The organism is Sphingobacterium sp. UBA7249 (assembly GCF_002472835.1).
Lineage (GTDB): Bacteria > Bacteroidota > Bacteroidia > Sphingobacteriales > Sphingobacteriaceae > Sphingobacterium > Sphingobacterium prati.
Genome location: NZ_DKST01000025.1, coordinates 1 through 57,671 on the forward strand (window position 1 = coordinate 1; position 57,671 = coordinate 57,671).

Here is a 57,671-nt window from a genome sequence, read left to right on the forward strand (position 1 = left end):
GTCAAGGGCTTCTTGCGTTTGCATACTTCTCAAAAAACAATGCATACCGGCAGGCAGGCGTGAATCCGGCTTGCACCGGGAATGCTAGTCCATACGATCCCATTCGGGCTCATTAGTTCAGTTTAAATAGGCCTTAAAAAAACAATATAAGATTAGGCAGTCCCACCATCTTATCGGTCATTAGGCTTGCCGTCTTAAGCACATCGATTTTTCATGAATAAATATAAACCCGGAATTCGTGTATGTATCTAATTGATACTCTTTTGAAGAAAAAGACAAGACATTAATAAATTAAACAATCGTTTGTGTAGATTAAGCAAACGATTGCTTTTAAATTTGATTTTTTATTATGAAAAAAGTGTTATATCATTGTTATAGCGATTAAGTTCTTTAGTTAGAACCAAGTATAAATCCAAATCCAAACGGATTTTTCTTATTGACTGTTTAGTTTGTTTTAAAATAGGTGATTTTTAGAGGGACCATTTTGGTCCCTTTAAATTTATATGACTTTAAATTATGGATTCTAGAAGAGATTTTTTAAAAAAGGCGGGGATTTTATCATCACTGGCTGTTTCGCTTCCTACTTTAGTTAATGCCAATGCAACAACAGATGCATTTAATATGTGTGGTTATGCTGCGCCCAAAATTGATAAAGTGCGAGTTGCCGTAATTGGTTTGGGAATGCGGGGTCCCGGAGCAGTCGAAAGACTATCTTTTATCGAAGGTTGTGAAATCGTTGCTCTTTGTGATAAACACCCGGAGCGTGTTGAGAAAGCACAAAAGATTCTTACTTCAAAAGGTTTGATAGCCGCAAAATCTTATTCCGGGGAAGACGGCTGGAAGTCATTATTAAAGGAAGAAAAGTTGGATTTGGTGTATATCTGTACTCCATGGGACTACCATGCACCCATGAGTATTGCAGCAATGAAAGCTGGTAATCATGTGGCTTGTGAGGTGCCAATTGCACTGACAATAAAGGATTGTTGGGAGGTCGTGAAAACATCTGAAGCAACAAAAAAACATTGTATGATGTTAGAGAATTGCTGCTACGATTTCTTTGAGATGTTGACGTTAAATATGGCACGTCAGGGCTTATTTGGTGAACTAATACACGGTGAGGGTGCTTATATCCATGATTTGTTGGATCTAAATTTCGCAAAGAATGGTTACGATCAGATGTGGCGCCTAAGGGAAAATATTAAATATAACGGTAACCTCTATCCAACTCACGGACTTGGACCTGTGGCGCAGTGTTTAAACATTAATCGAGGAGACAAGATGGATCATCTTGTAGCCATGTCATCCAATGATTTTATGATGGGTGAGAAAGCGAAAGAGCTTGCAGGCAAAGATTCTTTCTTTCAGGAATTCGCCGGAAAGAAATACCGGGGCAATATGAATACGACGCTTATTCGTACGGCTAAAGGGAAAACAATTATGTTACAGCATGATGTCACTTCACCGCGGCCATATTCGAGGTTACATACATTAAGCGGTACAAAGGGCTTCGCGCAGAAATATCCAACCGAGAATATTGCCTTTGGACACGAATTCATCAAAGAAGAGAAACTAAAAGAATTGTATGATAAATATACACCTGAATTGGTGAAATATATCGGCGATAAAGCGAAGGAAGTTGGTGGTCACGGGGGGATGGACTTTATGATGGACTGGCGCTTAATCGACTGTCTGCGGAACGGATTAGCATTGGATCAGGATGTTTACGATGCCGCTTCGTGGAGCAGTATCGTTCCATTGAGCTTTGAATCCGTTGAAAAGAACTGTAAAACTGTGACTGTACCGGATTTCACAAAAGGCGCCTGGAAAAGTAATAATCCTGTAGATATCACATTAAAGGGTGGTGGTAATACACCCATCCGCTCCAAAAATGCGAAAAAAGAAAATGTACAATTGGATGTTTAATCTGAGTATCTGAAGTAATAATAGGAGGGGAGCATTTTATTGTTCCCCTTTTATGTTTATCTTTAGGTATGTTAATCAATCTGACGCTACTCACCTGTCTATCTCTGTTTTCCACGAAGGATACGCTCTCATGTTGTGTTGGGGAAAATATACCCACACGAGCAAGCATGATTAAATCTCAGTTATCCAAACAAAGCAATTCTGAAGTTGGAAAGATGGTTTTAATCGAAGGTGGTAAATTCCTGATGGGAAGTTCGAATTTCGAAGATAGTAAACCTGTACATCCTGTCGAGCTTCATTCATTTTATATGGATGAACATGAAGTAACAAATGCACAATTTGCCCAATTTGTAAAAGAAACAGGATATGTGACCGTAGCTGAGCGGAAATTGGACCCGAAGGACTTTCCCGGCGTAGATCCGAATATGCTTGTTCCCGGATCTGCGGTATTTTCGAAACCCAAAGAACTCAATTCACTGAATAATTATTTGATGTGGTGGGAATATGTTCCCGGTGCAAATTGGCAGCATCCCGAAGGGCCCAATAGTTCGATAAAGGATAAAATGAATTATCCAGTTGTTCAGGTCGCCTATGAAGATGCAGCTGCTTATGCAAAATGGGCGGGGAAGCGATTGCCGACAGAAGCGGAATGGGAATATGCTGCCCGTTCAAGTAAGGATACGAATGAAAATCTGTACTATTGGGGAAAAGAGCTGAAACCCAACGGTAAATGGGCCGCAAATATCTATCAAGGAAAATTTCCTGTGGAAGACTCCAAGGAAGATGGGTATGAGGGGACCGCTCCAGTAAAATCCTTTCAGGCGAATGCCTTAGGGCTTTATGATATGGAGGGGAATGTTTGGGAATGGTGCTCAGATTACTACCGGCCGGATTATTACAAGAACAGCACAGTCTCAAATCCTAAAGGACCTGAAAGCTCGTATGATCCACAGGAACCTAATCTTGAAAAACGTGTTCAGCGTGGTGGATCGTTCCTCTGTAATGATCAATATTGCGAACGCTATAAAGCAGGAAGTAGAGGGAAAGGTGAGGTAAATAGTCCGACAAATAATGTCGGTTTCCGATGTGTAAAAGATATAAAATAGAAAAGGCTTGCATTTGCAAGCCTTTTCTATTTATAGAGACGCCTTATTGGGCATTCAAAAACATTGATTTTTGATTGTAAAGTTCTCTGAAATATGGATCTTGAAGATCTTTGATAAAGCGGATCGCTTCACCGGTTGATTTCATTTCAGGACCTAATTGTTTGTCCACTTCAGGGAATTTATTGAAGGAAAATACAGGCTCTTTAATCGCGTATCCCTTCAATTTACGTTCGATCGTGAAATCACTCAATTTATTCACACCTAACATGACTTTTGTAGCGATGTTGATGTAAGGAACATCATAGGCTTTGGCAATGAAAGGAACGGTACGAGACGCACGCGGGTTAGCTTCGATTACATACACATTTTCACCTTTGACAGCAAATTGAATATTTAATAGACCTCTAACGTTCAGCGCTTTTGCTAATTTAATGGAGTATTCTTCCATCTTATCCTGAACTGCTTGTGATAGCCCGAATGGAGGCAATACAGCCGAAGAATCTCCGGAGTGAATACCCGCAGGCTCAATGTGCTCCATCATACCGATGATATGTACATCTTCACCATCACAGATGGAATCTGACTCCGCTTCTTCAGCGCGATCCAAGAAATGGTCGATCAGGATATGGTTACCTGGAAGGTTTTTCAATAAGTTAACAACCGCTTTTTCAAGGTCCTCATCATTGATGACAATGCTCATCCCTTGTCCACCCAATACATACGAAGGGCGAACCAATACTGGATAACCAACTTCGTTGGCTACTTGTAAAGCCTCTTCTGCGGAAGTAGCTACGCCATATTTTGGATATGGAATATTTAATTCTTTCAATAGATCAGAGAAACGGCCACGGTCTTCCGCCAAGTCCATATTCTCGAATGATGTACCGATAATTTTCACGCCAAGTTGCTCTAAGCGCTCAGCCATTTTAAGTGCTGTTTGTCCACCCAATTGAACGATAACGCCTTCTGGTTTTTCCAATTCGATGATCTCACGTACATGTTCCCAGAATACAGGCTCGAAGTATAATTTATCGGCCATGTTGAAGTCCGTAGATACAGTCTCAGGGTTACAGTTCACCATGATTGCTTCATAACCACATTCTTTCGCAGCTAATAATCCGTGTACACAGGAGTAATCAAACTCGATACCTTGACCAATACGGTTTGGACCTGAACCTAAAACGATGATTTTCTTTTTGTCTGAAGAAATGGATTCGTTTTCTTCTTCGAATGTCGAATAGTAGTATGGGGTCTGCGCAGGGAATTCAGCAGCACAAGTATCTACCATCTTGTAAACACGGTTGATGCCAAGCTCCTTACGACGGTCATATACCTGATCTTCGGTTACGTTACCCAATAACCAAGCAATCTGAACATCTGAATACCCTTTTTGTTTTAAGGTCATGAAGAAATCACGTGGGATGTTATTTAATTGATAACGACGTAACTCTTGCTCCAGATGTACTAATTCTTGGATCTGTACTAAGAACCATTTGTCGATACGTGTTGCCTTACGAATTGATTCTAAAGGAACACCTAATTCGAATGCATCTTTGATATGGAATAGACGGTCACCGCTTGGATGCTCAAGGCTATCCATGATCTCGTCCAGGTTTCTCCATTGACGGCCATCAGCACCTAGGCCAGCGCGGCCTGTCTCCAATGATTGACATGCTTTCTGTAAAGCTTCGATAAATGTCCGGCCGATTGCCATGACTTCACCTACCGCTTTCATTTGCAGGCCTAATTCCTTGTTTGCTCCTTTAAATTTATCAAAGTTGAAACGCGGGATTTTCACGATAACGTAATCTAATGTTGGTTCGAAATACGCTGAAGTTGTTTTCGTGATCTGATTCTGCAACTCATCTAGGTTATATCCGATCGCTAATTTAGCGGCAATTTTTGCAATTGGGTACCCCGTTGCTTTTGATGCTAAAGCCGACGAGCGAGATACGCGTGGGTTGATTTCGATCGCTATGATTTCTTCATTTTCTGGATTTACGGAGAATTGAACGTTACATCCACCTGCAAATGTACCGATTGAACGCATCATTAAGATCGCTTGATTCCGCATATCTTGATAACATTTGTCCGATAACGTCATTCCTGGTGCAACTGTGATCGAATCTCCCGTATGGATACCCATTGGATCGAAATTTTCAATTGTACAGATGATAATGACATTATCGTTGGTATCGCGAAGCAATTCCAACTCAAATTCTTTCCAGCCCAATACCGCCTGTTCTACCAAAACTTCGTGTGTTGGCGAAGCATGCAACCCTCTGTTCAAAGCGGCATCGAAATCTTCTTTTCTGTGTACAAATCCACCTCCTGTACCAGCTAAGGTGTAGGAAGGACGTATAACAAGGGGGTAACCAATTTCTTGTGCTGCTTCTTTACCTTCCAGGAATGAGTTTGCAATCTTTGAAGTTGCAACACCCACACCAATATCAACCATTAATTGACGGAATTCTTCACGGTTTTCAGTTTTTTCAATGGCAGCAACATCAACACCGATAACTTTTACGTTGTATTTTTCCCAAAGGCCCAGGTTGGAAGCTTCGATACATAAGTTCAAAGCGGTCTGGCCACCCATGGTAGGAAGTACTGCGTCAATGTTATGTTTTTGCAATATCTCTTCGATACTTTCGCAAGTTAATGGAAGTAAATAGACATTGTCTGCAACAACTTTGTCCGTCATGATTGTTGCAGGGTTTGAGTTGATGATGGATACTTCAATACCTTCTTCTTTCAATGAAAGGGATGCTTGAGATCCAGAATAATCAAATTCACAAGCTTGACCGATAACGATGGGACCTGATCCGATGATTAAAACCGACTTAATGGAAGTGTTTCTTGGCATTATATCTAGTTCAAAAAATTAAATTTCCTATTGTAAATCTGAGCAAAGACAATCAAAAATAGCTCATGGGGAAGGGTCATTCCGACTGCTTTGTCGGAGTGCAAAGTTACATTTTAAATTTTGAAAATTAAGTATTTATTTTAAGAATATTTCAAAATAAATGACTGTTGTTGTAGAAGTAGGCTCGAAAATAGTAATAATAGTTGGAAAACGTGAGGAGTAAGTTATCCAACTATTATTAGGAATAGCTTATTTTTTGTTAATAAACAATGATTTCATCTGTAAATAAATACCCTTTTTTCGGATTGCTGGCCTTGACCTTTATATAACGTGCCTGTTGCACTTTATCAAGTTTCAATTCAAACCGTTTGAACGTCAATTTTGATTCGTTGTCGGATACATCGTTTTTCACAGTTCCTATTGAACGGAATGTACGCCCATTGTCAGAAACCAGAACTTCCATTTCCCCAGGCATATAAACCCCAGGCCCAATCATTTGCATAAAATTCATGGCAACGAGATGGATTTCTTCTCTTCGTTCCAAATCAACGACAACATCAATCGGACTCGTAAAACCCTGCCATTGGCCATCATGGTAGGAGAGCCCCCCCATAATTCCGTTTGTCAATGTTGAATCTTTTTGTGCTGGATATCCAGACCATTGCGTATTGTAAGTTACTTTTTTACCAATAGCGCGGTGAATATCAATATTAAATGATAATGTAGGACCGATTTTGATAGAATCCTGAAAATATGCGGCATTGATGTGTCCTGTTGCACTTAGCTCAAATGGGCCGGTATAGGGGGTGGACTGAATCGTAGGCTCACTTCCATCAATAGTATATCGGATCTGATCTGTTTTAAGCTGCTCCGTCGTAAGCGTAATCTTGTTGTTGTTTTTAATCGCATTATAAGAAGCTGTATAAGCGACATTGAAGGAAGGGCGATAATAATTTAGATTTAGCTCCTGCATTAACTTATAGTGAGATTGTAATCTTCTCTGGAAGTCCGGCCAGCTTTTTGCGTCTTTATTTGTCCAATTGACTTCAGATAAGGCCAAGGCACGTGGAAATACCATATATTCAACGTGCTCTGTCGTCGGCACATATTCTGTCCAAATATTAGCTTGTGCACCCAGGATGTGTTTCGCCTTGTCCCCTTGTATCGCGTTTGGAATAGGGTCATAGGCATATACCTTATCAAGGGTTAGGTATCCGCCAATTGCTTCGGGTTGTGTCCTTGGATCGGTCTGATAAGAATCAAAATACAGATGTGAACCGGGAGTCATAATGACATCATGGCCGGCATTTGCCGCATTTATTCCACCGTCTTCGCCGCGCCAGCTCATGACCGTGGCACCTTCAGTCAGACCGCCTTGCAAGATTTCATCCCAGCCGATAAGCTTTCGGCCCTTTGATTGCAGGTATAAATCCATTTGCTTGATGGCATAACTTTGTAATTCATCTACTGATTTTAAACCTTCCTTCTGCATCAGGGCTTGGTCTTTTGGACATTTTTCCCAATGTTTCTTTTCGGCTTCGTCTCCGCCAATATGGATGTATTGGGAAGGGAATATGGTGAGTACTTCATCCAGTACGTTTTTTAGGAACTCAAAAGTCTTTTCATTTCCGATGCAAAACTCGCCCTGGCTGTAGGGTTTACCCGAACAGGAGAGTTCGGGATACACGGCCAGTACTTCTTCCGAGTGTCCGGGCATTTCTATTTCAGGAATGACATTGATGCCTTTTCGGGCAGCGTAGTCCACCAGTTCGCGGGCTTCTTCCTGTGTATAGAAGCCACCACTTGCATTTGGATTCCCCTTTTCTACATATTGACGTCCATTGTTCCACCAATCTTTCCAATGGGCATGTGTACGCCAGCCTGCCTTTTGTGTTAACTCCGGATATTTTTTAATCTCTAGTCGCCAACCAGCGCCATCGGTCAAATGCCAATGAAAGTTGTTGAACTTATAGATAGCCATGATGTCGATATATTTCTTTACGAAAGAAAGTGGCATAAAATGACGGGAAACATCCAAATGAAGCCCACGGTAGGAAAAACGAGGCTCATCAACGATTGTCGCAAATGCTATTTGGCTGGGGTCAGTTTGTAGGTAACCCAACTGAATCAAGGTATAGATTCCATTGATGGCCTGCGGCGTATCCCAAGCTTTAAGCAAAAGACCTTTTTCATCAATTTGAATCGAATAGGCATTTTTGCTCAGGTTGTCTGTATCAACAGCTTTGATAATACGAAAACCTTCTTTTGGTGCTTTTTTATTTTTCTTTAGCACCTCAAGGGTTAAGCCTTTGATTGCGGGGTGCTCGGTAAGCAATTGCGCCGCAGCCTGGAAATCATCGGAAACAATAACGGAGAGCTGTGCTGGGATGTTATATATTCCGGTAGCTACGGTTACCCTGGATGGCTTGGGAATGATATCAAAATTCGTTTGGGCCTGTGCACTAAAAAAGCAAGCTCCCCCAAGCAACAAAAGGGATAAGGATTGACTCAATCGCATAGTAAAGTATTTAGATCAATAGATAATCAACACAAATATCCTAATTTTTGTTTCATTATACTATTATTGCTGTCATTCGATAAGTTTTTATGATATAAATCCAACAAATTGCCGGATAGAAATTACATTTTTAATCGTTAACTTTGTTGTATGATTGAACTTCCAGTTATTCCGGCAACTCCTGCACAACGCAAGCCAGATTGGTTGCGTGTCAAATTGCCTGTTGGTAAAGAGTATAGACATGTCAGAAGTCTTGTAGATGAGCACAAATTACATACGATTTGTGAGAGTGGAAATTGCCCAAATATGGGTGAATGTTGGGGGGCTGGAACAGCAACCTTTATGATATTAGGGAATATCTGTACACGTTCATGTTCGTTTTGCGCGGTGGCAACAGGTCGTCCTTTGGCGGTCGATTTGGATGAACCCAACAGGGTTGCGAATTCAGTGAAGCTGATGCAGGTAAAACACTGTGTCATCACTTCTGTTGACCGTGATGATCTGAAAGATGGTGGTTCGACAATTTGGGCGGAAACAATTAATGCCATCCGTAGAGAGAGCCCAGAGACAACTTTGGAGACGTTATTACCAGATTTTAAAGGCCAGTGGGACAATCTCGATCGCGTCATTGCTGTTCGTCCGGAAGTTGTATCACACAACTTGGAGACTGTACGTCGTCTGACTAGAGAAGTACGTATCCAGGCGAAATATGATCGTTCTTTAGAATGTTTGCGTCGGATTTCGGAAGCAGGTCTTCGGACAAAGTCAGGTATTATGCTTGGCCTTGGCGAAACGGAAGAAGATGTAATCGAGGCCATGCAGGATTTATATAATGTAGGGGTTCATATTTTGACGCTTGGTCAATATTTGCAGCCTACAAAAGCACATCATCCTGTTATTGAATTTGTTACACCTGCTCAATTTGAAAAATATCAAAAAATAGGCTTGGAAATGGGCTTCAAATATGTTGAATCTGGGCCGTTGGTACGTTCGTCTTATCATGCTGAAAAGCATTTGTTTGATATGCAATAATAGTTGTTGAATAATTTGACTTTGTAGAAAACAGGATCTGTTTTCATATTAACATAATAAAAGCCTGCGTAATTATTTCACGCAGGCTTTTTTATCGTAATTTTTACTGAACTTTTTTGTTGAATCTGAATAAGCAAGCAGGAGATAATCTGTGTACTGTTGCTGGGTAAAAATAACCGGTCCTTAGCGTTTAAAAACCGTTTCCCCGGCAATGACGGTGCGTAAAGTTTTTACGTTGCGCAGTTGTTCATTTGGTATTTTGAGAATGTCTTTCGCTAGGATGACAAAATCGGCGTCTTTGCCAGTTTCTATGCTTCCCCGTTTTTTCTCCTGGAAGCAAGAGTATGCTGCCCAGATCGTCATTCCACGCAATGCATCTTCTCGACTGATGGCATCCTGCATTTGGAAACCCTGATCTGGATAGCCTTTTTTATCGACGCGTGCTACAGCTGCGTGAAAACCATATAGCGGATTGAAATGTTCAACAGGGAAATCACTCCCTAAAGCGAGTTTGCCATATTCTTTTAAGAGGTGCTTGTATGCATAGGCTCCTTTCATACGTTCTGCTCCCAGACGGTCTTTTGCCCAATACATATCGGATGTGGCGTGGGTAGGCTGTACCGAGGGAATAATCTGGAATTTTTTGAATTTATCGAAATCCTCCGGCGAGATAATCTGTGCATGCTCAATGCGCCATCTGCGGTCCGTATGCGGCTGTAGGTATTTACCATAGATATCCAGGATAATCCGATTGGCTGAATCGCCGATCGCGTGGGTATTCGCCTGGAAATTACTTGCGGCAATCTGTTTGATCATCTCTTCATATTCCGCGGGGCTATGCAAGAGAAATCCATGGGTAGGTGCATCATGATAATGAGCGAGGAGGCAGGCGCCCCTTGAGCCTAATGCACCATCTGCCAGTAATTTGAAAGACTTTATTTCAAGACGGTCCGTTTCGTAAAAACCCGCTGCAATAGATGAAGTGATGTTTTTGGGGTTGCCAAGGATCATCGCATAATCCCTAAATTTCAATTCCCCATCCTGATAATATTTTTTTAAGAGGTCGAGTCTTTCTTTTGATAAGCCTGCATCTACAATGGAAGTAAGTCCGACAGAAAGTAGCGAATCTTGTGCTCGTTTGAGCATTCTCAAATATTCTTCTTCATCAGGGACTGGTATTGCTTTGTTGACCAGATCCATCGCATTGTCGATCAGCAGGCCATTCGGTCTATTGTTGCTACCGCCGACAACACCACCATGAATACTGGGAATGCTTGTCAATTTAGCCCATTCCAGGGCTTTGGAGTTCGCCACGGCGGCATGATAGTCAACACGGATTAAATACACCGGTATGTCTGGAAAAGCGCTATCCAGCAACTCTTTCGTAGGAAAGGATTTGTCTTTCCAGCGATTTTGGTCCCAGCCGCCCCCGATAAGCCAAGTTTTATTGGGATTCTTCTGCTGATAATTTTTAACTCGTTGAATCACTTCTTCAAAAGAATCAGCTCCATTGAGATCGACCTGATCCATCAGTTCGGCTTCGTCAAATAAATGTGCGTGTGCGTCATAGAACCCCGGATAAATGGCTTTTCCATCAGCGTCTATTTTTTCCTTGGCCTCGTACTTCCGCTGGATTTCGGCGTTCGAACCGATTGCGATAAATTTCCCATCCTTGACTGCAAATGCTTGCGCTGTACTGAATGTGGAATCTACGGTGTAGACTTGCGCATTGTACACAATGAGATCTATTTTCTCCTGCGGAGAACAAGCGAAGAAGATGAAGCAAAAGAAGAAAGGAATAATTGGAAAATTTTTCATAATGCTAAAAATAGAAAAAAGCGCTTACATGGATGAATCTTTCTTTAAAATATTAATCACCTAAAATCTAAAGTGAGCGAATAATAAGGAGAAGCTTATAAGGATGGAAGGCGAAGGCGGCTAGATGAAGCCATGGCTGTTTAATCGCAAAAAAGGCTATCCAAATAACTCGGACAGCCTTTTTAATTCAAAAATCAAAATACGGATTAACAGTACTCGTCAAATGCAGCAGCCAAATTGTCAGCAATCATTTGTGCCGGGCGACCTTCAATCATATGTCTTTCAATCATGTGTACCAACTTACCATCTTTGAACAATGCCATTGCAGGTGAAGATGGGGGGTAAGGCAGCATGTAATTACGTGCTTTATTAACAGCATCAGTTTCCATACCTGCGAAAACGGTAACCAATTTTGCAGGATGTTTTTCATTTTTTACAGCAGCTTTTGCTGCTGGACGCGCATTTGCTGCTGCACAACCACAAACGGAGTTTACAACAACAAAAACTGTTCCCTCTGAAGCGATAGCATTGTCAACTGCTTCTGGAGTTTTTAATTCTTCGAATCCCGCATCAACTAACTCTTGACGCATTGGAGCTACTAAATATTCTGGATACATTATTTCTTAAGTAAAAATGTTAATATTCTAATTCATTTCTGGTATTGCAAGACTTTCAATTTTGATCAGTGGCCTAACGCAATACTTTACATTACAAATATAGTTGTAAAAGGCAGTCTCGTCAAGGTGCTTGTCTCAAATCAATGTCAGAAAATCGTTAACAGCTGCTAAGCCATTTTCCAGTCGTTGCTGTCCCTCGCCTGAGATAATGTGATATTGACCATTGACAGCATTTAATTCCGTTTTCCATACCTCCATAAAGTGTTCTCGTTGCTCCGGAAAATCTCTTAAGGGGTCGTCTTGCCAGGGAAGGTCGATATCCATCAGTAAATAGAGATCATAGGGATGTTGTTGTATTTTATCCGTGACTTCTTTTGGGGTATGTTTGAATAGATGGTCAGACCAAATTTTTACTGTCATAAAAGTGGTGTCACAGATCAGGATACTCCCCTTTGCTAAGGGAACGAGTGCTTCTTCCAAGGCGACCTGTCCATAAAACATATTTACCTCATCCTGCAATGTGTATTTATTATTGAGGCTTTGACAATAATAGCGTGAATACTCCGGTACACATACGGTTTGAAATTTTTTAGCAAGATACTGTGCCATGGTTGACTTTCCTGTAGACTCGGGTCCAACGACAGCAATTTTTATTAACTCTTTTCCCACATCTATCTTTTTGATAGGCAATATTACGCAAAATTTTTATAGGTTTTTTGCCAATCCCGATAACCTTTCCAAGCGATAATGGCGAATACGAAATACAATACTGCAGTTAACATAAGTTGCTTGTGTACATAAAGGGGGATGTAGCAGATGTCAACAAAAACCCAAAGAAGCCAGTTTTGGAGGATTTTTCTCGTCATTAGAAATTGAGCGATAAAACTGATAGCGGTGCAAAATGCGTCGATATAAGGTACATCAGAGTTTGTCTTACTGTCCAGAAGATAGCCAATTGCGGCCGTCAAGCAGATGATAGCGAGGATGCTTAGCACCAATTGAACTTTATTGGCTTTAACAATAGGTTTTTTATTCTCCTCCTTTCGCTTAAACCAGTAATACCAACCATAAACTGCCGTGGATAGAAAATAAAACTGCAATAAGGTGTCGCCGTAGAGCCTTGCATCATAAAAAAGAATGGCATAGGAGATCACGCTGATGATGCTAATGGGCCAGTTCCATATATTTTGCTTTGCGGCCAAATATACACAAAGGAAGCCGGTTAGCGTACCTAACCATTCGAGCCAAGTGGTCTGGGCAAATTGACTGACAATCTGCTGAAAAAAATCCTGCATTTGGTGTGTTAAAAATTACACCTAAATATACGAAGTCTGCCCAACAGTCAACTACTGCACCTGCTTATTGGCACAATTGGTGCTTGCAAAAGACTCTGGTTTGGCCTTAAAGACGAATCCCATACCCATAATATACCCCATGGCTTCCTTGAGAGCTACATTTGACTGAAAATTTGGATTGGTGTTAATGTCGGCGTGGACTTCGAGGTCTACTTTGTGTTTTTCGAGGAGGGGGCAGAGTTGGTAGGCGATGTCGATGGATTTTTGGACTTCGAGTAGCATCCGTTCCTTGATACTCATTCGATGATGCCTTTTGTCTCGTTGGATAAACATAAACCCACCTTTATGTTCTCTGAGAAAGACGATGACGGTGGCGAAGTCGATGATTCCTCTTTTGACTTGGGAATCGGTGCCGATATAAACCTTGAGCTTGTTCCCTAAGGCGTCTTCTCGTTTAATGACTTCCTCAACAGCATCGAAAATCGTGGAGCGAATGGATTCGCCATTGTATTTTTGCCATCTCATAGCGATATAAATTAGATATAAAAAAATTAAACTTCATCATTGATATAAATTTACTGAATTTCAATGAGCTAAGTGTTAATTTAATTTTAAATAATTATCCACATTAATGAAGTTTTTCACCATAGGCCAGATCTCCTGCATCGCCAAGACCGGGAACGATATAAGCTTTAGTGGTCAATTCGTTGTCGACGTCTCCGACCCAGATATTTGCGGTAGGGACAAAAGCTTTAACATGGTTTAATCCTTCTTCCGACGCAATGGCAGCAACAATATGCAACTCCTTGATCTCATATTCTGCTAAAAGGTCTTTACAGCATAAGACCAGACTCCTTCCTGTCGCTAGCATAGGATCGACGATGATCACTGTTCTATTATCTAAATTCGGTGTGTTCACATACTCTTTATGAACTTCAAACTCACCGCTTTTTTTCGTGTGTCGATACGCCGCGATAAATGTATTATCGGCTTGGTCGAAGATATTCAATAAACCTTGATGGAATGGAAGTCCAGCCCTTAGAATGGTAGCCAATACCGGCTGTTCCATTAGCAGATGTGTCTTGGCCACCCCCAATGGTGTTTCAACTTCCACCGGTTTAAAAGCCATGGTTTTACTGATCTCATAAGCAAATACTTCTCCGAGTCGCTCTAAGTTTCGACGGAATCGCATGCGGTCCCGTTGGATAGTGACGTCTCGCAATTCTGCAATAAAATGATTTGCAATGCTATTTTGAGTAGATAGAATAGTGACCATGACGTGAGTGCTAGTTCAGTTTAAGCTAAAGATAGTAAATAATCAACTGAAAGTAATAACATCTGCCGCATAATATAGTTTGCTATAAAATGGTAAAAAAATTAGTAAATTTGTGTGTAGACCATCTGAAATATGGCCCTAGACCACATGTTGCAAAATCGCAATATGAATAGATTACATCATGGTGTTAGCGTGACGAATTTTTAAGCAGAAATTTAGGGATACACCTGCTGAGATGTTTACCGAAAGACCGAAATAGTTTTCTTTAAGAAATAGGATTTGTATGAAATTTGAATTGACATCAGAATACAGGCCGACGGGTGATCAGCCAGAGGCAATCAAAGAATTGGTAGCAGGTGTTGAACAGGGTGAGCAATATCAGACGCTCCTGGGGGTTACGGGATCTGGTAAAACATTTACTATAGCCAATGTAATTCAAGAAACGCAGAAACCGACCCTAATATTAAGTCATAATAAAACATTAGCGGCGCAGCTATATGGTGAATTTAAACAGTTCTTCCCAAATAATTCGGTCAATTATTTTGTTTCTTACTATGATTATTATCAGCCGGAAGCATTTATAGCTTCTACAAATACCTATATCGAAAAAGACTTGGCGATCAATGAGGAAATAGAAAAGCTGCGATTAGCAACGACTTCATCATTGATGTCAGGACGGCGGGATATAGTTGTGGTCTCTTCGGTGTCCTGTATCTATGGTATGGGAAATCCAGAAGATTTTTCCCGCTCAATTTTTCGTTTTGGTGTTGGGATGACAATAGCCCGGAATGCTTTTTTACATAAATTGGTTGAGATACTCTATTCCAGAACAACAACCGAATTTAAGCGTGGTACATTTCGCGTGAAGGGTGATACCGTCGATGTATATCCGGCTTACCTGGATTTTGCAATCCGTATTTCGTTTTTTGGCGATGAAATTGATGAATTGAGTGAGATCGATCCCATATCCGGCAAGACCTTAAATAAAATGGAAGATTTAGCGCTTTTCCCTGCGAACCTTTTCGTTACGCCGAAGGAAAAATTCAAAGAATCGGTTTGGGCTATCCAGGATGAATTAATGCAGCGTAAGACGCAACTGGAAGAAGAGGGACTGATGTTGGAAGCCAAACGTTTGGAAGAACGGGTGAATTACGATCTGGAAATGATGCGCGAACTGGGCTATTGTTCAGGCATAGAAAATTATTCTAGATTCTTTGATGGTAGAAAGCCAGGGATGCGTCCATTCTGTCTGCTGGATTATTTTCCTGAGGACTACCTACTTGTTATTGATGAAAGCCATGTTACTTTGCCTCAGTTAAGGGCTATGTATGGTGGTGACCGTTCACGCAAAGTATCTTTGGTAGAGCATGGTTTTAGATTGCCAGCAGCGTTGGATAATAGGCCACTCAATTTCCCGGAATTTGAATCGTTGACCAATCAAACTATTTATGTGTCTGCTACCCCTGGAGATTATGAACTGCAACAGACAGAAGGTGTTGTTGTTGAGCAGGTCATCCGTCCAACCGGATTATTGGATCCTGTTATTGAGGTCCGTCCAGCTATCAATCAGGTAGATGATTTCTTAGAGGAGGTCGACAAGACAATCAAAGAGGGTGGCCGTATCTTAGCGACGACGCTGACCAAACGGATGGCAGAGGAGTTATCCAAATATATGACCAAGCTAAACTTGAAAGTGCGTTATATACACTCCGAAATTAAAACCCTGGAACGAGTGGAGATTTTACGGGGATTGCGTTTGGGTGAGTTTGATATTTTGGTAGGTGTGAATTTGCTTCGGGAAGGATTGGATTTGCCTGAAGTGACACTTGTGGCTATTCTTGACGCTGATAAGGAAGGTTTTCTACGCTCGGAACGCTCGCTAATCCAAACGATCGGGCGTGCTGCCCGGAATGATAAAGGACGGGTTATTATGTACGCGGATAGAATGACGGATAGTATGCGTGTAACAATAGACGAAACAAATCGTCGACGGGATAAGCAAATGAACTATAATATTGAACATGGCATCACTCCTCGAACGGTAGGTAAGACGAGGGAAGAGATCCTGGAGCAAACCTCTGTTGCCGATTTCTCGGGAATTGAGCCAAAGATTTATGTTGAGCCAGATCCTACACAAGTTATTGCTGCTGATCCTGTCATGCAGTACCTGAGTGAAAAAGATCTGAAGAAGGCCGTCGATAATGTTCGCAAGAAAATGGACAAAGCAGCGAAAGAAATGGATTTCTTGGAAGCAGCAAAATACCGCGACGAAATGTTCTCTTTGGAGAAGCTTTATGATGAACGCTTTCCGTCGTAAAATTAGCAACTGAATTATTTAGGGCTATCCAACCTTCTTGGGCAGCCCTACTTTTATTTAATCTTGCAGGTGTTCCTAATATCATCTCATAGATTTGATTCTCAAGGAGAACGAATTTACATTCTGGCCCCCTCTTTTTGCTTTCAAATCTTCGTTCGATATGTTTAATCATCATAAAAACAGGTTACATTTATTTGCTTAAAATTGTTCAAATATTAACATATTTTGCAAAAATCAAATTCTTCTCAGTAAATTAGAGCTTTAATCTAAACTAAAGCATACTTACAATGAAAAAGCCTATTCTCGTTGTCAAATTTGGATCGGCTTCTATTACCACGAAAGAGGGAGAAGTTGATGAACGTATTGTTTTGGAGATTGCCCGACAGATTGCTTCTTTACAGAAGAAATACAATATTGTCCTGGTATCTTCGGGTGCTGTTGCTGCCGGCAAGCGTTTCCTCCCCAGATACACAGGCACGCTGTCGGAGCGGAAAGCCGCAGCTGCTATTGGGAATCCGATATTGATTAATACGTATTCAACTTATTTCAGGCCTTTCAAGATTTCATTGGCGCAAAGCTTATGTGAAAGGCATCATTTTTCCAATCGAGACCAGTTTCTCCAGTTAAAGAGCACTTATGAGGAACTATGGCGCAACAATGTTATCCCGGTAGCAAATGAAAATGATGTAGTGAGTAATAAAGAGTTGAAGTTTTCGGATAACGATGAACTGGCAACGTTGATTGCCGTTGGATTTGGGGCTGAAAAATTATTGTTTAGTACCTCTGTTCCGGGCGTGCTGGATGCAAATAATAAAATTATAGAAACGATCGATACCATTGATCGGGGGATCTTGGGATTAGCAAGAAAGGATAAGTCCGCTGTAGGATTAGGCGGGATGACCTCCAAATTGAATTTTGCCCGTCTTGCCAATCAGATGGGCATCGAGGTTGTTATTTTTAGCATGCAGACTGAAGATGCGATCACAAAAGCCATCAAACATGAGACGGGCACGCTGTGCTTGCCTGAGAGCAAAAAGATCTCCTCGCGAAAAAAATGGTTGGCGAGTGGGAGCCTAATTAAAGGTGAGTTGATGGTCGATCGTGGTGCCGAGGAGGCTTTATTAAAACATAAAAGCTTATTGGCTGTTGGCGTCACCCGCATTGTCGAACATTTTGAGAAAGGAGAGGTGTTGAACATAGTGAATCTCGAAGGTCTGACGGTGGCCGTGGCCCGTGCAAAAATGGATTCGTCCTTATTATCCCAATCCAGTAAAAAGAATTTAGAAATTGCGCATGCAAATGATATCGTATTGTTATGAGTGAATCAATAATCGAACAACTGAAGTCGGCAGCGAAGGCGAAGCAGTTCTTGCAACAATTTGCCCCTGAGGCCAAGAAGACAACTTTAGATGCCATCGCAGCGGCACTTATTGAAAAAGAAGCACTTATCCTGCATGCCAATAAAATGGATTTGGATCGTATGGATGATGAAGATCCCAAAAAGGATCGTCTGCTATTAAATACGGGGCGCTTGCAGGCTCTGTCTGATAGTGTAAAACAAATCGCCAATCTGACGGATCCCACTGATCAGCTGTTGCTTAAAAAAGTACTGCCCAATGGACTGGAAATCGAGAAAATTACTGTTCCGCTCGGTGTTGTTGGGGTGATCTATGAGTCCCGTCCAAATGTAACGATAGATGTTGCAGCCCTTTGCCTCCAATCGGGCAATGTTTGTTTGTTGAGAGGTGGCTCCGATGCATTATATACAAATGAGGCTTTGTTGAACGTCATTCATGGCGTCTTGGAACGACAGGGGATCACAAAAGATATCGTCCAATTGTTGCCCGTCGACCGTAAGCACGTATCGGAATTGCTGGAGGCAACCAAATATGTTGATATTATTATTCCGCGCGGTTCACAGTCTTTGATAGATTTTGTCCGGGCAAATGCAAAGGTTCCTGTTATTGAAACCGGAGCTGGTGTATGCCACACCTATGTGGATAACACTGCCGATCTCGAAATGGCAGCAAAGATTGTGGCCAATGCCAAGATCTCAAGACCATCGGTGTGTAATTCTTTGGACACAGTTTTAGTAGATCAGGATGTGGCAGCAGATTTTTTAATTAAGTTGGCGCCTTATCTTGAAAATGCTGCAGTGGAGGTATTTGCGGATTCCTTTGCATTTAAGCTATTGGAGCAACAAAGATTTTCAAATTTAGTGGCGGCGGAAGAAGTGGATTTTGGAAGAGAATTTCTAGATTTGAAGTGTTCGATAAAAACAGTCAATGGACTGGATGAAGCACTTGAGCATATTGACAAATATTCGTCAAAACATTCGGAGTGTATCGTATCTTCGAATGAATTGGCAATCGAGCGATTTTTAAATGCTGTGGACGCGGCAGCGGTCTATGCGAATGCATCCACACGTTTTACAGATGGCGGGGAATTTGGATTGGGAGCCGAAATAGGTATTTCAACACAAAAACTGCATGCGCGTGGCCCCTTTGCATTGGAAAAATTGGTTACTGAAAAGTGGATTGTCCGTGGAAATGGACAGATCCGATAATAGATTTCAAAATGGGAGTAAGTTTTAAAAAAGATTTAATGGTGCGTTGGATTGAAGATATCGGAAAATTTCTTCGCATTTGGATCGAAGGTTATGATGCTTTTGCCGAGCCTAGTTATCCGGCTTTATTTGCAGATGCTTATCAAAAGTTTTTTGAAAAAGACCGGGATTTTTACCTGAAGCTTTCTGACGATGAACTTACGTCCTACTCAAAAGAAGATTTGCAGGCACAGCAGCTACATCCATTGGCATTGACCTTCCTCTTTGATGGGTTGAATGCACAAGGTGAAGAACAGCAGAATTTATTGCGGAAAGCAAAGCTCATCTTAAATTTGGCGATGACTGAGACGGCGAGTTTTTCTTTTCAGGATTATCAGTACCTGTCGATGATAGATGGTAAATTGAATAATCAATAAAAAAGCAAGTCCATTTTTTATGAGTGGACATGCTTTCTTAATCATCTTATCACCTTTATCGCAAAATTTCCCGTGCGATGACCAAACGTTGTATTTCGGACGTTCCCTCGTAGATCTGCGTGATCTTGGCGTCGCGCATTAATCGTTCGACATGGTATTCTTTCACATAGCCATAGCCACCATGCACCTGAACAGCCTCGATGGTATGTTTCATCGCAACTTCGGAGGCATGTAGTTTGGCCATGGCAGCCTCCTTTCCGTACGGCAGACCCTGATCTTTCGTCCATGCCGCTTTATAGGTCAACAGCCTAGCTGTTTCAATATCCACTTCCATGTCGGCAAGTTTAAACTGAATGGCCTGATGTTCTGAAATCGGCTTTCCAAATGTCTTGCGCTCTTTGGAGTAGGTCAAAGCAAGGCTGTATGCTCCAGCAGCAATGCCTAATGCTTGTGCAGCAATGCCTATACGACCACCATCGAGCGTTTTCATGGCAAATTTAAATCCAAAGCCATCCTCACCAATTCGATTTTCTTTTGGTACTTTAACGTCCGAAAATAATAGCGAATGTGTATCCGAACTTCGAATTCCCAATTTATTTTCCTTTGGTCCAATGCTGAATCCCGGTAATCCTTTTTCAACAATTAATACATTGATTCCTTTATGACCTTTTTCTGGATGAGTTTGTGCAATGACCAGGTAGATGTCGGCGTGACCACCATTTGTAATCCAGTTTTTCGTACCGTTCAGCAGGTAGTGATCACCTTTGTCTTCGGCTGTTGTATGTTGTGAAGATGCGTCCGACCCAGCTTCTGGCTCTGAGAGAGCAAACGCACCCAATTTTTCCCCTTTAGCCAATGGAACCAGATACTTTTGTTTTTGTTCTTCGGTTCCAAATGCATTGAGGCCATAGAGCACCAACGAATTATGTGCTGAAACAATAACGGCTGCAGATGCATCAATCTTGGCGATCTCCTCCAATACAAGTACATAGGCTAGGGTATCCATTCCCGCCCCGCCATNNGGTTACCCTTCCCCCCCCCGCCATAAGCTTCAGGCGTCATGATACCCATAAAGCCAAGTTCGGCCATTTGTTTGACAAAATCTGCTGGAAATTGAGCTTCTTCATCCCGTTGTATGACACCTGCTTTTAGTTCCTGAGCAAACTCCCGCGCTGCATCACGGATCATTTTATGTTCTTCGCTTAGTTCAAAGTTCATGTTATCTCAATTTTATGGTTTATAACTTATTCGTGCGACCTTTTGTACAAATCGTTTCAAAATATTTGACCTTATGCCTGTGGAGCTAATTTTTGCCACTTGTTAGAAGCTAGCTTACACCCAAATATACAAAATATATATTATGCTTGCATAGTATATAGAGCCGGTTTTTTCATTTGAATCTAAAAAAGCGGGGAATTATTTGTTTGCTAAATTTAATCTACTATATTTGTAGAGTATGTAGTTTTGAACATATTTAAATGATAAGATTATGAGTTTAAGATTAGGAGACGAAGCGCCAAATTTTAAAGCGCAAACGACAATCGGTGAAATAGATTTTCACGATTATATTAAAGATAGCTGGGTGGTATTCTTTTCACATCCATCTGATTATACACCGGTATGTACAACAGAGTTGGGACGTACTGCAAAATTGAAGTCCGAATTTGATAAAAGGGGTGTCAAAGCGATTGCATTAAGTGTGGACAATGTAAATGATCACCTGAACTGGATCAAGGATATCAATGAAACGCAGCAAACTGAGGTGAATTTTCCGGTTATTGCCGATGAAGACCATCATATTTCTGAGCTTTACGATATGATTCATCCGAATGCTTCAGTCACCGCTACCGTGCGCTCGGTTTTCATTATTGGCCCGGATAAAAAGATAAAATTGACCTTGACTTATCCAGCCTCTACAGGGCGTAATTTTGATGAGATCTTACGGGTGATAGATTCGTTACAACTCACTGCAGACTATCAAGTTGCTACACCTGCTGATTGGAAGCATGGAGAGGATGTTATTGTTGTGCCTGCTATCAAGACCGAAGATATTCCCGCAAAATTTCCAAAAGGATTTAAGGAGATCAAGCCTTATCTGAGAACAACTCCGCAACCTAATTTATAATAATTTAGTTAAAATTCTTATACATGAAAATGGAGTGTCCGAGAAGAGAAGACACTCCATTTTTTGTATCCTCTTATCTTCTTTTTATACTTAGGGCATCTTTTATTCTACGTGAGAGGTTTCTCTGTGAAATAACCCACTTTTACATAGAAATCACGGGGTTAAGCTATCACCACTGTGACAAAAAAGAAAAAGGCGGTACTTACGTTCCGCCTTTTTATAGTATAAGATTCGATCTTAATAGACCTTAACCATATAAATATAGTCTTGTAATTTTTTGATTTGTTCGGTTCTTGGTAAACCTGCCAAAGCATTCTTTTTATTGATTTTAACGCCTGTGGTCAATGAGTCACTTGGGATATCAGCAAGCGCATTCATGATTGATTTGGTTTTGATGGCAAAAGCAGCGCCATCTATTCCGCGTTGTTTACCAGAGATAATACCGATCACATTACCTCTACTATCCAGTACTGGGCCACCACTGTTCCCTGGATTGACAGGAACGGATATTTGATAAGCAATGGTGTCACCCGCATAACCCGTTGAAGAGCTCAAGTATCCTTGACCATATACCGCTTCATCACGAGGGAACCCGATGGTGTAGATATCTTCTCCTAAATCCGAAGTAGATGTTTTGAACGTATAAGGCAAGCTTTTAGCCTTTTTAAAGTTTTTATCTGCGATGTATAGGATTGCTAAATCTTTGCTGGCATCCGTATGAACGACTTGCGCCTTATAAGATTCTCCTTTGCTATTTTGCAGATAAATGGAGTCAGCTCCACTGACTACGTGATAATTCGTCACCACATAGCCATCTGTTGTTAGCATAAAACCTGTCGCTCCAAATTGGCTCTCGCTACTTTTAACCGACTTGTTATCATTCATATCCCTGATCGCAGCGTTATGTGCATTTACGTTCTTTTTAACATTATTCATGTCGCGACGTAATGCGCTGTAATCCGAAGAAGCTTTTTCCAAGTTGCTATAATAGCCACTAAGCCATAAGGTGCCAAATACCGCAAACACTGCCACAACTGCAGCTACTAGAGAGCTCGCTTTTATCCGTTCCCAAAGTGAAATAACAGTAGATTGTTTTATCGGAACCACTTTCTTGGTTTTACCTTGGGGTTTATGATATTCCTTGGCTGAGTTTGCCAATACTTTTTTGAAATCAAGCCTTTGGCTAGTTTCCTTCATATTGGTAACAAAGTCGCGGTGTTGTTGTAATTGGGCAGCATACGAAGGGTTTTCGGCACAAAAAGATTCGAAAGCAGCTTTTTCCGCTGCAGGCAATTCCCCACGCAGGTATTGGTCGGCCAATTCGAAAAATTCTCTTTGATTCATTGTTCCCATGGTGTTACTCAAATTTTAATCTGCTGAAAAAAATATTTTTTTCAGCCGTTGTAGGCATTTATACTTTTGAGTCTTGGCGTTATCTGTATTAGTATACCCAAATTTTTCACAGATGTCCTGCATCGAGTGGTTTAAGATATAGAAATCATGTAAGATTGTCTTACAGGGTTCACCCATTTTCTCCAGCGCAAGCTCCATTTGATCAAACTTTTTCTCAAGTTCTTGATGCTGTTGTAAATCTTCTTCCTCAAATAAAGAGTCTTCATAACCGCTAATGTCACTATTGCCAAAACCAGCACGATTGAGTTGCTTTAGCCAAAGCCTCCGGCAAATCGAGTAAAGATATGTTTTTAGTTTGCTGCTGAGTTCAAAGTCGCCTTTGGCAACTTTATCATAGAGCACAATCACAGCTTCCTGAAAAATATCCTTTGCTTCATCCTCACTTCCATTGTTTTGCAGTATCATATGGCTTATGGACGGATAATATCGTTTATAGATACTATCTATCGCCAAGCTATTGCCTTCTTTAAGGCCTTCAATGATTTGCTCATCATTTTCTAGCAGGACTGATTTACTGAATTTACTCACCTATTAATACCTTAATGCCTAAATTGTAACCCTTTGAAAAATAAAAATCTCCAAAATATTTTCAAACGTAAACTTTTATTTGTTTAACGCGAAATCTATGCCCAAAAATACTGCTTATTCCCTGAAACCGAAAGCATTTGTTTTTTTCTCAATTTTCAGTCGAGCGATATATCATTTACTTTTTCTATGTATCGAAAAAGTTTCGCAATCGAGTGCTTTAATAATCTGCTTGTTATTCCTCTTAAATGAAGTTACATTTGGTTTCCTGAACTAAAATGCTTAAATACATTATGTTAAGAAAATCCGTTATTTTTTCAACCTTGCTGGCTTCGTTGCTGTCCCTTCATTCGACCTCGACGACAGGACAGTCATTCACGGCTCCTATCGCAGGCTTCCAATATGAAAATATGTTATCTCCAAAAGGGAATGAATGGGAATCGCCACAATTGCTATCCCTCAATAAGGAATTACCACACGCTTCATTCTTTTCCTTTTCAAACGTCGAAACCGCAAGAAAAGTACTTCCCGAGCATAGTAACTTTTGGCGCTCACTCAACGGTTCCTGGAAGTTCCATTGGGTAAAGGCACCGGAAGAACGGCCAAAGGATTTTTATGATCCTAACTATGATGTCAATGCCTGGGAGTCCGTACCTGTTCCAATGAGCTGGAACATCTTTGGTATTCAGAAGGATGGCAGCTTAAAATATGGTGTGCCTATTTACACCAACCAGCGCGTGATTTTTCAACACCAGGTCAAGGTAGATGACTGGCGTGGAGGGGTGATGCGTACACCTCCGCAAGATTGGACCACTTATGTATACCGTAATGAAGTCGGTTCATACCGCCGTAATTTTACCGTTCCGAAGGATTGGGACGGTCGTGAGGTATTTCTCAATTTTGATGGGGTAGACTCATTTTTCTACCTTTGGGTGAATGGCAAATATGTTGGTTTTTCAAAAAATTCCAGAAACCTCGCTTCATTTAATATTTCTCCTTTCTTGAAAAAAGACGGAGAGAACGTGTTGGCGGTAGAAGTCTACCGCAGCTCGGACGCATCATTCTTGGAAGACCAGGATATGTTTCGCTTGCCGGGAATATTTCGCGATGTATTCCTGACTTCAACACCCAAGATCCAAATTCGTGATCTGGCAGCAATTCCGACATTGGATGACTACTATGAGGATGGTGCATTGAAAATTACGGGTACCGTCCGTAATTTGGGCAGTAAGAAAGCTGAGGGGTATAAGGTTGTTTATTCCTTGTATAAGAATAAACTGTATAGCGATGAAAATACCTTGGTAGATCAGGCTGAAGTGTCTGCTGTCGTTCCACAGTTGGATGCGAAGGCTTCGAATAGCATCGAAGCGACATTAGCGGTCAAAAATCCAGATAAATGGTCCGCTGAACTTCCCTATCGGTATACCTTAATAGCAGAATTAAAGGACAAGAAAAATAAAACGGTTGAAACGGTTTCCACTTATGTCGGGTTTCGGAAGGTTGAAATTAAAGATACCAAGGCATCTGACGATGAATTTGGTCTTGCCGGACGTTATTACTACATCAACGGAAAAACGGTTAAGCTGAAAGGTGTGAACCGCCATGAGACGAATCCTGAACATGGAAAAGTCGTTACTCGGGAGCAGATGGAAGCCGAGGTAAAGCTGATGAAAAGTGCTAATATCAATCATGTGCGCAATTCACACTATCCGGAGCCGCCCTATTGGTACTACCTCTGTGACAAATACGGTATCTATCTTGAGGATGAGGCTAATATTGAAAGCCATCAATACTATTATGGAAAGGAATCGCTTTCTCATGTTCCTGAATGGAAAAATGCCCATGTAGCACGGAATATTGAAATGGTGCATGCCACCATCAACCATCCTTCCATCGTGATCTGGTCACTTGGTAACGAGGCTGGTCCCGGAGATAATTTTGCAGCGGCTTATGATGCGATCAAGAAAATAGATACCTCAAGACCTGTTCAGTATGAACGCAACAACGCAATCGTAGATATGGGCTCAAATCAGTATCCGTCCATTGACTGGGTCAGAGGGGCTGTCAAAGGAACCTACAAGCTGAAGTACCCTTTCCATATTTCTGAGTACGCGCACTCCATGGGAAATGCTGTCGGTAACTTAATTGATTACTGGGAAGCCATCGAATCGACCAACTTCTTTATGGGCGGCGCAATCTGGGATTGGATCGACCAGGCCATGTATTACTACGATAAGAAAACCGGCGACCGCTTTCTGGCTTATGGTGGTGATTTTGGGGATAAGCCGAATGACGGTACTTTCGTCAACAATGGATTGATCTTTGCCGATATGAAACCCAAACCTCAATATTATGAGGTCAAAAAGGTTTATCAAAATGTAGGGGTTAAGGCCGTTGATATTCCAAGGGGAGAAATTGAACTATTCAATAAAAACTATTTCAAAGATCTTAGTGACTATCAGGTTCAATGGTCACTGTTCAAAGATGGAGTAGCTGTTGCTGAAAGCACGGGTATAATAGCCACTGCTGATCTACCCAAAGCGCGCCAGAAAAAACAAGTTGTCCTACCGATCGAATATGCTAAATTGGATGCGGGATCTGAATATTTTGTCAAGGTTCAATTTTTGCTCAACGAGGATAAGCCATGGGCAAATAGGGGCTTTGTCCAAATGGAAGAGCAGCTGTTTGTCAAAGCCGCGGAAAATAAACCGTTGATTTCGACTGTTGCCAAAGGTAAAAATCCCATACTTTCCAAGGAAGGTGAGCTTCAGGTCGTGAAGGGGGATCAGTTTGTCGCAAAATTTGATAATAAGACTGGGTCGATCTATAGTTTGGCGTATGCTGACAAGCAAATTATACGTGATGGTGAAGGACCTAAACTGGATGCATTGCGTGCACCTGTTGATAATGATAACTGGGCTTATCAGCAATGGTTTGAAAAGGGCTTACACAACTTAAAACATAAAGTATTGTCTTCAAATAGCTATACGAAGAAAGACGGGACAGTAGCTTTGGCATTTACAATCGAGTCTCAGGCTCCCTATGGTGCTTCATTGTTAGGTGGAACATCAGGAACATATACCCTCAAAGCGCATACGGATAAACCGTTTGGCAATGATGATTTCAAGTTTACGAGCAATCAGATCTGGACGATATACCAGGATGGTTCGATTGAATTGTCATCTAGTATCACTTCGAATAATGCAAGTGTCGTATTGGCAAGACTGGGCTATTCCTTGCAATTGCCGGGTGAATTTGGCAACTATACCTATTATGGACGTGGCCCGATCAATAACTATGCGGATCGTAAAACGGCACAATTTATTGAATTGCATAAAAGTACAGTAAAAGATCAGTTCGTATCATGGCCCAATCCGCAGAATATGAGTAATAATGAGGATGTGCGCTGGACATCCCTGACCAATATGGATGGACAAGGAGCGATCTTTATTGCGAAAGAACATCTTGCGACATCTGCTTTGGAATACAGCGAACTGGAATTGACATTTGCACCGCACCCTTATCAGCTACCAAAGAGTTCGGGAGTGCATTTGCACCTGGATGCTGCGGTTACTGGTCTCGGCGGCAATAGTTGTGGTCAAGGGCCTCCATTGGAAAAAGACCGTGTGAAAGCTGTTCCCACGTCAATAGGATTTATTATCCGTCCGGTCCGACAAAATGACTACCTGGCCAAAGCACAGGTGGCTACTGCAGGTGATGCCCCAATTTCTTTTGCCAGAAGTTCAACAGGTGAGGTATCCATTCTTTCGGGAAATAAAGCGGAGACCGTACTGTATACGGTGAACAATGGAAAAGCAAACATTTATAAGAATTCTTTTGATCTGCGTCAGGGCGGAACAATAACGGCCTGGTATCGGGGAAATGAAAAATTAAAAGTAACCCAACAATACAGCAAGATTGAGACGGTTCCGATGGAAGTGGTCTTTGCTTCCAGCCAGGAGACCGGTGAAGGTGATGCCAAGAACCTATTGGATGGAGATCCTTCGTCGATCTGGCATACGATGTATTCAGTCACTGTCGCTCAATATCCGCATTGGGTTGATTTCGATGCCGCGAGTGTGAAAACAATCAAAGGCTTTACTTTTTTACCGAGACCGGATGGCGCAAATGGCGATATCAAGGATTATAAGATTCAGATAAGTAAAGATGGCAAAAATTGGGAAGACCTGATGTCGGGTACATTCGAACGGAGTAAGAAACTCAAAACCGTTCGGTTTGAAAAGCCTGTCAAAGGACGTTATATTCGCTTTATAGCATTGAGTTCGCAACATGGTGATGATTTCGCGTCAGGAGCTGAATTTGCTGTTATTGCCGAATAAAAAACGCTTTAAAAACGATGAAAGCCAGCGCTTAAAACAGAAGGGCTGGCTTTTTTTATTATAGTTGCTGGCTTTAGTAGCTTAGCTGTTTTTAAGGATGCAATAGGCATTAATAAAATCAGCTGTTTCTGCGAGAGAAGTAAGGTAGTGGGTAAATTCAATCCAGTGGGTTTGCTTATTACATGGTAGCTTGGGCGTTTACCGCGAATTTACCGATAGGGGCCGGGTAAGAATTGTAAAATGTTGGCTGGAGGTCTGCCAAAACACCATAGGATTTGGTAAAAAAGTGGATTTAAGCGTGTTAAAATGAAATATAAATAATTTTTATAAACTTATTAGTTAGAATGTTGCGGCGCTTCTGTATTTTTAACCCAGTTTAAACCAAGATCATCATTATCGTATGGAAATAGACCAACAGGCGAATGCCCCGTTTACGGCGTACCAAAAACTCGTTGTGTTTTTGCTGGCGATTACACAATTTACCGTCGTACTTGATTTTATGGTGATGTCACCGATGGGCGATATTTTGATGAAAGCCATCGATCTAAAACCAGCTCAATTTGGGGTTGCAGTTTCGGCCTACGCTTTTAGTGCGGGTGCGTCAGGCCTGCTGACGGCAGGTTTTGCGGATCGCTTCGACCGAAAGAAGCTTTTGCTGTTTTTTTATTCCGGTTTCATTATTGGGACCTTCTTCTGCAGTTTCGCCAATGACTATTGGACATTGGTTGCAGCGCGTGTGGTAACCGGATTATTTGGCGGTGTCATTGGGTCGATTTCGATGGCTATCATTACTGATATATTTACGCTTCAGCAAAGAGGACGCGTCATGGGCTTTGTGCAGATGGGCTTTGGCGCCAGTCAGGTTCTGGGGATTCCAATAGGTCTGTATATCGCAAATAACTGGGGCTGGCACAGTGCTTTCCTGTGGATCGCAGTAATGGCTTTGGTTATTGTCATTATCATTGCGGTCAAATTAATTCCTATTACGGCACATATCGGTCTGCAGAAGCGTCAATCGGCACTTAAACATCTTTGGACTACTTTTTCACAAAAGGAATATCGCATTGGCTTTTTGGCTACTGCGCTGCTCTCCATCGGCGGTTATATGATGATGCCTTTTGGAAGTGCTTTCGCCGTCAATAATCTGAACGTTAGTCATGAGCAGCTGCCCATGTTATTTATGATATCCGGTGTTGCTTCATTGATTATTATGCCTATCGTTGGTAAATTAAGCGACCGTTACGATAAATTTAAAATCTTTGCTTTCGCATCGCTATGGTTGATGGTTGTCGTGTTGATTTATACAAATTTGGGGGTTACGCCATTTTATTTGGTCATCTTTTTGAATATACTGATGATGGCTGGTATTCTGAGCCGTATGACACCTTCTTCGGCTTTGATCAGTGCGGTTCCTGAGATGAAAGACAGAGGGGCATTTATGAGCATTAGTTCGTCCTTACAACAGTTGGCTGGGGGAGTAGCAGCCTCCCTTGCCGGGGTTATCATTGTGCAACAGACCAAGGAAAGTCCGTTGGAGCATTATCCGACACTTGGAATTATTGTCGTTCTACTCTCCGTTGTGAGCATACTTATGTTGTATCGTGTCAGTAGGATGATTAAGCGAAGACGTCCCGTGACTTAATACAAATTGTTAATTATTCCAATAGCAAGATTGCCGTACTTTGGATGCTCAACAATATGAGCAGGTTGCTGTCTATTCCAAATGTACGCTGCAAGGAAATGATCCAAAGATTGACCTTGGGGTGCGATTCAAAGTGCCCCGTACACAAGAGCTGATCGATGAGATCAAGCATTGTTTCGGAAACGATGCAATATGAAACAAAAAGACAGGTGAAGGAATTCGTGTAACAAAAAAAAAGCATCATTTTATTCAAATGATGCTTTTTTTTTGTTTGGCGGTCTGGACGGGACTCGAACCCGCGACCCCATGCGTGACAGGCATGTATTCTAACCAGCTGAACTACCAGACCAACAAGGTGTTTTTTTAAAATTTTAGCGGTCTGGACGGGACTCGAACCCGCGACCCCATGCGTGACAGGCATGTATTCTAACCAGCTGAACTACCAGACCTAAAAATCTTAAAAACTTATTTTGTTAAAGAACTTACCGAGATTACTCTCTTTTTTTGAAGCGGTCTGGACGGGACTCGAACCCGCGACCCCATGCGTGACAGGCATGTATTCTAACCAGCTGAACTACCAGACCTCAACCCTTCTCCTCAGAAGGTGTGCAAATATAGCGTTTGTTTACGTATCTGCAAAGATTTTTTGAAAAAAAACTAGTCTACTTGGCCGTCTTTCATCTTCTCCGCATTCTCTGCAAACTGCAGTGCATCGATAATTCCTTGAATATCACCATCCATAATTGCAGGTAGGTTGTACATTGTCATACCGATACGATGTTCAGTCACTCGACCTTGTGGATAATTATAGGTGCGTATTTTTGCAGACCGGTCTCCGGTAGATACCAAAGTTTTTCTTTTTGCTGCAATATCACCGTTCTTTTTGTTCAGTTCAAGTTCGTAAAGTTTGTTGCGGAGCATCTCCATCGCCAGCTCGCGGTTGGCCAATTGAGAGCGTTCGACTTGACAAACAACAACAATACCCGAAGGTTTGTGCGTAAGCTGTACTTTCGTTTCCACTTTATTTACGTTCTGCCCTCCGGCACCACCTGAACGAGAGGTCTGCAATTCAATATCTCCCGGATTGATTTCAACATCCACCTCTTCTGCTTCTGGCAATACCGCTACCGATGCTGCAGATGTATGTACACGGCCTTGTGTTTCCGTATCGGGAACACGTTGTACACGATGTACTCCGGATTCATATTTCAATTGACCATAAGCATCCTCACCGATTACTTTGAGGATAACCTCTTTGTAACCGCCTGAAGTACCTTCGGTCACGTCCATTACCTCGTTACGCCAGCCTTTTGTCTCAAAATAGCGGGTATACATGCGGTAAAGGTCGCCAGCAAATAAAGCCGCTTCGTCACCACCTGTTCCGCCACGAATCTCGATAATGGCATTTTTGGCATCTTCCGGATCCTTAGGGATCAACATCAACCGGATTTCTTCTTCTTTTTCTTCCTTTTCAACCAATAATAGATCCAATTCTTCCTTGGCCATCTCACGAAGTTCCTGATCCTTCTCGTTCATGATGATGTCCTTATTGGTATCAATATTACTGACCACATTTCTATAAATATGGTATTGGTCCACGATTTTGCCCAAATCTTTGTATTCTTTATTCAATTTGGCAAAACGTTTCATATCTTGCATGGTATCAGGGTTGCTTAATTCAGCTTCCACTTCTTCCCATCTTTCTTTGATCGCTTGTAATTTATCTAACATATATCAAAAATGCTTCTTCTAGGAATTTATGACCTAGATTAGTATTGAGAGTACAAAAGTAAGGAAATTTTGTTGCTTTTGAACTACCTAGCCAGCTATTAATGAGAGGAAACTGCTTTTAGGCCGACAATGGAAGCAATCAGTGTGAAAATAAAGAATATGCGCCAGAAATCTGCTGGTTCTTTAAAGAAGATAATACCCATTAAAACCGTTCCGACAGCACCAATACCGGTCCATACGGCGTAGGCTGTTCCAAGAGGAAGCGTTTGTGTAGCTTTGATCAACAAGCCCATACTCGCGAATAGGAAAACAACAAAGGCTCCATACCAAAGCCATTGTGCATTGCCCTGTGCATCCTTGGCTTTCCCCAAGCAGGTGGTAAAACCAATTTCGCATAGTCCGCCAAGAATTAAATATACCCAATTCATATTTCTGTTTTTTTGTTTCAGGAACAAAGTTCTAGGTTTTCCCGCAGAATAATTTTAACAAATGTTAAAAATTTGAAAGGATATTTGCCCGGATACGGCTGAGAGTCACTTGGCTAACCCCTAGATAGGACGCTATGTAGCCAAGTTTGATCCGTTGTATGTATTGTGGATATTTCTTCAACAGTTCAGCATAACGCTCCTGAGCCGTATTAAAAAGTTTGGACATGGTTCGCTTTTCGGCTTTGATAAATTCCAGTTCAGCCATTTTCCTTCCCCAGTTGGCTAGAGCAATATCACTTTCGTAAAGAGCAAAAAGCTGTTTTTGGTCAATTTTATAGACTATACTATCTTCGAGAAGGTCGATGTTTTCGTATCCGGGGGTATCATGCACATAGCTGTTCATCGAGATGAGTGTCCCGCCAGGAGAGACAAAGTCCAGTGTGATCTGCCGATCTGGGGTTTCGTAATAGACCCGGGCTAATCCGGAGGCCAAAAAATAAATGTCTTTCTGTATCTTATCTTGTCTGATCAGTAGATTATTCCTTTTGCAGATAAGTTTTTCACTGATCTGCTCCAGTTTATTGATGCTTTCAGGCTGTAAAAAATGATAGCCCAACAAGCAGTCTGCTAAGGAAATTACGATTTTTTCTCCCATTTTTCCAAACGTAAGGTTTCTCCATCCCATACCGCATAGGTATAGTAATTGATCCATTCACCCAAGTTGACAATACGGCTTTCAGTACCCAGTTGGACATCGTAGGGAAGGTGCCTATGACCAAACAGATAGAAATCGTGGTGTTGCTTACGCTCGATTTCCTTGGCGTAACCGATCAGCCATTCTTTGTCTTCACCTAGAAATTTCTCATCTTCATTATTGGAGAGTCTGCTATGCTTGGACCATCGGGTGGCGATGCCTATCCCTAGGTTGGGATGCAATCGTGCAAATAACCATTGGCAGATACGGCTCCGAAATACTTTCTTGAGCAATTTATATTTGTAGTCACCCGAACCTAAGCCATCGCCATGGTGAATATAAAAACGTTTGTTGTCGAGTTCAAGTTCCAGCTCATTGTCAATGATCTGTGCGTGTAGTTCCTTCTTGAGGTAATCAAACATCCACATATCGTGGTTGCCCTTGAATAACGTAATTGCGATGCCGAGGTCGGCAATTTCCGCTAGTTTGCCCAAAAACCGGATGTAACCTTTCGGTACTACAGTTGCATATTCAAACCAAAAATCGAAAATATCGCCAACAAGGTAGAGTTGTGCGGCATCAACTTTGATCTCGTCGAGCCACTGAATAATAGACCGTTCTCTTTCGCGCGAACGTTCCACTGGATGGGATCCCAGGTGGAAGTCTGAGGCAAAATAGATTTTTTTTCTTGTTGACATGTGCCCAAATCTAAAGAAAATGGAAGCGAATACAAAATTCGCTCCCACAATATATTTTATGATTTGGATAGGTTTGCGATGTGAGCCTTTAGATATTCAGCTGCATCTGCATCAACGCGCTTGAGTGCCTGTTGTAGCTGCGCAGGATAGTTCGCTTTAATGGCCATTAATGTGCTGGCAATAACCATATAGGATTGATCTTTTAGACCGTTCAATACCAGGGATTCATATTTTTTACTTTTTAGTCCAGCCAGTTTAGCGATCGCTGATGCACGTATAATTGATGCTGTTGATTTCTCGGCCAGCGATGCGATCAATTTTTCTGTCGATTTGTGTACAGTTGGATCGGTTAGCTCAATCCCCTGAATAGCCATCGCTACAAGGTCGGGATCGCTGTCAGCCAATGCCTGTGTCAATAACTCTTGTCCAAATTTGGTTTTTGGATTTTTAAAGGCAAATAATACTGCAGCAACACGGTTGGCAAAAGAAGGAGCATGTTCATATTGATAGCGATAATCGGCTTCGGTTTTATCGATACGGATCTCGCCGACCAGTGTTTTTTCGGGATCGATATCAATAAATTCGAGGGCACTTGCTAGGGGAATAGTAAACTGCGTGGTGCGTTGGTTGAGCTGTACCGTCTTGCTGATTTTGCCTTCCTTGGTATAAATGTCAATAACAAACGGTAATTGGAACGTTTGAACCGCGGAATCTTGCACTTGATCGATGTTGAGGACAAGCATATTGTTCTCATTTTTGCGGGTTACTTTGAGGATCGGATGACCACCTTTGTAATACCACTGGTTGAAATACGGAGCCCAGTCTTTACCCGTAACTTCTTCCATTGCAAGGCGCAACTGTTGTGGCTCCCCCGTTTTGAAGGAGTTTTCGGTTAAGTATTTTTTGAGTGATTGATAGAACGCCATATCGCCCATCTGTTGTTTTAAGGCATATAATATCAACGAACCTTTCGCATAGCTGATATTGTCAAACATATCTTCTTTGTCATGGTAATAGTATCGCGCAAGTGCTGGACTATTACCATTTAGTGTTGATTTGAGGTATGATTGTAGTTTTTCAAATCTAGATTTATCGCCTTTTTCCTTCCCTCCATCATGTTCATGCCAGATGATTTCACCAAAGGTTGCAAAAGATTCGTTCATCGTTAGGTTGGACCAGGATTCGGCCGTCACCAGATCACCAAACCACTGATGGAACAGCTCATGCGCAATGGTGCCTTCTTCGTTGTCATCCAAAAGTTCTCGTTTGGTCTTTTGAACATGTTCACCATGTAAGGTCGCCGTGGTATTTTCCATGGCGCCAGAAACATAATCGCGACAGACGATCTGTGCATACTTGTTCCAAGGGTAAGGAACGCCTAAGGTTTTACCATAGAAATCCATCATGGCCGGAGTTTTACCAAAGATATCTTTCGCATAAGGCGCATACTTCGGTTCCAGGTAATAATCAACAGGGATATTATTGTATTTATCGTGATAGATCTTAAAATCTCCAACGGCCATCATAAACAGGTAAGGTGCATGTGGGAGATCCATTTTCCAGGTATCGGTACGTGTTCCGTCGTTATTTTTTTGCTGATTGACCAGGGCACCATTGGATAGACTGGTGTAGTTGTCCAAAACAGTCATGGATATTTCGGCTGTTGTCTTCTGGTTTGGACGGTCAATTGTAGGAAACCAGGCTGAAGATGCCTCTGTCTCGCCCTGAGTCCAGATCTGCCGCGGTTTATTCGGCATGCTTTCATCGGGATTGATAAAATAAAGCCCTTTTGCATCATTAATTGCCGCACTGCCTTGTGCTTTTAATAGATTTGGTTTGGCCGTATAATCAAGGTATATCGTATATTTCTCATTTGAAAGGTAATTGCGGTCCAGTCTAATCAGAAGGGAATTATTTTCGTACGTATATTTTAAAGGAACGAGCTGTTGACCATTGACCAACGCAATTTTCTTGATATCCATGCCTTTGGCGTCTAGACGCAGTGAATCCGTTGGGTAGAAATGCGGTTGTAGCGTGACCCATTCTTTTCCGTTCAAAAATTGATTTTTATAATCAAAGTGGACATCAAGTTTGGTATGTATAAGGTTGTTCACCTTAGTGGGGGTAGAACGATAGTGCTGATCCATCGAAAGCTGCTGCGCTTGACTCACACCAATAGCAGAAATGGATATGACCAAGTAAAGGAAAGCGATTCTTTTGCGCATTGTTGAATAATTTAGAAGATTTAAATAAAGCTAAAAAAAATTCAGCGGATGTAAAAATAACGATCCGGGATATTCCCTCAATGCTAATACCTGCTCTTTGGTTACGGGGTTGAATTGTTTTTTAAGATCCGTAATAATGACATTACTTTAAACCATCTCTATGAAATCTGAAATTATATTTGTTATTTTTGGATGAAACAAGTATAAAGTTTTTTATGATAAATAAAAAAATTGGCCTTATTCTGATGATGATCGGTATGACTGGCACTGCAACGACGGTTTGTGGACAACAATTGAAATATCCAACGACTAGCAAGGGCTCTGTCGTAGACGAATTCTGGGGAGAGAAAGTAGCAGACCCCTATCGTTGGTTGGAAGATGATCGATCAGCAGAAACTAAAAGTTGGGTCCAGGCTGAAAATAAAGTCACTTTTGATTATCTAAATACGATTCCTTTCCGATCGAAGTTGAAAGAACAATTAACGGAAATCTGGAATTACGAGAAAATAGGAACGCCTTTCAAAGAAGGGGCCTATACCTACTTCTTTAAGAATAATGGGCTTCAACAACATTCCGTTCTTTACCGTAAGCAAGGCGAGAATGGTGTGGAAGAGATCTTTCTTGATCCAAATACGTTTTCAAAAGATGGATCGACTTCCCTGGCCGATGTTTCTTTTTCAAAGGACGGAAGTTTGGTTGCTTATTCGATCTCTGAGGGCGGCTCAGACTGGAGAAAAGTAATTGTATTGAATGCCAAGGATAAAGCCCCAGTAGGAGAGACACTTGTCGATGTGAAGTTTTCTGGGATCGCCTGGAAGGGTAACGACGGATTTTATTATTCCAGTTACGATAAACCCAAGGGATCGGAACTATCCGAGAAGACCGATCAGCATAAATTGTATTATCATAAACTCAAAACAGCACAATCTACAGATCAGTTAATTTTCGGCGGTTCGGCGACACCAAGACGTTATGTCGGTGCTTCATTGACGGATGACCAACGTTATCTGATTATCTCTGCCGCCAATACAACAACCGGAAATGAACTGTATTACCAGGATCTGAGTCAACCCAATAGCAAAATTATTTGCCTACAGGATCATTTTGATGCAAATACGGGCGTGGTCGATAATATCGGCGATACCTTTTTATTGGAGACAAATTATAAGGCGGCCAACAACCGCTTGGTGAAAGTTGATCTAAAACAACCGGGCAAGGAAAACTGGAAAGATGTCATTCCTGAAACTGAAAATGTACTTTCGATCAGCACGGGCGGTGGTTATCTATTCGCAAATTATTTGAAAGACGCTGTCTCTGTTGTGATCCAATACGATTATACAGGTAAAAAAATCAGACAAATCGAATTGCCGGGTGTCGGGACTGCGAGTGGGTTTTCGGGTAAGAAAAAGGAAAAGGAAATCTACTTTGGATTCTCGAATTATATTACGCCTTCATCGAGTTATAAGTTTGATGTCAATTCCGGGCAATCGTCTCTTTATATCAAACCGAAAGTCAAGTTTGACAGTAATCAATATGAATCGAAGCAGGTGTTTTATACCTCCAAGGACGGAACGAAAGTGCCCATGATTATTACCTATAAGAAAGGGCTGGTTTTGAACGGCAAAAATCCAACAATTGTTTACGGTTATGGTGGATTTAATATCAGCCTGACGCCAGCTTTCAGTACTTCTGTTGCGGTCTGGTTGGCAAATGGTGGGGTGTATGCTGTTCCAAATTTGCGCGGCGGCGGTGAATACGGTCAAAAGTGGCATGATGGCGGCAGACAGTTCAATAAGCTAAATGTATTTAACGATTTTATTGCAGCAGCACATTATCTACAGGAGAATGGCTATACTTCGCCTGAATATACGGCCTTGTCAGGCGGTTCCAATGGTGGGTTGCTTGTTGGCGCGACAATGACCATCGACCCTAAAGTGGCTAAAGTTGCGCTACCAGAGGTCGGGGTATTGGATATGTTGCGTTATCATACTTTCACTGCTGGTGCTGGTTGGTCCTACGATTATGGTACAGTCGGCGACAGCAAAGAGATGTTTGATTACCTGAAAGCGTATTCTCCCGTGCACAATGTGAAAGCAGGTGTTTGTTATCCGGCAACCATGGTATTGACCGGTGATCATGATGACCGCGTTGTTCCGGCGCACTCCTATAAGTTTGCCTCCGAATTACAGGCCAAACAGGCTTGTGCTAATCCGGTGTTGATCCGTATCGAAACAAAGGCAGGACATGGTGCTGGCCGGTCTACTGAAGTGTTGATCAATAGTACGGTTGACAAGTATGCTTTTGCACTCTGGAATATGGGTGTCAAAGAATTAAAATAAGAATATCGGAGGAATGGTCTGCAGTCTGCTTTTGGCTGTAGATAGCTTTACCCGATTTCAATAAAAAAGTCCAGATCAACAAGCTTGATCTGGACTTTATATTTTATTTGGGATAGGAATTATTCCCAGGTTTTTTCGCCTTTTTTCATTTTTTGAAGCGTTGCTACATAATCCTCTTTTTTATCATTAGCGGTCAAAAGTGAGATGGCTTTCTCCTGTGTTTTGATTGCCTGATCTTTTTCCCCTAGACGATAAAGAAGATTTGCAAAGGTATCCAAGTACATCGGTGTATCTTTTGCTTTTTCAAGCGATAATTTACTCCATTCTGAAGCTGCTTTTAAACAAGCTGGATCATCACAGTTTTCAAAGATGGACCAAGCCATCTGGTTTAATTCCATTGCTGTGATCGTTGAACCATATTTTTCGATATACTTATTAAAACTGTCTCTTAAACCGGGATAGTTTTTGGTGTAAGAGAAATAGCGCGGTTGTATTTCCAGACTGGCCTTTTCCGTATTGATTGTTGGGTATTTCTGAGCCAGCTCTTTTTCGATAGCGGTAAAATCTATGGCTTCTTTCGCCTGAATTTTGCTGTTTACAGCATTGCTGATGAGTAACTGTGCCAAGAAATCGTTTGCTTTTACTTTTTCGCTAACGGCATCAAATTTAGCTGGATTATCTTTGATTAAGTTGAACGCTTTGGAATCAACCACCTTAGCTGCGGAAAGTAGCAAGCTAACATTTTCTTTTGTAAAAATCTGATCCGTTGATAGCGAAGCTAATACAACGCCTTCTGCTTTTGCCTGAGTTTCTTGGTCATAAGCTTCTTTCGCTGCTTCAGCCATGGCCTTTGCAATCGATATATTTTGGGGATCAGCATTGAATTTTGCCAATAGAGTTTCATATTGCGTGTTTGGATCCAGTGCTTTTTGGGCTTTAGCGATAAAAGCATCTGCTTCTCCGCCACCGACAATGCGGTGGACAAGATTGCCTTTCGCGTCGAAGACCAAGAAAGTCGGGTAAGCTTTTACTTTATAATCTTTGGCAAAACGATCTGCTTCGGCATACCAGGATTTTATTTCCTCGTTGTCATCCTTGGTTTTATCCATTTGGATTTTGGCATTGATAAATTTCGCATTGAAGAAATCACCCACTTTAGCCTGTGGAAAAATTGTACTTGCCATATACTTACAGGGGCCGCACCAGGTGGTGAAACAATCCACAAAAATAAATTTGTTTTCTTTGGCGGCTTTTTCTTTGATCTGATTCCAGTTGAGACCATGCTCAAATTTTACACCTTCACTCTGCGCAAATAAGAGCGTTGGAATCAGGAATAATATTAAAATTAACTTTTTCATAATCCGTTGATATTTAAGTGTTAATTTACGGAATTAAAATTGCGATCAAGAAAAATATTGTAAAAAAAAATTAACCAAAGAGTTTACTATTTTAAAACATTCATCGATGGATTCGTCGAATTAAAAATCCGGATCAATAAAATAAGGCAATTTCCTCGAGGGAGTGCCCCCGAATTTTACATTCCACATGTTAAAGAACCGGCCATTCCATTAAAGCATATTCTTTAAAAAGTCATGCGCGGGATCCGTGAAAGCGGAGCTCTAATTTTCCCAGGTTTTTATCCCTTTGGTCATTTTGTCCAAGGTCTCCTGATAGATCGGACGATCATCATCGCTGGCCATCTCTACGGCTTTATTTTGCCACTTGATCGCTTTATCTTTTTCTCCTTTTTTATAAAGTAGGTTGGCGTATGTATCTAAGAATGCCGAACTGGGATCTTCCATGATTGACTTTTTGCTCCAGCTGATTGCGGCATCGATACATTCCGGGTCACTGCTGTTATTAAAGATCGTCCAGGCAAACGTGTTCAATTGATGTGCTGTGAAATCTTCAGATGATAAGTAATCATTGATCGTATTTTTCATAGCCACATAATTCTTAACCTGAAGATAGTAGTGTGCTTTGATCTTTTTAAACATCGGGACAAAATCTATGTCGGGATATTTTGCAGATAGCTCGCTTTGGTAACTGTCCCAGTTGGGTTCATGCTTGGCGTCTATTTTAATTTGGAAGAGTTCATTGACCACGACGTTAGCCAAAGTACGGTTGGCAATCCCTGGTGATTCCAGCAAAATGTCTATTTTTTCCTTGTTATTACGAATTAGGTTAAAGGCTTTTGAATTGGTAAACTTGGCGGCAGCTAATAGAATATGGACATTTTCTTTTTTAAAAAGCTCGTCAGTACCTAAAGAATTTGCTAATGTGTTTTCGGCTTTACGAGCGGTGTTCTCGTCATAGGCTACATTGGCCGCTTTTAACATTTGTTTGGCTGTATAAATATCCTGTGGCCTCTTATCAAACTTTTTTAATAGCGTATAATACTGTGTTTCGGGATATAGTCCATCCGTAACATGTTGGACGAATTCGGGAGCATCACTTGCGCCAACGATACGGTGTACAGCTTCTGCGTCCGGATTGAAGATCAGAAAAGTTGGAAATGACTGGATATTGTATTCATTGGAAATGGTGCGGGCATCAGCATACCATTTTTTTGTCGCAGCATTATCAGCTTCCGTCGAATCCATCTGAACTTTGACACTGATAAAATTTTGATTGATGGGCTGGCCCACCTGCTCCAGTGGGAAAATTTCATTGCTCATGTATTGACACGGGCCACACCAGGTTGCAAAAAATTCCACGAAGATAAACTTATTTTCTGCCTTCGCTCTTTCTTTGACCTGTTTCCAACTTAATCCTTCTACAAATTTCACCCCTTTGGTCTGGGACTGTGCTAAATTCCCAAATAAAATCGTAAGACATAATGCGATTATACTTCTCATACTCACTGAACAACTAGATTTATAATTATGTTTAAGTTATCAAATTAATCTGAAAACAAAAACACCTCTGAACTATTAATTTCAGAGGTGTTTTAAACGATGGGTATATCGCTTATTTAATATTTATCTTAGATTTTAAATCTTTTGTCAAACCATCTTTATGTAACAGCAAAGACGTTGTTTTATAACGGACAAATTCTTTGGAAGCATATAGATATCCTTTGTAATCATTGGATGTCCCCCAAGAGTTTTTAACAATATAATATTCTTTGCCGTTTTGATCTTTTACCAGACCTACAATATGCATGCCGTGATCGTCTGTTGTTTGCCAATTGTCGAAAGCTTTCTGTCTTTCTTCTGGCGTAATCTTCATTTCTGGTTTAGGACCAACGAACATGCTTGCCTTTTCTTGCTCACTCATTTGCTCGAACGGTTTTTCTGGAACATAAGCGACCCCATTTTTCCATGAGAATCCTTTTTCCGACACGTCAGTCGCCCAAGCAACTGTATAACCTTTTTGTAATGCATTATCAATGATATCCGTTAAATCATTCATTTTAACATTGTAAAAACGGTCAAATGACCAGTTGTCTGGAATTAACAGAACAAATTGGCTGTAATACGGATGATCAGTAACTGAGGCTATACCAACATAATCATCCGGGTTGATACCAATTACCTGATCAGCGAACGTACGTGGTGTATACGATTTACCATTGTAATCAAATTTTTCTGGCACTTCTCCCAAGTAAGAATCCATTGCTGCCGTATAAGCTTTTTCCCAGTTTGGTGTCAGTGCTTTTCCTTTTACAATTGAACCTAACATCGCATCCAACATGGAAGTCATTTCTCCAAAGTTATTGCGTGTGCTACCATAGTGAAGGCCTGTATACGCCGATTGAGGCATTGTCCCGTATTTACGGAATGAATTTAGTACGTCGTGAAATTGTCCGCCTTCACCCAATGATAATCCGCCATGAAGACGCACATAAGTCCGTGCTTTATCTAAGTATGTATTACGTGCGGTATAGATCTGAGAGATCTCCACAGGCTGCTTACCCATACGGATCATCTCGGATTCTAAAAAAGAGTTTCCTGAATAAGACCAACATGTACCCGAAGAACCTTGATCTTTGATCGAAGTGTTCCCTAAATTGATAACTTCTGTAAACGTAAATCCGGATTTGCTATTGTCATTTTGATTTGCTTTTAACGCATTGATCAAATTGTCCTGGGCTTGTACTTGGAATGAAGCTGCAAAAAGTGACGCAGCTAGTACAATCGATTTATTCCAATTCATTTGTTAGTATTTTGTTAATTTAAAGTGGTGCTAAATTAAATAAATTAAATTTAGTACGGTAAAATCGTCTGTAAAATAATTGTTCCTAAAAAAAGGTACAATTTATACATCTATATCAGCTGGATGCATGAGGAGAGCTGTGCTAAAATATTGATAAACAAAAGGGTCGTACAAATTACGACCCTTTTGTTTATAGGATTACTCGGCAAGTTCCTTATGTTTTGGAAAGAGGAGTGAAGCAATAATACTTAATGCCAGTATACCGATGATGACAATTAATGAATGGGTGGTGGTGAAACCTACTTCTGCCAACCAATGATGCAATAACATCTTTAAACCAATAAAGACCAATAGAAAAGCCAAACCCACCTTTAGATATTGGAACTTATGAATAATATTCACCAGTAAGAAGAACATAGAACGCAATCCCAGGATGGCAAAAATATTCGAGAAGAATACCACGTACGGATCTTTGGTCACCGAGAAAATAGCAGGAATAGAATCCACTGCGAAAATAAGATCGGTGAATTCAATCACTAATAAAACCAAAAATAAGGGTGTCATGTATTTTACCCCATTTTCGATATGGAAAAAATGACCACCATCCAATTTTGGTGTTACTTTAAAATATTTAGAGGCAAATTTGACAACAGGGTGGTTTTGCGGATCGACTTCTTCCTCTTGGTTGCGGTTGATAAACATCTTGACACCTGTGAAGACCAGGAATGCACCAAAAACATATAAGATCCAGCCGAATTTGGCGATCAATGTTGCACCTAGGAATATAAACAAAAACCGCATAATAATCGCTCCTAGAATCCCCCATACCAAGACTTTATGGTAATATCGTTCGGGAATCCCAAATGAGGTGAAAAGCAATACCATCACGAAAATATTATCCACCGAGAGCGCATATTCAACAACATATCCCGTTAAATATTCCAAGCCCAGGTTTTTATTATAGATGTCTAAACTTGCAGCAAGATCGCCGGGAATAATTTTGATCTCGTGGTGATGTTTGGTGATGACCTCTTGTAGATGATTTAAATCATGGATATTATGCAATTCAAACCCATAGTGGCGTAGTAGCCAATAGAAGCCTAACGAGAACAGTACCCATACTGCGCTCATAATTGCTGCCGTCTTTAAGCTAACAGGCTTATCACCCTTGGAAAATAGTCCAAGGTCAATGGCTAGCATCAGTGCAATGAAGATTAAGAAACCTCCAAAAAACATTAATTCGTGACTCATTATTTTTTTCTTTCTGTTGTATATTTTACCAAATGCAATAATCCTTGTTTGTATTCATTATCTGGAAAATCCTCCAGGATGCGAAAGGCATCTTGCTGATATTCCAGCATTTTATCTGTTGCATATTCAAGTCCGCCACTGCTGCGTACAAAATCGATCACTTCAGCAACCTTTTTTGGATCATCGTTATGGTTTCGAACCAGATTGATAATCCGCCGCTTTTCGCTGGAGCTTGTCTGATTTAAGGCATGAATCAAGGGCAGGGTCATTTTTTTCTCTTTGATATCATTGCCTAATGGCTTGCCCACATCATCTAATCCAAAATCGAATAAGTCATCCTTAATCTGAAAAGCAATACCAATTTTCTCACCAAATTGATGCAGTTTCTCCACCGTCTCTTGATCAGCATTGGATGAAGCGGATCCACAGGCACAGCAAGAAGCAATCAATGAAGCTGTTTTCTTACGTATAACTTCAAAGTAGATGGACTCTTCAATATCCAGTTTGCGTGCTTTTTCAATTTGAAGCAATTCCCCTTCACTCATTTGATCCACTGCTTCCGAAACAATTTTTAGCAGGTGATAATCTTGATGTTTTACCGAAAGCAGCAAACCTCTTGAAAGCAAAAAATCACCGACCAGCACCGCAATCTTGTTTTTCCAGAGGGCATTGATGGAAAAGAAACCTCTTCGTTCGTAAGAGTTATCAACGACATCATCATGAACCAAGGAAGCAGTATGCAATAATTCCACCAGGGCAGCACCCCGATAAGTCGACTCATTAATCCCATTGCAGATGCCCGCTGAGAAAAAGACAAACATGGGGCGCATTTGTTTGCCTTTGCGTTTGATCAGGTATTGTGTAATACGATCCAACAAGGGAACGGAGCTTTTCATCGACGCTTTGAATTTCTTTTCAAAAGCTTCAAGTTCGTGGGTAATAGGGCGTTGGATCTCTTTTAATTTTGACATGAATTGGAATGAAATACCAAAAAGTTAAAGCTTAAAGATAGTAATTTTGTTACAACTCATCGACTGCTTGTTCAAGATTTTTGTACCATTCTTCACCATATGTACGGATCAGGGGATCCTTCAAAAATTTATATACCGGCACTTGGAGTTCTTTGCCAAAGCTACATGCATCCTTGCAGATATGCCAACGGTCGTAATGAAGCACGTCGAATTCTGGATAATGCGTTGTACGGATAGGATAGAGGTGGCAGGAAACAGGTTTCCGCCAGTGTATTTCCCCAAGCTCGTAAGCCTTCTCGATTGCACATTTGGTGATCCCATTTTCCCAGGTTACGTACGCACATTCTTTATTGCCATCAACGCATGTTGTGGTTAGATCACCATCTACATCGACGACATATTTGCCTTGTTCCTCGATGGCCTCGATTCCCTTCTCTGTCATATAGGGTTTTACCTTTGGATATATCTCCTCCAGAATTGCCTTTTCGCTTTCTAGTAAAGGTGCACCCGAGTCCCCCTCGATACAACAGATTCCCTTACATTTTGATAGATTGCACACAAAGTCATTATTGATCAGATCTTCGTGTACCAATACATTTCCTACTTCAATCATTCTATTTATTTTGAGTAGCTTGCTTTTTGGCCCAATTTATATTTTAGTCCGCTTGCTTCCAGAAGTTCTAAAGTGACAGAGCCAATTAATATATCGACATTGGCCTTCACTGGAATGCGGTTACCATCGTTGGTTACCCAAAGGTAAAGCTTGCTATTTTTTTTAAAGATACGCCCCGGTTTAATTTCGGGACTGAATTTAAGGCACTCCAATGTGCCCAATTCTGTTTTTATTTTTTCGATTCCAATATATTGAATGCCCAGGGTAGCTATTTCATCATTCAAGAAATAGGTCAGTTTAAAGGATTCCCCGGGCTTTACCGAGCTTAAATCCAAATTGCGCGCAAAATAATAGGAAGATAGCAAATCAAACGTCTGGTCCACCTTGGATGTAAATGTTCCCTTGTTACCGACCACCGTATGAGTTTGCTGATTGAAACGCACTTTGTCGTTCCTTCTGTAGCCACCTTCACGGATGTTTTCCGTATAATAGTAAGGCAAGAATGTCTTACTATTGATATATGAATTATATTCGTTTCGTACAGTATAAATGGCAAATGCTCCAGCTGTTTTACCTGCAGCATACAGATGAAAAGAGGGATTCCCAAATCCGTCTTTCGTATCACCGACAGTCAACGTTCCCGTTGCTGCGGAAATTATGCCATAGCGGAGTTTGTACTTTAATTTCTCTCCACCTTTAAATGCAGATTCCTTTAAATGGGGTAAATCCTGAGCGAAAACTGTACTTACAAAAACTGATAAGTATAGGAGCAATGTCGATATAAGTTTCATGTACGTAAGTTTACGAAAATTGTTTGAAAAGAAATGTTAATTTCATCAGAATAAATTGTCTTTTTAAGGTGATGAAACCCACATAAGCCAGCTACTTATACTTGTTTGTCAGCCGCTTTTGGGGCTTGAGGACTTCTTTTAAAAACTGGAACTGTTGAACAAGGTTCCCCGTACATAATACTTTTAGCTACTTTGCTAAGTTTCACCGTGAACTGAACAAATGTCGATTCCGGAATAAACGTATCTCCACAACCCTTCACAACTACCCGTTGATCACGGAACTGCTCCATGTCAATTTTGTCGATAGCGGCGGCGTACTGTATGCGTAGGAGCTCATCTAAATCTCCGAAGATAACTGTTGAAGCGTAGGGCTCCAACTTATTTGCCAGAAGCATATAAGCCCAGGTAGGTATGATAGCATCTGCCGTACACGTGATTGCAACATGTTTGTCGGTATACTGTGACCAGTCATGTGTTTTGATGAACTCGCGGAAATCTTTTTCCCGTAACATCAGACCATGGAACAAATTATCCTTAATATCATATAGGACATTGTCGGCCTTCGGATGATAATCCGCCAAGTCAACAGTTATTAATCCACTTTGCGCAACTTTATTGACAATATTTGTTTGAATTTCCATAGCTATTATATCAAAAAAAGCCGGACGATAATTCGTCCGGCTACAAATTTACTTAAAAATCTTCTAAAAGAATTTCACTCTATTGTCAATGATTTCAGCTTTATCTTGTAATGCACGGAAAATTGATCCCCAAGCACGTTGCGCTTTGGCTGCAAGCATTTGTTTCTTTTGTCCATTGATGTCAGAGATCGCTGATGGGTTTGTGAAACCATTCACTTGCACGACATACACACCTGTATTTCCTTCTATTGCTTTCGAAGGTTTGTTTGGTTGAAGTCCGAATACTGTACCTACTACCGCATTTTCCAAGGCTACGCCCGGAATAACAGGGTTGGCAAATACCACATTCTCTACATGAATAGCAGATTTACCCACTTTTTGAGCCACTTGATCAATTGAAGAGGCTCCAGCTAAAGCTTTGGCAAATTTTTCTTTTAAGACGCGAGCTTTAACTTTGTTTTTAACAGCAGGCTCGATATCTTTTTTTACGGCATCCAAAGAAAGTACTCCTTTAGGTTGTACATCCACTAGGCTCGCCAAGATATAAGAAGTTTCAGTTTCAAATACTTTATCAGAGATATCACCTTTTTTAGCTTCGAAAGCCCATTTTATCAAATCACGTGGCGCTTCCGTACCATCAAGTACATTATCCATCGCTGTTACGCGAGATGCGGTACGCGCTTCTAAATCAAGTTTTTTAGCTTCTTGTGCAAAGTTTTGCGCATTAGCTGCCGATAAGAATGCTGTCGCTTTACTATGGGCATTGTTTAAGGTTTCTTTACCACTATTGATTACTTTGTCGATGATCGCTACTTTAGCGTATTTCGCCGTACCGATTTGTTTCTCGATTTTAATAATATGTACGCCAAACTGAGATTTTACGACTTTAATATCTCCGGTTTTACCTTCGAATACAGCTTTTTCAAATTCAGGTACCATGCGGCCTCTTGTAAACGTACCCAGTTCACCACCATTTGTTTTACTGCCCTGGTCACTGCTGAACTGAACTGCCAATGCGGCGAAGTTGTCTCCTTTTTGGATCAACCCTTTAATGGAATCCGCTTTTGCTAAAGCTTTGTCAACACCGCCTTCTGCGGTAGCATCCAAAAGGATATGAGATGCTTTTACTGAATCTGGACCTACCACAGTTGAAACTACTTTCGCTATCTCGTAAGCACTATTGTTAAGAAATGGGCCTACCGTCGTACCTGTCGCTACATTAAAGACAACAGAATCCAAAGAAGGACTCAATTGACCTTTTTTTACATAGGTGAATGGATATTTGTTGTCTGAATTGATGGAAGCGAATAATGAATCATCCTTCGCAACAATAAGATCTTGTTTTAACTTGTTGATTGCTTCTTTTACAGCCGATGAATCTTTCGCAAGAGGTTTTGCATCCACAGTAACGTATTGGATTGCACGTGTTTCCTCCTGTGTTTTGAACATATTTTTATGTTCATTGTAGTATTCTTGGAAATCAGCATCAGTTACTTTGGCTTCAGCATCTTTTACCGAAGCATAGTCTAAAAGAATGTACTTGAAGTTGGCCAATTTATTCCGTTCTTGGTATTCTTCGTTGGCTTCCAAAGAAGTCACGTACACACTATTTGAAAGTAACTCGCCATATTTGCTACTTAAGCGTTCATCTTGCACACCTTCAAGCAAAGCGTTCCATTGATCGTATACCGCTTGGTTACCCGCTGAGTTTACTTGGCTTATGAAAGTTGTTAATTGTGTACGGTCAAACTGACCTGTTTGAGGATTGGTAAATGCTTGTACGATCTGAGGTGACGGATTTGGCCCTTTTACTAGATCATTTAATTCGTCTTTACCTACTGTCAAACCGATTTTTTCGATCTCTTTTTTCAAGATCTCCCTGGATAAGAATTGGTTCCAAACCTGTTGTACGGCATATGTCCTCATCTGAGGGGTAACAGCGCCGCCCATTTGTTGTTTGAACATTTCTTCTGCTTGTTCTACTTGTTGGTTGAACGCAGGATATTCAATTTCAGTTCCGTTGACTTCCCCTACACGATTTTGATGTCTGGCCCAAAAAGGGGCGCCTCCTCGAACGACATCGCCTAGTAAAAATGCTAAAATTGCGATAGCCATGGCTGCTGTCAAGATGACACCAGCTTTGTTTCGCAAAAAGCCCATTAATCCCATAGTCTGCTTATTGTGTTTATATTGTGTAAATACTTGTATTTCGTTAATTTATGCATAGCATAGCAAAATGCGGTGCAAGATACAATTTTTATAAAAAAAAACGGAATATTTTCCTGAATGTAATAAAACAAATTTAAAAACTATTTGTATCGGTCCATTTTTTATAAGAAGTGATCATAACCAAGCTGTCGCGATATGCCGTAAGTGATCTGTTGCAGCATCATTTTTGCTCCCCGCTATCTAATCCCTAGCCTAGCCATACATCGGATCTTGCCGAATTTTAAGTAAGAAAGGTGATTTATTACCGCCCTATGGATGGAAATAAATTATTGTCCTGGATGATAACAACGCCAGTTGCATTCTGTATGTTGGCGTGCAACAGATCCTTATCTGAACTAAAAGAGGATCCCTGTAGATTGCCCCTTTGGTCCTTAAAGAATGCCTGAACTGGAAGATTATTATAAAAGGTTCTATTCGGATCTTTCGCTCCCTCATCATAGATAATTTCCTCGGTTTTCAAGACAGATCCATCAGCCATGGTGACAACTACATTTTTAGTAAAGATTGTTACTTTATCTTTTTCCCTTCGGACGGCATGATCAGATGTAATACGCTGTGTTTCCTTAAGGTTTTCATCGTAGAAAATAATTTTTATGCTTTTTGGAAACTCGTAAATTTCAGTGCTATCGTGTTTGATACGCATTTCGGGTGCTGTGAGATTGGCTTTGACCCGGGTTGAATCGCTGTAGATGATATCGACGTGCCGCGATATATCCACTGCTTCTTCTTTTTTTAAATTGGCAATCCGATCGACCTCCTTTAGATCTGGTTCACAGGCGGTCAATAAGAGCGCCCCTAGCAAAAATTGAATTACCAGGGGCGATATATGTTTAAATATGGATAGTGCAGATACTTTGCGTACCATTATCTTAGTCAAATTGATTTCTTCTAAACCAACGGTCATTTAGCGTAAAGCCAATATTGAAGTTGATATAACGTTCACGTAACAGGCCATTGGATACTTTACCCATCTGCCCAAATTCTGCTGAGAAATTGATTTTGGAGAAAGCAGTTGAATAGCTGGTTCTCGCTAGCGGTAAGCCTATACCAACAGTAACAGCCATGTCGTTGATATTCTCGCCACCTTGAAAGTATTGGGTTTTGTTGTATCTAAATCCAAGACGATAGTCTACTTGATTTAAGTATTTGAGGGATGATCTATCCGGAGTCAATTGTCCACCTACGGCTACACCGTAATTTTTACGCAATCGATTTTCACCATCCCTAACCTGAAACTTTGACCAATCTGCATATTTAAAATCTGCTCCAACTAACCAGCGACCATTTCGCGCAAGTGTTACCCCTACATTATGTTTTAATGGTAGGGTCAAATGCCTACTGACCCGATCAGACATGTAGGTTGTATCCAACGGGATATTTTGATTGTCTGGATCCGATGAGGGCGAAGTCCTTGTATCAATGATTGTTGTTCGCTCCTTTATATCATTGTTTAATGATCCTGAATACCCAAAGGTCAATGAATACTCTTTGCCTAGGGGTTGCTCGTATTGTAGACCGTAATCAAAGATAATACCTTGGATTTCGCGTTTATTTTGACGTTGTGGGTTCAAAGCTCCGGAGGATACTGGAAATTCAACCCGGCTAAAGTCGTTTAATGTACCAAAGAGATAGGACATATTCGCTCCTATGCTCAATCCTTTATAGACACGCACGCCCCAACCTGCGTATGCTTTTGTTAGTCCTCCTTCACCAGTAAACACCTTATTATAAACATCTTGGTTGATACCTTCCTGTGAGCTTGTCCGGTACCCCACGTCGGAGAACGGCAATATTCCCATACTGATACCACCAAATTTTTTCATCGGAAAAGTCATGGTAATATGACTAAAGGCAAAGTCGGCCGTATTATCAGATTTCGTTGTTGATTTAAGTTGTGTGTAATTGCCATACAGACCTGCGTCAAAGACGCTGTAGCGTGCAGCGGAATAAGACGCCGGATTACTGGGGTTGGTGTTGTAAAAGACGCCATCTAATGTACGGATAGCTGTATTGATACCCCCCATAGCTCTGTATTGAGGTAATAAATCTTCACGGATCTGACCTATTCCTAATTGAGAATAAGGGGATGCGGATGTCGTTTTTTGGGCAAATGCGGTAGTAGAACTAGCTAAAATTCCACCTGCTAACAACAGTTGGAGTGATTTATTTCTTAGAGAGCTTATAAAGCGTTTCTGCATGGTCAACCTATAAAATTGAGAAACTAATGTTTATTTAGTTTTTAGTGAAATCTTTGAGTTTTTTGACTCCTGTAATTAAATGTTCTTTGCTTTTATTCGCATACAAAACTATTCAATTTTTATGAGCTTGTTAAGCCGATTTTGTTAAAAAAGGTTAAACACTTGCTGTACAGTTTGTTAGAAAAACTGAAAGTAGATTATTGTGAGGGCGATGATGGCATATATAATCTCAAAAAACCATTTCTTTTTGGCATAGGTGAAGTAATATGCCATATAAATGGCGATTGGAGGAGCACAGAGTAAAAAGTGGGCCTCAGTCAATTTCTTGTTCCAATAAAAGGAAGCCACAGCCAGACATAACATGAAAAACAACAATTGGAAGGACTTTCGGATGTGGACAATACTTTTGAAAAAATTATCTTTAAGGATCAATAGAAAAAGGATCAGCGTAAAGAGTACGGGGACCAACACCAAATAATCGAGCAATTGAATACGGATAGCCGTAGGGAATTTATAAGTGAACGGCAACCATATCGTGTAAAATAGTTCCATTTTGCCTACCCATAGGTAGATGACCGCAAGTATAAAATAGACTGTGGCCAATCCCAAAAGTGGTGTGATCCATTCACGCCAGTTGAAGGGTCTGAATATGAGTAGACTGATCCACAGCAAGAAGAACATGCTCAAAAAAGGGAAGTAAATGAGACTTCCTATGCCGACAATCATACCCAGATCGAACATTTCCGCTTTCACATCTGTCTGACGATACAACGAGAGCAATTTGCTCAGCATCCAGATCGAAATAAAGTTACAAATAAGCGTAGGCGACAGAACCAAAAAAGGTAAAAATAAACTGGCTAATGTCATGTACATCAGCGCAACCAAAAAACTAGGTTTTCCCAGTAAGTTGAAATGACTTGTGATCCGATTGAGTATCGTCGCCTGAAAAATGGTCAATATGAGCGTTATGAAGACATTCGTTGCCGGAGAAAGATTAATTAAATTATTTTCACCCAATAGATTGCCAAGCGCAGGTTCAAAAATGACGGAATCTAATTTATCCGGAAGGTGCAGGAATATGCCAAGGCATAATACAAAACCCACAAGGGATAAAAATAGAATATTTATTGGTGTATAATTTCTGAACTGACTTATAATCATGGTATGTGACAAGTATACTATTTATTCTTTTTTTCCAACTTCGTAATGCGACGGTCAAGCAGGAAAAGGAAGAAAGCCAAACCTAGAAAAATGACCAACATCACGAGAACAACCACATAGATTTTGCCTTCACTACGCAATCCCGTTGCCATATCAACGTCATCCTGTGCAAAGGTGCTTAAAGTTGATAAAATTAATAATGCAATTGATAATGTTATTTTTTTCATTCTATTCTTTGTCTTTAATACTCGATGTGAACCCGATTAATTTTGGTTCCATCTAAATTTAATTTTTAATCAGTGTCACTGCCATTTACGTTTTATAACCTTATGGAAGTGGTATGGTAGATGCATATTTCCAGTTTTGTTATACGCGTAGGCGCTTTACGGGGCCTGTCTATCTGTTTAAAAACTGAAATACCTACCTATAAATTCTTACGATTCTATTTCCTGCTGTTTTCTTTCCAATAGACGTATTCGATAACGAAGAGAGCAAATCCAAAAAGCGATCAAGGGCCATCCGATCATTGCGGCATAAAATGTTGGGCGAAGCTCATTGCTCATTTGTAGCTGGCCAAAAGTAGCATTTCCGCCGCTTCCAGGGTGAAGGGAATCTGTCATTTTCGGAAGAATATAAAGCAATACAATAATGATCGGAAATGCGAAAATGTTGTAAACAGCAGAGATTTTAGCTCGTTTTTGCTCTTCCTCGAGCGCATTACGTAATACGAGGTAGGCCAGGTACATTAAAGTGGCTATCGCTGAACCATTTAGTTTCGGGTCATTAGGCCATGGTTCGCCCCATGTGATATTGGCCCACAACATTCCCGTTGCCAATCCAAAAAAACAAAAGGTAATACCTGTATTAACAGCTTCTATAGCCATTAGATCGTATTCTTGTTTTCCTGTATTGAGGTATTTGATACTATAAATAACAGAAATCAGATACATCACGATCATTGCAGACCACATCGGGACGTGGAAATAGACGTTTCGGATGCTTTCGTGAAGGATAAATAGGCGGGGGACAGGGCCCAAAAGACCGTTGATAATGACTGCACAAATTATGATGACAGCTAATATTTTCCACCATTTTTTTCTCATGGTAAATTGAATTTAATTTGTTTTCAATTCTAAATTTAATCTCGCCAAAGGTACGGAAATAACAATAAAGAAATAGTGATCGTGATTACATTAATTGCAAGTAATACAATTATTTCTTTCGAACTGGCGGCCCTTTCTAGGCCTTCTATTGCGTTGCGGGAGAGCTTGATCAAAACGATAAGCAGGGGGATTATTGCCGGAAAACTTAAAATGGCCATTAGTGTACTGTTATTCCCGGCCTTGGAGCTGATGCCAGAAATCATGGTAAATACACTGGCAAAACTGATACTGCCTAAAATAACTGAAATAAAATATAAGATGGGGTCCCCGAGGGGATTTTTGAATATGGTAGAATAAACGAAATAAGCTATGGTGGCCAAGATGGTCATCAATAACATGTTATAAATGACTTTGGCGAGGATAATTGCCCGAGGATCGACTAAAGCGTAGTAGTAAAGTTGCCGGTTGGGGTTTTCTTGAACAAAACTCTTGTTGATGGCATTAATGGATGCAAATAATAGGATAATCCAAAACAATGCATTCCAAACTGTGGTATCTACTGATTTGAATGCTTGATAACAAACAAATACAGTAGATACGACATATAGTAGGATTCCGTTTATGGCGTATTTTGAGCGCCATTCCAGAATGATGTCTTTAAGAATTAAAGTTTTTACCTGTTGCAGTAAAGTCATATTCCGCAAAGATACAAATGTATTTTAACCACAGGAGGCGGCCAAACCATCAATTCTTAAAAAAATGTTTTTTTTACTTATGTATTAGAAATTTTTGATTTAGCCGCATCGGTAGTGTTGTCGATTTTGCTGGCTAAATTTTGTGCTGCATTGTTTGCGTGGTCTAATGCTTCTCTACCAGCCTCTTTTGCTTTGTTCTTCAATGCATCGGCATCATCGGTAGCTTTGCTGAAAGCAGCTTGCGCTTTTGATTTTAAGTTATCCAGCTCAGCGGATGCTCTATTCGCCAATTTTTGTGCTTTTCTAGCTTCTTTTTTCGAAAGATCCTTCAATGACTTAGTTAAGCTTTTGATGCCATCATTTGCACGATCTAATTGTTTTTTCCCGTCATCGGTTCCTAAAAGATACCATGCAGCAGCTCCCGCAGCCAATCCTACCAAAGCAAATGCCACTAATCCATTTTTGCTATTTTTCATAATTCTTCTATTTTATTGTGTATTCAAATGATAATCAAGTATAATACCAAATGAACAATCACTAGCACAATTTGTTTAAAAAGAATCAATAATTAGCAAAATTTTACATATCTACCTTTTGCTGTTTGGATTGCAGGGTATAGAGATGGCGGTACAGTCCGGTTTCTTTCTGTAATAATTCGAAATGTGTTCCACTTTCCGAGACGACACCATTTTCGACCACGATAATTTTATCGGCATCAACAATCGTCGATAGACGATGGGCAATGATAACGGATGTACGACCACGCATTAATTCTTCCAAAGCGTCTTGAACCTGACGTTCCGACTCTGAATCCAATGAAGATGTCGCTTCGTCCAGAATAAGTATAGCCGGATCTTTGAGTAAAGCTCGGGCAATGGCAATTCGTTGACGTTGCCCGCCGGATAGTTTTACGCCCCTTTCACCGACTACGGTATCATATCCTTCCGGAAAATTCAATATAAATTGATGTGCATTGGCCCGCGTAGCGGCTTCAGTTATTTCATTTTCCGTAGCATCTAACTTGCCATAAGCGATATTTTCGCGAATCGTTCCACCAAATAGCAAAACGTCCTGCGGTACGATCGCTACCTGGTTTCGTATATCGCAGAGGTCGAAGTCTGTGGCCGGCTTGCCATCGTAAAGTACTTCTCCCTTATTGCTGGTATAGAACTGAAGTATTAAAGAAGCAATGGTTGATTTACCGGTGCCGCTCGGGCCGACGATGGCAATTTTATCGCCAGCATTGGCTGTAAAATTAATGTCTTTGAGAATGTCAATATCTGGACGACTAGGGTACGCAAATGCCACATGATCAAAACGGAGATCTCCGCTCATTTTCTTGCTGATATCTTTGCAGCTCGGTTCAACCTTGATGTCTTCCTGTGGTTCATCAAGAATTTCCAGGATCCTTTCGCTGGCGCCAAGTGAGCGCTGTATGTTTGCGTATAATTCAGGGAAACTACCCATAGAACCGGCGACAAACATCGAATATAGGATATATGTCGTTAGATCACCAACAGACATCTCGTGGATAGAGACTAAAGCTGCACCATACCAAATAACGGCGATAACGGCACCGAAAATACAGAATATGATAAATGAAGCAAAGGCTCCACGAAATGTTGCTCCCTTGACTGCTAATTTGACAACGGAGTCCATCTGATTGCTGTAACGGTTGAATTCAAAGTATTCGTTTACAAAAGCTTTGACATTGCTAATGCCCAATAAAGTTTCTTGAACTATGCTATTTGATTCCGCCATCTTATCCTGCGCCTGTCTGGATAATTCACGAATAAATTTTCCGAAGACAATTGCGGCAACCACGATGACGGGTAAGATGCAGAGATTCATCAAGGCTAATTTAGGCGATACCCAGACGAGCAGAAATACGCCAAAGCAAAGACTGATCAATTGTCTTAAAATTTCAGCTAATGTGGTGGTCAAGGTATCTTGGATCTGAGATAAATCGGCGGAAAGTCTGCTATTTAATTCGCCCACGCGACGATTGGCAAAAAATTCAATCGGCAAGGAGATTAGCTTATGATAGGTATCCTTCCGGATTTTTGCCAAGGCGCGTTCAGCAATCTCAACAAAGATACGAATACGAAAAAAAGAAACGATCGAGGTGAACGATAGAATAATAAAGGCTATTCCACCAATGTAATACACTTCAGGGGTCAGCCAGGTGTATGTTTGCTTCCCCTGCGCAGCATCAATCATCGCACCCAATAGTGCGGGGAAAGCCAGCATGGAAAGACTGGATAATACCAAAAATAACATTCCGATTCCAAACTTAACCCGATAAGGCCTTAGATAGGTCATTATTTTCGAAGCCCGTAATAGGAGCTCCTTATTTAACTTTGGTTTTGGTAGATCTTCTTCTTGTTTATTACCACTATTGAAACCTCTTGCCATAATCCGCTACTTCAATGTTTTGTTGCGAGGACAAATGTAAAGAGATTAAAAATATTTTGCTATCATACTTTGGTCAATTTTTGGCTTTTGACTGGTTTTAACCAACTAAAGTTGTCATTTGACCAACTTTTGGGGTACATGTCACCGCTGTAGATGCTAAGGCACAACGTGCTAGTCCGTATTTTTAGGGGTGAGGACTGGTTTTTGTGTATGGCTACGATACAATAAGACCGCTAGTACAATGATGACGAGCAGAGCAAGGTAAAGCCATACATTGCCGGACAGTCCGTTTCCGGTTGATTTGTCTAATTGTGTCCTAAGTCTTTCATTTTCAGTCTGAAGCTTGTTGATTGTGCCCATGTAAGCTGAGATCTGCTTATCGTATTCGGTGGCCATCTGCCGGAATTTGTCTTTTTCGAAATCTTTGATTTTGAGCAGCTGCTGGGTTTCCAAAAAGATATTGTTGTCCGTGATCACGACATCCTTGAGGATATCGATACTTTTTTGCATATCGCCCTTGGATTTAAACAGTCCAAACAGTCCTGTTTTCTGGGTAAGGCTTGTGTCATAGGCTCCGAACTTCTGCTGTCTAGCCTCAAGAAGGCTATTGACACGTTTACGCTGTACTTCAAAAGCACTGGAATCTGCATTTTCCTGGGCCATCAAATACCCTAAGTTAAAAAATAGAAGAAAAGATAATAGCGTGTATGTTAAAAACCTCATAAACAATGAACCAATCAATCTGATATTAAGTTTGCTTAAAATTGCTTGGATTTGTGGGCACCCATTACACTGATAAAGTCCAATAAATTACCTGTGTGACCGTTGCAGGTCGAATCCCTACTTGGGAGTGGATACAAACAAATCAACAATTTCTAGAAATGAATTTATGAAATTAATCTTTAAATTCGATACGGATGACATTGGAATCATCGTCGTGTAGCCCCAAAAGTTGGCTTGCATTACCCTTATTAATGGCAATTTCTAAATAATTACTGATGCCAAAGAGACATAATTTTTCACCCTCACCCACCTCATTGTAATGCCAGGAAAGGTTGGTGATGGTTTCGTTGCGTTTGAAATACAAAACGAAATTTCGCCCTTTTTGGACTTTGTTAAATAGATCTTTTGAAATGTTGGTAATGGCATTGCCAAAAGCATCAACGTAAATGACATTGCCACGGATCATATCCTTATCAAAGATCGGTTGTAACGTAACTTTTTCGATCAGTTGATGCATGGGGGTACCTACATCTTTCAGTTTACCACCTTTTGCAATATGGCAGGCTGATTTGGATAGGATGTCTGCAAGCGGGAAATGGAGGTATCGCAGATCCTGCATCAAATTGAGTTCGTACAATTCCTGCGGTTCATTCCCATTCAACAATAAGCTGAAAATACCATTGTCTGCACCTACAAAATAATGATCCTTGTATTTCATGCCAATGTATTTGGATTCCTCATGAAACAAGGTGTTTATACCAATGATATGTACCGTCCCTTTGGGGAAATAATGATAGGCATTACCAAGAACGAAG

Annotated in this window: 46 protein-coding genes, 3 tRNA genes and 1 pseudogene (1 of these 50 running past the window's edge); 11 read left to right on the forward strand and 39 right to left on the reverse strand. The window is 40.9% G+C overall.

All coding sequences use genetic code 11. The annotated features are described in order from the left end of the window. Positions 1–516: 516 nt before the first annotated feature. Both B4A24_RS16670 and B4A24_RS16675 read left to right on the forward strand, forming a co-directional pair. Positions 517–1,923, forward strand: a complete 1,407-nt coding sequence (locus B4A24_RS16670) for a Gfo/Idh/MocA family oxidoreductase (protein WP_312400264.1) — start codon at positions 517–519, stop codon at positions 1,921–1,923. 167 nt (positions 1,924–2,090) lie between these two features. Then, positions 2,091–3,029 (forward strand): formylglycine-generating enzyme family protein, encoded by a 939-nt coding sequence (locus B4A24_RS16675; protein WP_293946213.1) that lies wholly within the window; start codon positions 2,091–2,093, stop codon positions 3,027–3,029. 43 nt (positions 3,030–3,072) lie between these two features. Here B4A24_RS16675 and carB read toward each other — a convergent pair whose 3' ends face one another. After that, a complete protein-coding gene (gene carB, locus B4A24_RS16680) occupies positions 3,073–5,892 on the reverse strand; it encodes a carbamoyl-phosphate synthase large subunit (RefSeq protein ID WP_108636098.1) in 2,820 nt (939 codons plus the stop codon). Between the two features lie 259 nt (positions 5,893–6,151). Then, positions 6,152–8,410 (reverse strand): beta-N-acetylhexosaminidase, encoded by a 2,259-nt coding sequence (locus B4A24_RS16685; protein ID WP_293946214.1) that lies wholly within the window; start codon positions 8,408–8,410, stop codon positions 6,152–6,154. A 150-nt stretch (positions 8,411–8,560) separates the two neighbouring features. Between B4A24_RS16685 and lipA the strand changes: the two genes are divergently transcribed. After that, positions 8,561–9,442: a lipoyl synthase gene (gene lipA, locus B4A24_RS16690; protein ID WP_172393594.1), complete on the forward strand. Its 882-nt coding sequence runs from the start codon at positions 8,561–8,563 to the stop codon at positions 9,440–9,442. 183 nt (positions 9,443–9,625) lie between these two features. On the opposite strand, the gene B4A24_RS16695 is transcribed toward lipA, so the two are convergent. The 6 genes from B4A24_RS16695 to upp all read right to left on the reverse strand — a co-directional run bounded on the left by B4A24_RS16695 (position 9,626) and on the right by upp (position 14,448). Then, positions 9,626–11,260, reverse strand: a complete 1,635-nt coding sequence (locus B4A24_RS16695; protein WP_293946215.1) for an amidohydrolase — start codon at positions 11,258–11,260, stop codon at positions 9,626–9,628. Positions 11,261–11,466: 206 nt separating this feature from the next. After that, positions 11,467–11,877 (reverse strand): BrxA/BrxB family bacilliredoxin, encoded by a 411-nt coding sequence (locus B4A24_RS16700; RefSeq protein ID WP_172393596.1) that lies wholly within the window; start codon positions 11,875–11,877, stop codon positions 11,467–11,469. Between the two features lie 135 nt (positions 11,878–12,012). Next, positions 12,013–12,546, reverse strand: a complete 534-nt coding sequence (locus tag B4A24_RS16705) for an ATP-binding protein (RefSeq protein ID WP_293946216.1) — start codon at positions 12,544–12,546, stop codon at positions 12,013–12,015. 23 nt (positions 12,547–12,569) lie between these two features. Further along, positions 12,570–13,172, reverse strand: a complete 603-nt coding sequence (gene pnuC, locus B4A24_RS16710; protein ID WP_293946217.1) for a nicotinamide riboside transporter PnuC — start codon at positions 13,170–13,172, stop codon at positions 12,570–12,572. A gap of 51 nt (positions 13,173–13,223) precedes the next feature. Continuing rightward, positions 13,224–13,697, reverse strand: a complete 474-nt coding sequence (locus tag B4A24_RS16715; RefSeq protein ID WP_046672303.1) for a ribonuclease H-like YkuK family protein — start codon at positions 13,695–13,697, stop codon at positions 13,224–13,226. A gap of 103 nt (positions 13,698–13,800) precedes the next feature. Further along, positions 13,801–14,448 carry a uracil phosphoribosyltransferase gene (gene upp / locus B4A24_RS16720; RefSeq protein ID WP_172393599.1) on the reverse strand — a complete coding sequence of 216 codons (648 nt, stop codon included), beginning with the start codon at positions 14,446–14,448 and terminating at the stop codon, positions 13,801–13,803. A gap of 283 nt (positions 14,449–14,731) precedes the next feature. On the opposite strand from upp, the gene uvrB reads away from it, so the two are divergent. The 4 genes from uvrB (at position 14,732) to B4A24_RS16740 (ending at position 19,747) form a co-directional block, all read left to right on the forward strand. After that, positions 14,732–16,765 (forward strand): excinuclease ABC subunit UvrB, encoded by a 2,034-nt coding sequence (uvrB, locus tag B4A24_RS16725; protein WP_293946218.1) that lies wholly within the window; start codon positions 14,732–14,734, stop codon positions 16,763–16,765. A 287-nt stretch (positions 16,766–17,052) separates the two neighbouring features. Beyond that, positions 17,053–18,084, forward strand: a complete 1,032-nt coding sequence (gene proB / locus B4A24_RS16730) for a glutamate 5-kinase (RefSeq protein ID WP_293946219.1) — start codon at positions 17,053–17,055, stop codon at positions 18,082–18,084. Further along, on the forward strand, positions 18,081–19,331 hold the full coding sequence (locus B4A24_RS16735; protein WP_293946220.1) for a glutamate-5-semialdehyde dehydrogenase: 1,251 nt from the start codon (positions 18,081–18,083) through the stop codon (positions 19,329–19,331). The genes proB and B4A24_RS16735 overlap by 4 nt, the downstream gene beginning before the upstream one ends. Positions 19,332–19,342: 11 nt before the next feature. Further along, positions 19,343–19,747, forward strand: coding sequence for a hypothetical protein (locus B4A24_RS16740; RefSeq protein WP_293946221.1), 405 nt, complete (start codon positions 19,343–19,345; stop codon positions 19,745–19,747). A gap of 55 nt (positions 19,748–19,802) precedes the next feature. On the opposite strand, the pseudogene B4A24_RS16745 reads toward B4A24_RS16740, so the two are convergent. Continuing rightward, a pseudogene (locus B4A24_RS16745) lies at positions 19,803–20,965 on the reverse strand (acyl-CoA dehydrogenase). 271 nt (positions 20,966–21,236) lie between these two features. Here B4A24_RS16745 and B4A24_RS16750 point away from each other — a divergent pair. After that, positions 21,237–21,872 carry a peroxiredoxin gene (locus tag B4A24_RS16750; protein ID WP_104385099.1) on the forward strand — a complete coding sequence of 212 codons (636 nt, stop codon included), beginning with the start codon at positions 21,237–21,239 and terminating at the stop codon, positions 21,870–21,872. Between the two features lie 237 nt (positions 21,873–22,109). Here the strand turns inward: B4A24_RS16750 and B4A24_RS16755 are convergent, their stop codons facing one another. Beyond that, complete coding sequence (locus B4A24_RS16755; protein ID WP_293946222.1) at positions 22,110–23,216, reverse strand: S1 family peptidase; 1,107 nt, start codon at positions 23,214–23,216, stop codon at positions 22,110–22,112. A gap of 24 nt (positions 23,217–23,240) precedes the next feature. Continuing rightward, positions 23,241–23,813: an RNA polymerase sigma factor gene (locus B4A24_RS16760; protein ID WP_288809060.1), complete on the reverse strand. Its 573-nt coding sequence runs from the start codon at positions 23,811–23,813 to the stop codon at positions 23,241–23,243. 290 nt (positions 23,814–24,103) lie between these two features. Here B4A24_RS16760 and B4A24_RS16765 point away from each other — a divergent pair, with 290 nt between their 5' ends. After that, positions 24,104–28,150: a glycoside hydrolase family 2 TIM barrel-domain containing protein gene (locus B4A24_RS16765; RefSeq protein WP_293946223.1), complete on the forward strand. Its 4,047-nt coding sequence runs from the start codon at positions 24,104–24,106 to the stop codon at positions 28,148–28,150. Positions 28,151–28,550: 400 nt separating this feature from the next. Then, positions 28,551–29,792: an MFS transporter gene (locus B4A24_RS16770; protein ID WP_293946224.1), complete on the forward strand. Its 1,242-nt coding sequence runs from the start codon at positions 28,551–28,553 to the stop codon at positions 29,790–29,792. 13 nt (positions 29,793–29,805) lie between these two features. Here B4A24_RS16770 and B4A24_RS16775 read toward each other — a convergent pair whose 3' ends face one another. The 9 genes from B4A24_RS16775 to B4A24_RS16815 all read right to left on the reverse strand — a co-directional run bounded on the left by B4A24_RS16775 (position 29,806) and on the right by B4A24_RS16815 (position 35,568). Further along, complete coding sequence (locus B4A24_RS16775) at positions 29,806–29,964, reverse strand: hypothetical protein (RefSeq protein WP_293946225.1); 159 nt, start codon at positions 29,962–29,964, stop codon at positions 29,806–29,808. A gap of 100 nt (positions 29,965–30,064) precedes the next feature. After that, positions 30,065–30,141, reverse strand: a tRNA-Asp gene (locus tag B4A24_RS16780). Between the two features lie 26 nt (positions 30,142–30,167). Then, positions 30,168–30,241 (reverse strand) — tRNA-Asp (locus B4A24_RS16785). 61 nt (positions 30,242–30,302) lie between these two features. Beyond that, positions 30,303–30,376, reverse strand: a tRNA-Asp gene (locus B4A24_RS16790). A gap of 73 nt (positions 30,377–30,449) precedes the next feature. Next, positions 30,450–31,523: a peptide chain release factor 1 gene (gene prfA, locus B4A24_RS16795; RefSeq protein WP_172393609.1), complete on the reverse strand. Its 1,074-nt coding sequence runs from the start codon at positions 31,521–31,523 to the stop codon at positions 30,450–30,452. 98 nt (positions 31,524–31,621) lie between these two features. Further along, on the reverse strand, positions 31,622–31,951 hold the full coding sequence (locus B4A24_RS16800) for a DMT family transporter (RefSeq protein WP_293946226.1): 330 nt from the start codon (positions 31,949–31,951) through the stop codon (positions 31,622–31,624). A gap of 64 nt (positions 31,952–32,015) precedes the next feature. Further along, on the reverse strand, positions 32,016–32,606 hold the full coding sequence (locus B4A24_RS16805; protein ID WP_293946227.1) for a Crp/Fnr family transcriptional regulator: 591 nt from the start codon (positions 32,604–32,606) through the stop codon (positions 32,016–32,018). Further along, a complete protein-coding gene (locus B4A24_RS16810; protein ID WP_288809073.1) occupies positions 32,588–33,343 on the reverse strand; it encodes a UDP-2,3-diacylglucosamine diphosphatase in 756 nt (251 codons plus the stop codon). The genes B4A24_RS16805 and B4A24_RS16810 overlap by 19 nt, the downstream gene beginning before the upstream one ends. A gap of 56 nt (positions 33,344–33,399) precedes the next feature. Beyond that, positions 33,400–35,568 carry a M1 family metallopeptidase gene (locus B4A24_RS16815; protein ID WP_293946228.1) on the reverse strand — a complete coding sequence of 723 codons (2,169 nt, stop codon included), beginning with the start codon at positions 35,566–35,568 and terminating at the stop codon, positions 33,400–33,402. A gap of 215 nt (positions 35,569–35,783) precedes the next feature. On the opposite strand from B4A24_RS16815, the gene B4A24_RS16820 reads away from it, so the two are divergent. After that, on the forward strand, positions 35,784–37,907 hold the full coding sequence (locus tag B4A24_RS16820) for a prolyl oligopeptidase family serine peptidase (protein WP_293946229.1): 2,124 nt from the start codon (positions 35,784–35,786) through the stop codon (positions 37,905–37,907). Between the two features lie 119 nt (positions 37,908–38,026). Here B4A24_RS16820 and B4A24_RS16825 read toward each other — a convergent pair whose 3' ends face one another. From B4A24_RS16825 to B4A24_RS16915, 19 genes are all read right to left on the reverse strand, one after another. Next, positions 38,027–39,265, reverse strand: a complete 1,239-nt coding sequence (locus tag B4A24_RS16825; RefSeq protein WP_293946230.1) for a thioredoxin family protein — start codon at positions 39,263–39,265, stop codon at positions 38,027–38,029. A 261-nt stretch (positions 39,266–39,526) separates the two neighbouring features. After that, positions 39,527–40,765, reverse strand: coding sequence for a thioredoxin family protein (locus tag B4A24_RS16830; RefSeq protein ID WP_293946231.1), 1,239 nt, complete (start codon positions 40,763–40,765; stop codon positions 39,527–39,529). Between the two features lie 112 nt (positions 40,766–40,877). Continuing rightward, a complete protein-coding gene (locus B4A24_RS16835; RefSeq protein WP_293946232.1) occupies positions 40,878–42,065 on the reverse strand; it encodes an aminopeptidase C in 1,188 nt (395 codons plus the stop codon). A 198-nt stretch (positions 42,066–42,263) separates the two neighbouring features. Further along, positions 42,264–43,316 (reverse strand): TerC family protein, encoded by a 1,053-nt coding sequence (locus B4A24_RS16840; RefSeq protein WP_293946233.1) that lies wholly within the window; start codon positions 43,314–43,316, stop codon positions 42,264–42,266. Beyond that, positions 43,316–44,287, reverse strand: a complete 972-nt coding sequence (locus B4A24_RS16845; RefSeq protein ID WP_293946234.1) for a polyprenyl synthetase family protein — start codon at positions 44,285–44,287, stop codon at positions 43,316–43,318. The genes B4A24_RS16840 and B4A24_RS16845 overlap by 1 nt, the downstream gene beginning before the upstream one ends. A 49-nt stretch (positions 44,288–44,336) precedes the next feature. Continuing rightward, positions 44,337–44,900, reverse strand: a complete 564-nt coding sequence (locus B4A24_RS16850; protein ID WP_293946235.1) for a DUF3109 family protein — start codon at positions 44,898–44,900, stop codon at positions 44,337–44,339. 5 nt (positions 44,901–44,905) lie between these two features. Then, complete coding sequence (locus B4A24_RS16855; protein WP_172393621.1) at positions 44,906–45,691, reverse strand: DUF3108 domain-containing protein; 786 nt, start codon at positions 45,689–45,691, stop codon at positions 44,906–44,908. Positions 45,692–45,786: 95 nt separating this feature from the next. Beyond that, on the reverse strand, positions 45,787–46,332 hold the full coding sequence (locus B4A24_RS16860) for a DUF2480 family protein (RefSeq protein WP_293946236.1): 546 nt from the start codon (positions 46,330–46,332) through the stop codon (positions 45,787–45,789). 63 nt (positions 46,333–46,395) lie between these two features. Further along, entirely contained in the window at positions 46,396–48,501 is a 2,106-nt protein-coding gene (locus tag B4A24_RS16865) for a peptidylprolyl isomerase (RefSeq protein WP_293946237.1), read from the reverse strand. 301 nt (positions 48,502–48,802) lie between these two features. Beyond that, positions 48,803–49,426, reverse strand: coding sequence for an LPS export ABC transporter periplasmic protein LptC (gene lptC, locus B4A24_RS16870; protein WP_293946238.1), 624 nt, complete (start codon positions 49,424–49,426; stop codon positions 48,803–48,805). 4 nt (positions 49,427–49,430) lie between these two features. Next, the gene (locus tag B4A24_RS16875) at positions 49,431–50,759 is read right to left on the reverse strand and encodes a hypothetical protein (protein ID WP_293946239.1); all 1,329 of its coding nucleotides are present in this window, start codon (positions 50,757–50,759) and stop codon (positions 49,431–49,433) included. Positions 50,760–50,936: 177 nt separating this feature from the next. Continuing rightward, positions 50,937–51,920, reverse strand: a complete 984-nt coding sequence (locus B4A24_RS16880; protein ID WP_293946240.1) for a DUF6427 family protein — start codon at positions 51,918–51,920, stop codon at positions 50,937–50,939. Positions 51,921–51,937: 17 nt separating this feature from the next. Continuing rightward, positions 51,938–52,147, reverse strand: coding sequence for a CcmD family protein (locus tag B4A24_RS16885; protein WP_077437990.1), 210 nt, complete (start codon positions 52,145–52,147; stop codon positions 51,938–51,940). A 207-nt stretch (positions 52,148–52,354) separates the two neighbouring features. Next, a complete protein-coding gene (ccsA, locus tag B4A24_RS16890) occupies positions 52,355–53,023 on the reverse strand; it encodes a cytochrome c biogenesis protein (protein ID WP_293946241.1) in 669 nt (222 codons plus the stop codon). A 35-nt stretch (positions 53,024–53,058) separates the two neighbouring features. Continuing rightward, positions 53,059–53,718 carry a heme exporter protein CcmB gene (locus tag B4A24_RS16895; protein WP_172393629.1) on the reverse strand — a complete coding sequence of 220 codons (660 nt, stop codon included), beginning with the start codon at positions 53,716–53,718 and terminating at the stop codon, positions 53,059–53,061. A 77-nt stretch (positions 53,719–53,795) separates the two neighbouring features. Further along, positions 53,796–54,194 (reverse strand): hypothetical protein, encoded by a 399-nt coding sequence (locus B4A24_RS16900; RefSeq protein ID WP_293946242.1) that lies wholly within the window; start codon positions 54,192–54,194, stop codon positions 53,796–53,798. A gap of 103 nt (positions 54,195–54,297) precedes the next feature. Beyond that, positions 54,298–56,133 (reverse strand): ABC transporter ATP-binding protein, encoded by a 1,836-nt coding sequence (locus B4A24_RS16905; protein ID WP_293946243.1) that lies wholly within the window; start codon positions 56,131–56,133, stop codon positions 54,298–54,300. 171 nt (positions 56,134–56,304) lie between these two features. Next, positions 56,305–56,796 carry a hypothetical protein gene (locus B4A24_RS16910; RefSeq protein ID WP_293946244.1) on the reverse strand — a complete coding sequence of 164 codons (492 nt, stop codon included), beginning with the start codon at positions 56,794–56,796 and terminating at the stop codon, positions 56,305–56,307. Between the two features lie 232 nt (positions 56,797–57,028). Then, positions 57,029–57,671 carry the 3' portion of an SAM hydrolase/SAM-dependent halogenase family protein gene (locus B4A24_RS16915; RefSeq protein ID WP_108636061.1) on the reverse strand. 146 nt of this gene lie beyond the right edge of the window, so the window shows 643 of its 789 coding nt (coding positions 147–789); the start codon falls outside the window, past its right edge; it ends in the stop codon at positions 57,029–57,031.

What these genes read in the sequence shown, in the direction of transcription:
- B4A24_RS16670 (WP_312400264.1), top strand. Translation starts at nt 517, where the DNA reads ATGGATTCTAGAAGAGATTTTTTAAAAAAGGCGGGGATTTTATCATCA.
- B4A24_RS16675 (WP_293946213.1), top strand. Translation starts at nt 2,091, where the DNA reads ATGATTAAATCTCAGTTATCCAAACAAAGCAATTCTGAAGTTGGAAAG.
- carB (WP_108636098.1), bottom strand. Translation starts at nt 5,892, where the DNA reads ATGCCAAGAAACACTTCCATTAAGTCGGTTTTAATCATCGGATCAGGT.
- B4A24_RS16685 (WP_293946214.1), bottom strand. Translation starts at nt 8,410, where the DNA reads ATGCGATTGAGTCAATCCTTATCCCTTTTGTTGCTTGGGGGAGCTTGC.
- lipA (WP_172393594.1), top strand. Translation starts at nt 8,561, where the DNA reads ATGATTGAACTTCCAGTTATTCCGGCAACTCCTGCACAACGCAAGCCA.
- B4A24_RS16695 (WP_293946215.1), bottom strand. Translation starts at nt 11,260, where the DNA reads ATGAAAAATTTTCCAATTATTCCTTTCTTCTTTTGCTTCATCTTCTTC.
- B4A24_RS16700 (WP_172393596.1), bottom strand. Translation starts at nt 11,877, where the DNA reads ATGTATCCAGAATATTTAGTAGCTCCAATGCGTCAAGAGTTAGTTGAT.
- pnuC (WP_293946217.1), bottom strand. Translation starts at nt 13,172, where the DNA reads ATGCAGGATTTTTTTCAGCAGATTGTCAGTCAATTTGCCCAGACCACT.
- B4A24_RS16715 (WP_046672303.1), bottom strand. Translation starts at nt 13,697, where the DNA reads ATGAGATGGCAAAAATACAATGGCGAATCCATTCGCTCCACGATTTTC.
- upp (WP_172393599.1), bottom strand. Translation starts at nt 14,448, where the DNA reads ATGGTCACTATTCTATCTACTCAAAATAGCATTGCAAATCATTTTATT.
- uvrB (WP_293946218.1), top strand. Translation starts at nt 14,732, where the DNA reads ATGAAATTTGAATTGACATCAGAATACAGGCCGACGGGTGATCAGCCA.
- proB (WP_293946219.1), top strand. Translation starts at nt 17,053, where the DNA reads ATGAAAAAGCCTATTCTCGTTGTCAAATTTGGATCGGCTTCTATTACC.
- B4A24_RS16735 (WP_293946220.1), top strand. Translation starts at nt 18,081, where the DNA reads ATGAGTGAATCAATAATCGAACAACTGAAGTCGGCAGCGAAGGCGAAG.
- B4A24_RS16740 (WP_293946221.1), top strand. Translation starts at nt 19,343, where the DNA reads ATGGGAGTAAGTTTTAAAAAAGATTTAATGGTGCGTTGGATTGAAGAT.
- B4A24_RS16750 (WP_104385099.1), top strand. Translation starts at nt 21,237, where the DNA reads ATGAGTTTAAGATTAGGAGACGAAGCGCCAAATTTTAAAGCGCAAACG.
- B4A24_RS16755 (WP_293946222.1), bottom strand. Translation starts at nt 23,216, where the DNA reads ATGAATCAAAGAGAATTTTTCGAATTGGCCGACCAATACCTGCGTGGG.
- B4A24_RS16765 (WP_293946223.1), top strand. Translation starts at nt 24,104, where the DNA reads ATGTTAAGAAAATCCGTTATTTTTTCAACCTTGCTGGCTTCGTTGCTG.
- B4A24_RS16770 (WP_293946224.1), top strand. Translation starts at nt 28,551, where the DNA reads ATGGAAATAGACCAACAGGCGAATGCCCCGTTTACGGCGTACCAAAAA.
- B4A24_RS16775 (WP_293946225.1), bottom strand. Translation starts at nt 29,964, where the DNA reads ATGCTTGATCTCATCGATCAGCTCTTGTGTACGGGGCACTTTGAATCG.
- prfA (WP_172393609.1), bottom strand. Translation starts at nt 31,523, where the DNA reads ATGTTAGATAAATTACAAGCGATCAAAGAAAGATGGGAAGAAGTGGAA.
- B4A24_RS16800 (WP_293946226.1), bottom strand. Translation starts at nt 31,951, where the DNA reads ATGAATTGGGTATATTTAATTCTTGGCGGACTATGCGAAATTGGTTTT.
- B4A24_RS16805 (WP_293946227.1), bottom strand. Translation starts at nt 32,606, where the DNA reads ATGGGAGAAAAAATCGTAATTTCCTTAGCAGACTGCTTGTTGGGCTAT.
- B4A24_RS16810 (WP_288809073.1), bottom strand. Translation starts at nt 33,343, where the DNA reads ATGTCAACAAGAAAAAAAATCTATTTTGCCTCAGACTTCCACCTGGGA.
- B4A24_RS16815 (WP_293946228.1), bottom strand. Translation starts at nt 35,568, where the DNA reads ATGCGCAAAAGAATCGCTTTCCTTTACTTGGTCATATCCATTTCTGCT.
- B4A24_RS16820 (WP_293946229.1), top strand. Translation starts at nt 35,784, where the DNA reads ATGATAAATAAAAAAATTGGCCTTATTCTGATGATGATCGGTATGACT.
- B4A24_RS16825 (WP_293946230.1), bottom strand. Translation starts at nt 39,265, where the DNA reads ATGAAAAAGTTAATTTTAATATTATTCCTGATTCCAACGCTCTTATTT.
- B4A24_RS16830 (WP_293946231.1), bottom strand. Translation starts at nt 40,765, where the DNA reads ATGAGAAGTATAATCGCATTATGTCTTACGATTTTATTTGGGAATTTA.
- B4A24_RS16835 (WP_293946232.1), bottom strand. Translation starts at nt 42,065, where the DNA reads ATGAATTGGAATAAATCGATTGTACTAGCTGCGTCACTTTTTGCAGCT.
- B4A24_RS16840 (WP_293946233.1), bottom strand. Translation starts at nt 43,316, where the DNA reads ATGAGTCACGAATTAATGTTTTTTGGAGGTTTCTTAATCTTCATTGCA.
- B4A24_RS16845 (WP_293946234.1), bottom strand. Translation starts at nt 44,287, where the DNA reads ATGTCAAAATTAAAAGAGATCCAACGCCCTATTACCCACGAACTTGAA.
- B4A24_RS16850 (WP_293946235.1), bottom strand. Translation starts at nt 44,900, where the DNA reads ATGATTGAAGTAGGAAATGTATTGGTACACGAAGATCTGATCAATAAT.
- B4A24_RS16855 (WP_172393621.1), bottom strand. Translation starts at nt 45,691, where the DNA reads ATGAAACTTATATCGACATTGCTCCTATACTTATCAGTTTTTGTAAGT.
- B4A24_RS16860 (WP_293946236.1), bottom strand. Translation starts at nt 46,332, where the DNA reads ATGGAAATTCAAACAAATATTGTCAATAAAGTTGCGCAAAGTGGATTA.
- B4A24_RS16865 (WP_293946237.1), bottom strand. Translation starts at nt 48,501, where the DNA reads ATGGGATTAATGGGCTTTTTGCGAAACAAAGCTGGTGTCATCTTGACA.
- lptC (WP_293946238.1), bottom strand. Translation starts at nt 49,426, where the DNA reads ATGGTACGCAAAGTATCTGCACTATCCATATTTAAACATATATCGCCC.
- B4A24_RS16875 (WP_293946239.1), bottom strand. Translation starts at nt 50,759, where the DNA reads ATGCAGAAACGCTTTATAAGCTCTCTAAGAAATAAATCACTCCAACTG.
- B4A24_RS16880 (WP_293946240.1), bottom strand. Translation starts at nt 51,920, where the DNA reads ATGATTATAAGTCAGTTCAGAAATTATACACCAATAAATATTCTATTT.
- B4A24_RS16885 (WP_077437990.1), bottom strand. Translation starts at nt 52,147, where the DNA reads ATGAAAAAAATAACATTATCAATTGCATTATTAATTTTATCAACTTTA.
- ccsA (WP_293946241.1), bottom strand. Translation starts at nt 53,023, where the DNA reads ATGAGAAAAAAATGGTGGAAAATATTAGCTGTCATCATAATTTGTGCA.
- B4A24_RS16895 (WP_172393629.1), bottom strand. Translation starts at nt 53,718, where the DNA reads ATGACTTTACTGCAACAGGTAAAAACTTTAATTCTTAAAGACATCATT.
- B4A24_RS16900 (WP_293946242.1), bottom strand. Translation starts at nt 54,194, where the DNA reads ATGAAAAATAGCAAAAATGGATTAGTGGCATTTGCTTTGGTAGGATTG.
- B4A24_RS16905 (WP_293946243.1), bottom strand. Translation starts at nt 56,133, where the DNA reads ATGGCAAGAGGTTTCAATAGTGGTAATAAACAAGAAGAAGATCTACCA.
- B4A24_RS16910 (WP_293946244.1), bottom strand. Translation starts at nt 56,796, where the DNA reads ATGGCCCAGGAAAATGCAGATTCCAGTGCTTTTGAAGTACAGCGTAAA.